Raw genomic sequence first — 57,395 nt, forward strand, 5'->3', positions numbered from 1 at the left:
TTAAGGCTTGTGTGACACCTGCCCAGCCGCACAAGCGGTCGAGCACCCTCACTGCTGTCGGGCAGGTGTTGCATAAGCCTCGAGGGAGGAAACCGCGGCGACCGCTACGGTAGTTGTCGAGCGCGGTGGCTATGGCGATTGCTCTACGCTTGCGTCGCGAGTTGGCGGCCTACGACTGAGCATCGACACCTCATCGATGACCGCAGGCGCCCGTGCGTGTGCCACTTCGATACGGCAGCAGCTCTTGGCCGAGCCTGCGCAGACGCTGACCAGGCGACGCACGCAGCAGCCCACCGAACGCCATGTCCAGCGTCGAGTTGATCGGCGGTGTTCGAGCGTGGTCATGATGCCGGCGGCGCCCGAATCGAGCAGTCGCGCAAGAAGACCTGCAGCACCGTCATCGCGTGGCCGCAGTGCGCGCAGACGAAGGTCGGACGTGGCGAGTCCAAGCCATCGGTGGCCGGCGCTTGCGGCGATGACGGCGTCACCTGCAACAACTGGCGCGCCAGCGCCAGGTTGTCCCGCCGGTTGCTGTTGGCCAGCAGGCCGTAGTGCCGAATCCGGTGGAAGCCGCCCGGCAGCACATGCAGCAGGAAGCGGCGCATGAACTCCTGCGGGCTCAGCGTCATCGCCTTGTGGCGCGTCTTCCCTGTGGCGCGATAGTCCTTCCAGCGGAAGGTGACACCGCGCTCGTCCATCGCCAGCAGCCGGCTGTTGGAGATGGCCACGCGGTGCGTGTATCGCGACAGGTAGGCCAGCACCGCCTGCGGCCCGGCGAATGGCCGCTTGGCATAGACCACCCACTCGCACTGGCGCAGCGGCGCAAGCCAGGCCTTGAAGGTCACGGGTTCAGCCAGCGCCGCGTGTTCACCGAAGAACCTGAGTGCGCCGCCATCGTGCAGCCGCTGCAGTTCCTCCAGGAAGCGGCGCCTGAACAGCCGCGACAGCACGCGCACCGGCAGGAAGAACCCCGGGCGGCAGGCTACCCAAGTCTTGCCGTCGGGCGCAAACCCGCCGCCTGGCACGATGCCGTGCACGTGCGGGTGGTGGGTCAGTGCCGAGCCCCAGGTGTGCAGCACCAGTGTGGCGCCGATGTGGGCGCCCAAGTGCTTGGGATCGGCCGCGATACGCTGCAGCGTCTCGGCGGCGATGTCGAACAGCAAGCCGTACAGCGCCGCCTTGTTCTGGTACGCGATGTCGGCGATCGGTGCAGGCAGCGTGAAGACCACGTGGTAGTACTCCACCGGCAGCAGATCGGCCTGGCGCGCATCCAGCCAGCGCTTGGCTGCGCTGCTCTGGCACTTCGGACAGTGCCGGTTGCGGCACGAGTTGTAGGAGACCTCGTCTTGGCCGCAGCCGTCGCAGCGCAGGACATGGCCACCCAGTGCCGCCGTGCGGCACTGGGTGATGGCCGACATCACCTTGAGCTGCGCCAGGCTCAGGTGACCACGCTGGGCGTCAGGCCAGGCGGGTCCATGGGCACGGAAGATGTCGGCGACCTCCAGGGCGAGTCGCCCCTGCACGATGGCGTACGACTACAGGGCTGGCGGCTGCGGTGCAGGTTCGGGCGCTGGTTCGCCTGCGGGCTTGGCGGACGTGTGATCCAGAGGGCTGATGACCCGGCGCAGCAGGTCGGTGGCCACGGCGGCGTACAGGGTCGTGGTGTCCAGCCGCTTGTGCCCGAGCAGCACCTGGATGACACGGATATCGACCTTCTGCTCCAGCAGGTGGGTGGCAAAGGCATGGCGCAGGCCGTGCGGGGTGATGCGCTTGTCGATGCCGGCCGTCGCGGCGGCCAGGTGCACGGCGCGGTTGAGCTGGCGCGCGGTCACGTGATCGGTGGGGTCCAGGCCCGGGAACAGCCAACCACCGTGCCGGATCTTGCCCTGGGCATGGCCAAGCCTCCACCAGGCACGCAGCCGCTCCAGCAGCACGGGGCTGAGCATGGCGTAGCGATCCTTGCGGCCTTTGCCCTGCTCCACGCGCAGTGTCATGCGCTCGCCGTCGATGTCGCCGACCTTGAGCGAGACGACTTCGCTGACGCGCAGGCCCGCGCCATAGGCCACCGACATGGCAGCCTGGTGCTTGAGGTTGGGCGCGGCGGCGATCAGGCGGCCGACTTCCTCGGGACTCAGGATCACCGGCAACTTGCGCGGCACGGCCACGTTCGTCATCTTGAGCATGAGCTCCGGCCGGCCCAGCGTGATGTCGAAGAAGAACTTCAGCCCGGTGATGGTGGCGTTGATGGTGACTGGGCCGGTGCCGGTGTCCACCAGGTGCAACTGGAAGCGGCGCAGATCCTCGGCGGTGGCGGTGTGCGGCGAGCGGCCGAGGAAGGTGGCGAGCTTGCGCACGGCGCGGATGTAGCCGTCCTGCGTGTGCTCTGCGAACTGGCGCATGCGCATGTCGTCGAGCATGCGTTGGCGCAGCGGCGAGACGGCCGCGGATGGGGTCGGGGTGCAAATGTCCATGATCCTGCTCCTGCGTGACCGAGGCGGATTGCCTCGACCGCCAACATCGCAGAATCACGGGCGCAACGAAACGCCACCAACGTAGCCGGAGCGTCTACCGCGCGAGCGGTTTAGTCCTCCGCTGCACTGCTGATCCTCAGTTGCGCAAAGTCGGTCCCAGGCTGATCTGAGTCACTCGGGAACCGCAGTGCCGAACAGTAGAGAGCGTCACCAGCGGTCATTCAGCCATTGGCCATGCAAGCGACCGCTTCACTACCAAGACCGGGTACTCGGAGTTGGATGGCACCAAGTCCTGGGTGAAGGACCGGTTTCGCATGGGACGAAGTGACACTCCCGACCCAAAGTAGCCGACCGCGACTTTTCGCTGGCTGGCTGATCTGTAGTGGAAGCGGATACTGCAATGCGCTCGCCCTTATCTCGGAGCAGACCACGCCTGCGAGTCCGGGCTCGCAATGCCTGCTCGCGCAACAGCCTCTTGATGCGGTGCAGCCCGCAGGTCAGGACTTGCTCCAGCACGTCGCGCCATACGCGCCGGGCGCCGCAGGTGCCTGGCATAAAGACCGTCTCGCGAGACCCGGCCCATCGTGCAGGATGGAAAGCCGCAGCCGAGTACGGAAGGTCGTGAGCGCTGATAGAGCACAGCACAAACAGCTGTCTGACACCACTTTCCTGGCGAAGCACGGGCGCTTCGCTCGTCGCCTGTCATGTACAGTCCTACAAGAGGCGAACACAAAATGAAACAGATGGAGGGAGCTCATGACGACGGAGAGCTGCGCGGAGAAGGTTGGTCATATAAGCCGTGAGGCCGGCGACAAAACCAAAGGTTTTCGCTTTCAAAAGCTCCGGGCCGCAATCCGCTTCCTCCAGCGGGTGCAGGAGAACAAGGACGGTCAGGTCCTTTGTGCCATGGAGTTCATGGAGGACTCCGTCCTCTTTGACGGTTCCGATACTTCGCCAGTAAGTGGCGAAGAGAACAAGTACTACAGCTCAGGCCTTAGCTTCAATTCCGCTGCGGTTAAAAACACATTAGTCGCATTTCTCGACCTCTATTTTTCCTTCGGCCGCTCTAAGGATTTGAAGCTGGGCGTTTATGCATCGGCGACAGTTGCGCAAGAACGAATGTCAGCCGAATTCAGGAGCGAACTAGGGTTTGAACCAAAACAAAAGTTCTACGACATCCTGAAGAAGCTCACACAACAAGAAGAGCTTGATGATGAGGACAAGGCTGTCGCTTTTGCCTTAGCCAAGGACGTGTACTTTGGCGAGTACGCTGACGCCTCTAAAGGCTATAGAACATTACTTGAATCGATGGCTGAGGCGGAGTTTATAAACTTCCTGACGTCCATTGATTGGATGGTAGCAAGTGATTCAAACGATAGCCTTGAGGCCGAAGCGGTCCAATTGATTCGAGCCTGTAGATTTTACAACCATCGTCATTCAGATTTGGAAAACTTCATTCTCTCCAATCTAATAGATGAAATTGAGAAACGCTCCTGTTCAAAATCTCCACTAGATCGACTTGTCAACACTGACACGCTGAGAAGCATTTTTAATGAAATTATATTCAAATCCGCTCTTTCAGACCAAGTAGAAGACCCTGCCGTCGATGAGTGGGATGATATTGGTAACACAGACTTCCGAAATCTCTCAGACAAAATTTTGGCAGTGTGCCCGAATTTCAATCCGCGATTATTAAAGGTGCTTGCAAAGAACTGCAGCCTCGCTAGGAAAGTGGAAGCAGAAGGTGCACGAGAGATGAAGGCCCTCCTGCGTAGAATTCTTGATGTTTGTGAATTGCCACTCATCCAAAAGTGCGCTACCGCTACAAGCTTCACTGAGCAAGAAGTAACAAACATCATTGACGACCTCACTTTAATCGCCAAAAGCCACATAACTAGCCTGAGCTCACGTTATCGTTATGCTCCTCGTGATAGTCATGCAGTGAGAGGTGCAGTTCTAACGCTGTTTGACGATTGCTTCCTGGCATTCGATGAGGGGATGAACGATGCTCGACAGTGAAAAACTCTCTGGAGACCTGCCACGAGGCCCTCACAAAAACAAGCGCCCATTGTTTTTTATTTCCGGGGAAGATTTTTATTTCCTAGCATACTCCATCCTCCTGGCTCTGGAGCTATTGGGCGGAAGTGCTCGCCGAATTAGAGACCACCGGAAAATTGCCTATTTGGTTCAGTTTTTAGGCGACTCCCATCTTGTCGATATTTTAGAGCGCACGCAAAACTCAAAAATAGTGAATGCTGTTGACCGCGAGTTGCTTTTCTCAAGCTATACGACGGCAGAGCTGCACAAGCGCGAGGTCTTTAAAATCATATTTTCTCTGGAACGAAAAGGTTTTCTCCAGATGCTTCGGACGCAAAACCTTGAGGTGCTTGACATCTCATTGGTCGCCGAAAAAATACCGAAAGATTTTTTGAAGGATGCATCGTTTCATGAAGAGAGAGACAACGCGGAGAAGTTGAAAAGACTGGTTCCAAGGCTTTCAATTCTATCGTTTGATGGTTTGTTGGAACGGCTTTATATGGACAGAGGGGTTCGTGTATGGGTTTCCTAAGTATCAAGAAGGTCTCTTATATAGGCGACAATTACTACTTTGACTCGCCTACCTTAGCCGATGGAATATCTATCATCGAAGGTCCGAATGGGAGTGGGAAGTCGACGTTCTTCAATCTTATATACTACGGGCTTGGTGGGCGTGTTGAAGAATTCGACCCAGATGCTGCGGAAAAGCATATTCAGGTCGTAAATGACACGAATAATCTGGTTCGTCTCGTTATTGGTGTGGATGGTGAACTGTTCACACTTAGCCGACGGTTGAGAGATACGAGCATCACGGTGATGAAGGCTCCTCATGATGCTGACGGCGTTATCGAGGAACTGCAAGCGAACACGTATCCAATACATCGGCGTGATGATTGCAAGACATTCTCCGACTGGCTCTTGGAAAAGCTGAACATCCCTGTTGTTGACATCTTTCAGGGTGGAAAACAGTTCAAACTTAATTTCACCGACCTTGCTAGGCTGATCTACCATAATCAAAGCCCCGACCCCAATGGTATTTATAAACCAGCTGATGTAGCCGGCCCTTATAGTGACTCCTTGGAAATTCGTCGGGCTATTTTCCAAATTTTGGTTGGCAAAACCTTGATGGAGCTCTATGCTGCCGTTGGGGTTCTCAAGAATGCTGAGCGTGACTATGTAGCCGCCAAGGCTGTCTATAGTGAGTATGAGGATATTGTTAATCATCTGCTACGGGCAAGTGGTGTAAATGAGGTCTCTAACGTCAAGACACTTGGCACTCGTATTGAGGAACTTGAATCTCAGATTGAGGCCTTACTGAAGTCTCGAAAGGCGTTCTCCCTTGGCCAGTTGGGTAATGCTCAAGCAAAAAGTGCACTAGATGCCGAGATGCAACAGGTCCGTGAGCTAGAATTGGAGCGGCGGACTATTGATGAAAGTCGTGAACAACTGGCTAGTGAGGCAGGAAGGCTTCAGGATGTAGAGCGAGCCCTACAGTCGGACATTCAACGAATAAATAAAGTAATTTACGCTCATAGGCAATTAAACCTCTTCTCAGGGGATACCTGCCCGTACTGCCTGAATGATGTAATGAGAGCTCCTGGACATTGCATTTGTGGGAATGGAGTTCAAGAACAGGAGTATCAGCGATTCTTCTACAGTCCAGCCGAGTATCTGGAGATTTTAAAGAGTAAGACAAAGGCTCTTGATACCCTGCGCTTAGCGATACAAGGCGTTCGAGAAGAGCACACCCATTTGGTTGTAAAGCGGGAGCAGGTCTTAGGATCAATTACGGTTAAGCGTAAGCGAATTGAAGAAGCAGGATTAGTTCCAGACCGGGTCGAGAGTGCTATGGAGGAAATTGATGAAAAAATCCTCGATGCCCGTGGCAAACTCTCAAAATCTCAAGAAGCTCTTGCATTAGAGAGCAAATTGAGTAGTCTTCTCACGCGTCAGAAAAATCAGAAGTTAGCCGTTGACACCGCTAGGCTAACTGTACAGCGACTTGATAGTGAGTCGAGTGACGAACTGCAGACGCAGGTTAAAGACTTTGATAGGGTCTATAACGACTTCATGACCTCAGTCGTTACAGACTGCCGGAGTGCGTCAATTGACTCACAAACCTACCTACCGCTTATCAATAATGGGCAGTATCGAGAGCATAGTGCCAAGGTTCCGAAGCGGTTTCTTTACTACCTCGGTTTGCTGCAGCTGGCTTTATTGTCGGACATCCCATTCCCACGGCTCCTGCTAGTCGATACGCCGGAAACCGCGGGGATTGATTTGGATGCGCTGATGAAAATGCTGCGTCAGATTGAAGCACTTGAAAATATCTGGGAGAAACCCTTCCAGATTATCTTCTCCACTGGGGTCGGGAAGTATCCACCGGAGTTCGACACGAATGTGGTGCTCCGACTATCTGACGATGACAAGTTGCTGGTACGTCGGCATGAGCAGTGAGAGCGATCAGCTCTAAATATCAGACTGAAGGGCAACTCCTGCTCTGGTGGGGGGAAATGCATGAGAAGCGTATCGGTACTGCTGCTAGCCTTCTGCTGCGGGGTGGCTTCTGCAGATACGACCGTGATCGAGGACGGGTGCGTGAAGTACTTGGAAACGAGCAAGGTCTACAACGTTCGCGTCAACATTCTTGACGGGGAAGATCTTTGGCCAAAGTACAGCTGGGCAAATGTGCTCACGAAGTACGCTATCGTCTTCTGGGACAAGGACGAGGCCACGGTTATCGACATCAGCATCTTTGGCCTGTTGATGGATACCGGAGTCGAAGGAAAAGATCTTCAAGGCCGGCGATGGAAAGTAGCCAAGCAGCCTTGGTGTTGAGGATCAGGGACTTGCGGCCTTGACCGACGGCAACCGCTGCACTGCCGAACTTGAAAAATCGAAGGTCGCTTGAGGCTGAACTGAGTCACTCGATGTTGAGTCCTGAGCGGCGGCGACGTTCATCAATGGCCATTCGATGGTCCAGGTAAGGTACGACCGCACTACCGCCGAAAGAAACATTGGTCAGCCTCGATACTTGCCATTTGTCTCTCCATCTCTGCACTGTGTTTGTCCTTCGCTGCACCCATAAGCTCCTCGACCGGCTGAACGCCACGCCTGATCCAGAGTCGGCACCGCCGGACACAGTCCTCGGCGACTGGTACGCCAATCTGATCCGCATTGGCCGAATCCAGGTTGTGCTCGCTGTCAGCGAGCGAAGCTTGCTGCCAGTAGTGGTGCCAGCACGGGATAGTCGAGCCCTCGTCCAGCGGCTCTGCGAGGCTCTGGAGCCGATGCTCGCCGCCATAGGCGTTCCATCGGACGAAGCGACTGCCGAGCGCGGTGCAATGCAACATTGGGCAGTTGGAAAGACGGCAAACCGCAGAGTCCTGGGATCGCTCAACGACTTGGCATTTCAGCTTCAAGTCGGGCTGCTCAACTTCCCGGATCGAACGCTGCTGTCGCAATCGCTCTGGTTAGCCAAGACGCCCCTGAAGGTCATAGACTACGGCGCACCCGACCAAGCCACACTCGCGGCGTTCGCTGCTCATCGGGCGCTGCAGGCGGTCATCAGCCGATGACCGCTTCACTCTGAAGCGAGCGACAACCAGCGACCCCTTGCTGCCGTTCGGGTTGCCGAAGTCGCCGCCTGAAACCGGTCGTTGACAAATTCGGTGTCGTCAACCGAGCCAACCGATGCGAGACCTGAAAACGGTCGCGCGACCGCGTGGAGATCGGGGCATCGCTGGTCGAATTTCGAAAGCTGGACAGCGTCAACCAGGATGGCCGCGCGGGGGGCGCCTGGCGCCGGTGCCGACGACCTCACGTGCGCGCGGCCGTGCTGCAGCGCCTGAATCGGCACCACGAAGCGGCCGAGCATTTCTCGGCTGCGCTACGGGTCACGCCGAACAACGGCGTGTGGTGGATGGGGCTGGGAATGTCGCTAGCGGCCGAGGAGCGTAGCGACGTCGCGCGCGAGGCGTTCAACCGAGCCCGGGGGAGCGGGAACCTCTCGCCTTCCCCGCAGGCGTCAGAACTTGACCACTGCCATGGCGTTCTTGACCGTTTTGACGCCCTCGATCGAGCGCACAGTGGCAATGGCACCCTGGCTAATGACTTCGCTCTTGGCGAAACCAGAAAGAATGACGACGCCATTGGTCGTTTCGACCGCGATCTTGCTCGCCACCATGTCCTCTTCGAGCTTTCGCTTGACTTGCTGCGTAATAGCGTAATCGATTGGACTGCTGTAGTTGAAATCGACAATTACGATATCGTTCGTCACTGACTTGACACCTTTGATTTGCGAAGCCAGCTTTGCCACCGTCAATTTTGCATCGTTGGAACCAACGAACCCACGCAACATTATCGAGTCCTTGGCCGCCGCAACCACCACATTGGAGTGTTTCAGGGTAGCGTCAGAACGAATTGCTGCTTTTACTGTCGCGGCTATTGCCTCGCTGCCCGCAATTTGAAGCAAGCCGGATGCGTATGACTCCGGGATCGCGTAGGTGACCTGCTGTGCCGTATCGTCACCAGCCCAAGCTATTGCAACGACTTTTTTCGTCTGCGGGTCGAACACAGGCCCCCCGCTATTGCCGCGGTTGATCCCCAAGGTGGTTTGCCAGCGGCCCTTCGGGCCCGACCGATTGCTAAGAATTCCGGTTGCAGGCGACAGATCCGATTTTCCGGGGAAACCGAGAGCATAAAGTGGCGCGTCGAGGCGCAACCCGCCGCTGTTGCCGAACTGCGCAATTTGAAGCTTTAAATCGGCTGGTATCTGCAAGGCAAGGAGTACAAGATCGAGGTCGCCCTCTCGCTTCACCACTTCCACTGGGTATTTCGCACTGTTCCGCGAACCGATCGATCCCCAGGTTTTCACTATCGTTTCCCGGGTTTCCTCGAGCACTACATGATTGGCGGAAATCATGTGTCCGTACTCAGTGACGACAAAGCCGGTGCCGGAACTATCCTCTCGTACTCCAGTTCCATCTTTATTGACGCGCTCCGAGTGAATGAAAACGACAACATTTTGGTTTGCCGTCCTGATCCCCGAGTAGTCCTGAGCACCCACGCCCGTACTCGCAACGCCCACCAGGAATATCAAACCACACCTTTTGCCGATGTCGATCATTTTTTCCCCTTTGGCGGATGCTCAATAAGCATAGGATCCAGGATTGTGGATGATCTCGATGGATGTCTTAGCGTTCAGCATCTGTTTTGGAGAAAACCAAAGGATGCGCTTAGATTGCGGGTTTTCATCAATGGAAATCTTCAGCGCACGATGACAGCAGAGCCACGCGAGCTTTGAACAGTAAAAATCCGTGTCATCATTCAAGTCGAAATTCCAGAAGTTGTAGGGTTTTCCGACCTGCTTTCTGCTGAGTTCAACCACGTCATTTCTTGCCGAGCTTGAGAAAGCCTTCAATCGACCCAACCAGATTGCAGAATCGAACCGCTCCTCAATCCAGTCTCGATACCGCACACGCACCACACCTTTTGTCATCAGGGCCTCTATGACCCAAGGCGTCCCTGCGGGATCAATATCGATGATTCCGACGTGCCCAACATAGAACGCCCCACCCGAATAAACACCTGGTTGGCCTAGTGCCTGGCCACCGGCATAAACGGCTATGAACTCTCTATAGTCCATGCCCTGAAGGACCTGGATGCGCTGTCTATCGAGCGGATCCGCTGTCGGCGCGCCCGCATGCTTCAGTAGGAACGCATCTCGTTCTGCCCTCCACAGCGCACGGTCATCTGCCGCCGAATTCGATGTACCGGCGTTATAGGGGACGTACGCTTGGGGCTTCTTTGGCCAAACGAAATCCCCAGCCTGAAAGAGCTGTGGGTTGGGCCGAGGAACGTCCGTTGGGGTGTTCGCATTCGAGGTGTCCGTCGTTGCCAACAGCGTGGACGCAGCCAGAATGCGCGCCATAAACGCTCGGCGGTCGTTCGTTTTAGAAGCCTGTACCTGCATGGCACATCCCTCCCGGTGCTCGGACCTGAAGAAGTTTCGCGACTGGCGCTCGCCTTTCGACGTGACCTCAGCCGGCAGCAAAGCGTACATCTTTTCGCACAGGAACACCAGCCATTGAGAGCGCGGGCACGGCAGCGTGCGCTCGTCAAATTCGAGCTGGAGGAACCTCGCCGCAGCCGGTGAGTGGCTTCGGATCGCACTACCCGGCGCACTCCGGCATTCCCCCGGTCAGCCAGTGGGTGCTGTCACTACCCATCCCGCTGCGCCTGCTCCTTGACGAACTAAGGAAGGTCTGCAAAACCCCAGCGCCTCTGGCCCGATGTGAGACAGTGACGACATGAAGCAAATGAGCCAGGGCGAGAGTGGATTCGAGCGTAAGACCAAGAGGACGCGCAAGCGCGAGTTCCTGGACGAGATGGACCTGGTGGTGCCCTGGGCGGAGCTGGTTTCGCTGATCACGCCGCACACACCCGCACCCGGCTCCAAGGGCGGACGCCCGCCGTTTGCTTTCGAGACCATGCTGCGCATCCACTTCCTGCAGCAGTGGTTCAACCTCTCGGACCCGGCGATGGAAGAGGCGCTGTACGACACCCCCATGTTTCGCGAGTTTGCGGGCCTGGACGCAGGGGAAGACAACCTGCCCGACGAGAGCACCATTCTTCGGTTCCGCCACCTGCTCGAAGCCCACAACCTGAGCGTGCAGATCCTGGCCACGGTCAACGCCACGCTGGCGGCCAAGGGCCTGCTGCTCAAGAGCGGCACGGTGGTCGATGCCACGCTGATCGCCGCACCGAGTTCGACCAAGAACAGCAATGGTGAACGCGACCCCGAGATGCACCAGACCAAGAAGGGCAACCAGTGGCACTTCGGCATGAAGGCGCACATTGGGGTCGATGCAGACTCGGGCCTGGTGCACACGATGGTGGGCACGGCGGCCAACGTCAACGATGTGACGCAGGCGCACGCGCTGGTGCACGGAGAGGAAACCAATGTTCTGGCCGACGCGGGCTATCAGGGCGTGGACAAGCGAGCAGAGACCCAAGGCATCAGCGTCAACTGGCACGAGGCCATGCGACCGGGCAAGCGCAGGGCGCTGGACAGGAGCACACCGATGGGCGCGATCCTGGATCAGCTGGAGCAGGCCAAGGCGCCCATCCGGGCCAAGGTCGAACACCCGTTCCGGGTGATCAAGCGCCAGTTCGGGCACGTGAAGGTTCGCTACCGCGGGCTGCCAAGAACACTGCGCAGTGCACACGCTGTTTGCGCTGTCCAACCTGTGGATGGTGCGACGCAGGTTGCTGCAGGAGACGCGGGGATGAGTGCGTCTGCGGGCGGCCAGAGGGCCGCAAACCGGGGCGAAACCGGTCTTGAAATGGGCCTCGTGAGCCGGAAATCGCCGTCATCTGAAACTGCTTGCATCAACTCACGCTGCGGCGGGTGTTGTGCAGACCTTCCCTAGAAGTAGGGATTGGAAAACGTGCAGGCCGGAACAGAAAACTAGACCTTCACGCCCACCGTCGCCCACGCGCCGCCAATCGCATCAGGAGCATTGCTAAGTTCAGGCAATACCTTGCCTGCAGCGATAATTGTCAGCCGCGCGAAATCTGAAAAAGAAGCCTTAGGAATTGAGCAGGCAGATGTCATTGCGTTAATCCAAACTCTAGCTGCCCCGAGCCAGGACGGCAACTGACCAAGCGCGACACAACTCAGGAAAAAAGCGTAATTCGGAATACCGGAGTTGATGTGCGGCTCTCCGCCCACACTGTAATCAGAGTAATGCTTCGGCTGAATTGTCATTGATAGCGGGGACTGAGGATTCTCAAGATTGCGCAAATAGCGCCAGCCCCTCGCAAGCGCCAAAGGCCCGAGCAAAGGTCCAGCAAGTCCCCAGTCGGGATTTTCAAATTCAGCGTTCATCCACTGTCGGAAGGAAACCCCAAGCACATCCGATATACTCTCATTTAGGGCGCCTGCCTCACCCTCGTACTCAAACTCTGATGTGAACTGCGTGAAGCCGTGCAATACTTCATGTGCTACAAAATCGGCTGCTGATGTAAAATCAGTAAACATCAATCCATCACCGCTTCCGAAAACACACTGAGCACCATCCCAAAATGCGTTGCTGTAAGCGCGGCTGTAGGTAACGCTGGAATCAATCCGCAAGCCCTTACCGTCAATGGAGTCTCGAGAGGCCACCTCATCCAAAAACACTCGAAAACGGCTGGTAAACGCCCAAGCTCGCAATTCGGAACTCTCCTTTGACAATGCAGGATACATTACTTCCCTTCCAGGAAGCACCTCGCCGCTATCGCAATTGAAAATGGCAACCCGCCCTGATGCTCGTATCGTTCTGTCCTGTACCAAACGAGCAGGTAATCGGGTTGAAGCTTCAAGAGCACGACGACAGTGTTCGGGAATATGATCCAGCGCGGCAAGCCGCAACAAAAGACTTGCCGGCAACATGCTATGACACGATCCGAGACAGGCTCTTGATGCTTCCCGAAAGGTAATAGGCCGTCTTAGTCTCAGGGCTGATCGCAAGGCGGTCGTTGTAGACATCAAAGTCCAGCAGCGCCTTGTCGGTGAAGAGAAGATGGATCTTTCCTGTTATAAAACCAGAAACCATCGCATCCATTTCGAGCGCTGGGGGCAAAAACAGGCTGCTGGCAGCGCTCTTTGCTGCGATGCCGTCGATTACCGTCGTTGTAGCGACGGCATTTTTTTGAAGCGTAAGCGTAATGGCGATTTCTTCAATGTCGGCGACAGTGTAATCTTTGCCGCCAACCTCAAATTCCAGTGGAGTGCCCATCATCAGCAAATGCGGAGTTGGTGCCGAGATAGGGTCGGGCTTGTGCGTCGGCGTTGCCACTTGCCACACAGTCCCGTTCTCCCACCACAGCTTTTGCCCATTGTTGTAGAGAAATCCTGTTCCTGCTCGAACTGCTCGACCGCAGCGCCGGGCCATTGCATACAGAAGATCTGCGCCGTCTTGACCCGCGCCTGTATGGCATGACCAGATTGAAACAAGCGTAATTCGCGAAGGATTGATCTTGTCAAGTTCCGGCCCCCAAGCGTATTCGTTCCAACTCTGAATGATGGTATTCACGTCAAACGGCCCGCTTTGACCCATACCTGTCTCTAGAATGCCTTCATTGCCATGCCCACCAATGTTAAGTTCTCCCGTACTTGCCGCGCCTGCCACCTCAATGAGCGCACTCAATGAATTGCTGACTGCTTGCGAAGTGGATCCGTGACGAAGTGGCTGCCAAAAGCAAGCTGCCAAGCCATTATTCGCACCATCATCTGGGCCACTCGAGATAGTGTTCTTAGCTCCGATTCCTGCCAAAACGGGGGCAGGATAGGCAAACTGATTCAGAGGTAAACGTTTCATACTTATCTCCCCGTGTATTGGTCTCCGCAGGTGTAGCGGGAACTAGCGCGGAATGCACCCTCAAAAATCCGAATTGACGCACCCCGCGGAACGTGCTAGCTGCTGGGCCGACGCGGCCCAGCTCGCCCGTTCCGCCTGCCATAGCTGAACCTCGCGTCGGTGTTGCTGCCGAAATTTCCTTTTCCGCGCCGCTGAGCTTCAAGCTACCTAGCCCGCCGCACGCGCTTTATGTGCAGCGCCGGGGTTGTGTCGCACAGGCTGTTTTGTGCGAGCGTGCCCAGCTGGGTTCTGCGGAATGTCGGCTTCTTGGCAGCAACATCGGCGAAATGAAGGTCTGCAGTGGGTCGAGAGCGTGAGTTCGACCCTTCGTGCAGCGGACATTCGACCATGAGTTGGCGGAGCAACCGGTGGACTGCCACGCTGGATGACTGCAGCCCTCTCGATACCTGTCATTGATGCCGCCGTGCCGCTGGGTGAGCCGATGACGACTTCGTGCCAGGCACCGTGAACTCAGCTCCCGGGCCCGACCGACGGCTGTCGTTAAGGCTTGTGTGACACCTGCCCAGCCGCACAAGCGGTCGAGCACCCTCACTGCTGTCGGGCAGGTGTTGCATAAGCCTCGAGGGAGGAAACCGCGGCGACCGCTACGGTAGTTGTCGAGCGCGGTGGCTATGGCGATTGCTCTACGCTTGCGTCGCGAGTTGGCGGCCTACGACTGAGCATCGACACCTCATCGATGACCGCAGGCGCCCGTGCGTGTGCCACTTCGATACGGCAGCAGCTCTTGGCCGAGCCTGCGCAGACGCTGACCAGGCGACGCACGCAGCAGCCCACCGAACGCCATGTCCAGCGTCGAGTTGATCGGCGGTGTTCGAGCGTGGTCATGATGCCGGCGGCGCCCGAATCGAGCAGTCGCGCAAGAAGACCTGCAGCACCGTCATCGCGTGGCCGCAGTGCGCGCAGACGAAGGTCGGACGTGGCGAGTCCAAGCCATCGGTGGCCGGCGCTTGCGGCGATGACGGCGTCACCTGCAACAACTGGCGCGCCAGCGCCAGGTTGTCCCGCCGGTTGCTGTTGGCCAGCAGGCCGTAGTGCCGAATCCGGTGGAAGCCGCCCGGCAGCACATGCAGCAGGAAGCGGCGCATGAACTCCTGCGGGCTCAGCGTCATCGCCTTGTGGCGCGTCTTCCCTGTGGCGCGATAGTCCTTCCAGCGGAAGGTGACACCGCGCTCGTCCATCGCCAGCAGCCGGCTGTTGGAGATGGCCACGCGGTGCGTGTATCGCGACAGGTAGGCCAGCACCGCCTGCGGCCCGGCGAATGGCCGCTTGGCATAGACCACCCACTCGCACTGGCGCAGCGGCGCAAGCCAGGCCTTGAAGGTCACGGGTTCAGCCAGCGCCGCGTGTTCACCGAAGAACCTGAGTGCGCCGCCATCGTGCAGCCGCTGCAGTTCCTCCAGGAAGCGGCGCCTGAACAGCCGCGACAGCACGCGCACCGGCAGGAAGAACCCCGGGCGGCAGGCTACCCAAGTCTTGCCGTCGGGCGCAAACCCGCCGCCTGGCACGATGCCGTGCACGTGCGGGTGGTGGGTCAGTGCCGAGCCCCAGGTGTGCAGCACCAGTGTGGCGCCGATGTGGGCGCCCAAGTGCTTGGGATCGGCCGCGATACGCTGCAGCGTCTCGGCGGCGATGTCGAACAGCAAGCCGTACAGCGCCGCCTTGTTCTGGTACGCGATGTCGGCGATCGGTGCAGGCAGCGTGAAGACCACGTGGTAGTACTCCACCGGCAGCAGATCGGCCTGGCGCGCATCCAGCCAGCGCTTGGCTGCGCTGCTCTGGCACTTCGGACAGTGCCGGTTGCGGCACGAGTTGTAGGAGACCTCGTCTTGGCCGCAGCCGTCGCAGCGCAGGACATGGCCACCCAGTGCCGCCGTGCGGCACTGGGTGATGGCCGACATCACCTTGAGCTGCGCCAGGCTCAGGTGACCACGCTGGGCGTCAGGCCAGGCGGGTCCATGGGCACGGAAGATGTCGGCGACCTCCAGGGCGAGTCGCCCCTGCACGATGGCGTACGACTACAGGGCTGGCGGCTGCGGTGCAGGTTCGGGCGCTGGTTCGCCTGCGGGCTTGGCGGACGTGTGATCCAGAGGGCTGATGACCCGGCGCAGCAGGTCGGTGGCCACGGCGGCGTACAGGGTCGTGGTGTCCAGCCGCTTGTGCCCGAGCAGCACCTGGATGACACGGATATCGACCTTCTGCTCCAGCAGGTGGGTGGCAAAGGCATGGCGCAGGCCGTGCGGGGTGATGCGCTTGTCGATGCCGGCCGTCGCGGCGGCCAGGTGCACGGCGCGGTTGAGCTGGCGCGCGGTCACGTGATCGGTGGGGTCCAGGCCCGGGAACAGCCAACCACCGTGCCGGATCTTGCCCTGGGCATGGCCAAGCCTCCACCAGGCACGCAGCCGCTCCAGCAGCACGGGGCTGAGCATGGCGTAGCGATCCTTGCGGCCTTTGCCCTGCTCCACGCGCAGTGTCATGCGCTCGCCGTCGATGTCGCCGACCTTGAGCGAGACGACTTCGCTGACGCGCAGGCCCGCGCCATAGGCCACCGACATGGCAGCCTGGTGCTTGAGGTTGGGCGCGGCGGCGATCAGGCGGCCGACTTCCTCGGGACTCAGGATCACCGGCAACTTGCGCGGCACGGCCACGTTCGTCATCTTGAGCATGAGCTCCGGCCGGCCCAGCGTGATGTCGAAGAAGAACTTCAGCCCGGTGATGGTGGCGTTGATGGTGACTGGGCCGGTGCCGGTGTCCACCAGGTGCAACTGGAAGCGGCGCAGATCCTCGGCGGTGGCGGTGTGCGGCGAGCGGCCGAGGAAGGTGGCGAGCTTGCGCACGGCGCGGATGTAGCCGTCCTGCGTGTGCTCTGCGAACTGGCGCATGCGCATGTCGTCGAGCATGCGTTGGCGCAGCGGCGAGACGGCCGCGGATGGGGTCGGGGTGCAAATGTCCATGATCCTGCTCCTGCGTGACCGAGGCGGATTGCCTCGACCGCCAACATCGCAGAATCACGGGCGCAACGAAACGCCACCAACGTAGCCGGAGCGTCTACCGCGCGAGCGGTTTAGTCCATCGCTGCACAACCGTCACTCAACTTCTTACAAAGTCCTCCGATCAGATTCGAATGGAACAAGCTGGACCAGCCCTAGTAAGCCACGGAAAACGGTTCTCCTGGAAGGCTGCGCAACCGGCTCAGCGAGACCCCGCCCGCCAGTCCCAGGGGGCAATTGCATGCTGATCGGACCAAAGGCCGCGGCGCCGGGATCGCGCATCTTCTTCGGCATTCGCATAGAGCAGCCGGTCCGATGCACTCTGCTCACTGGCGTACTTCTTGTAGTGCCAGGCCCAGCCATGGACCACCAGTGCCAGGTTCACGTCCCGGCCGTCGCCTATCACTTTGCCCACCCAGCGACCGTAGCGGTCCTTCTTTTCTGTGAGCACCAGGACGACCTTCTGGAAGACCAGGGTGGAAAGGGCATCACGTGCGCGTTGCCCAAACGGCTGTCGGCGCTCCGGGGTGTCGATACCCGCAAGACGGATCTTGTGCTGCACCTTCTGGGCGTCCAGCACAGTCAACGTGTCGCCGTCGGTGATGGATACGACCAGACCCTGGATGCTCTGAGCGTGCAGCAAGCCGCTGATCGACCAGCAGGCAACTAGCATCAGGAAAATGCGCCAGTGGGAATTTCGACCGGTCACGGGGTGGGCCCTAAAACAATTTCCCGGACTGATCCGGTCGAACAGGCGCGTCACGGCATCTTCGGGGAGGAAGACTCTGGATGAGCAGAGGCCGGTGGCATGTCGGCTCCAGCACTTGGGGTCCAGGAATCCTGGCCTATCAGATCCTTCAGAAGTTGTCTGCACGCGGGCACAGGATCATGACTTGGATCACGCCTAGCGGCCCCAAGAGATGAATCACAGGCAGTCCCGTTGACTCAGCTGCCGACGGCATCCTTGATGCACTTCTTGGTGAAGCTGTTCTTGGCAGCGCCAGCCAGCGTCTTCTGCTGCGCGGCCAGATCACAACGGGCGGTGGCATCTTTTTCGCACTTCTTGAGGAAAGACGTCTTGGCGGCGCCGGCCAGCTTCTTCTCGGCCGCCGCGGCCATGCAGCTGAGGTCTTGCGCCCAGGCGGCTTGGCACAGAAGCATCAGCGCAGATGCGGTGAACAGGGAGGTTTTGAACATTGTTGCTCCGTCTGTGGGGATGACGGCGCGAGGATATCGCAGGCGCGGATGGTGCTGACATCGCTGGTCACGACGCTTTTTAGGTGCTTGCAATAAATACTGATGTTATTTACAGTATGCATTGGTCAACGCACAGTTCCCGAGGAGTCAAGCATGTCTTCCGTCTTTCGTCAGCACTACAAGCCCTTCCGCATCCCGGCACCGGTCCTGCTTCGTCGGCTCTGGGCGTGGTTCTAAGCTCCAGTCCAATCTCAAGACAGAGCCGCAAGGTGGGGCGGTTGCCAAACGATTCATGGCTAGGAGTGCCGCGGGCTTTGGCCAGAAGAACCTTGTTGTGGGCGCCCCGATTTGAGCCACATGCCGAACCGTGAGTGAGGTACCGAGGACCAACTTCTCGCAGGCGCGCGTAGACAAATCCTCGAGGAACTCAACAGCCGCGTCGACCTGCTGCCAGTAGAGGACCAAGTCTTGACGTTGATGCTGCTGGATTCCATGAGCTGGAAGGTTCAGCGCAAACATGTCCAAGTTGATGTGTTGCCATTCCTCCAGGAAGCCTTCTATCGATCAAAGGAAGTAGACCAAGCGGACGCTCTGGTGACCACTGACCCAGAAGTCATGGGCGGAGTGCCGGTGTTCGCGGGCACGTGGGTGCCGGTCGAAGTTGTGCTGGGTTCATTCGCGGTAGGCATCCCGTTGGACCGCCTGAAGGCTTCGTACCCTTTTTGACCGAAGCACACATTCAATCCGCGAAGGTCTACGATGAGGTGCATCCTCGACGAGGTAGGCCTCGTCGCATTGCCGACGTGAATCCGGGGCTCCCGCGACGTGTTACCCGAGTCATCAAGCGCATCTCAAGTTCATGAGGCTCCGATTTCTCATGGCGAGTGCCTCACGCCTGAGCATTTGCCAAGGACGACACGTTCAGCACCAGAGCCCGACCAGCCGTGTCGAGACGTCGGCAGGTAGGACAGCCTGACGGAAGACTTGTCGGTGGTCTTCGGTGTGCATAGAGTTGTCGAATGTGCCAGTTTGATCGACCATGCAAGGACACTGAAGCATGCAGTGGTAGGTGTCGCAGTGATTGACGATGCTCCAACCCTGCTGTCTTGGCTGCCCGGGGAGACATTCTTCAGTTTGTGCAGTCGCCACCATGTGCTCACTGGCCACAGCGTCAGCTCGCTCACCACCATGCAACTGTTTGGCCACAGACGCCAGGGTGTGCAGCACGATTTGCCTTGTCGATTGGATGCTTTTGCCCAGCGGACCGACTATCGCCTCGGCGGCCCCAAGGACATAGCGCAAGAACGCACGCTGCTGAGTTTTTACCGGCCGTTTCAGACGCAGCCATTGAATTCAGAGGTTGTTGCCGCGATGCGTGGTGACACTGTTGCGCACGTTAAGTTTCGGATGGGTCTGCTCACGAGCAGATTTCGCGCAAACCATCCGCTGAAGGCCTGCCCGGGTTGCATGGACAGAGACAGGCGTGAGCACGGGTGGGTCTACTGGCACTTGAGGCATCAGTATCCCGGTGTCTGGGTGTGTGAGGAGCACCAAACCCTGCTTCTCAATTCGTCCTTGAAGTCAACGGGTGTTGAGCGATTTCTGTGGCACCTCCCATCCATTGGTCACCTGACCCCTGTAGCGGTGGATGAGGGATCTGCATCATTTCAATCGCTCAGGCACCTGGCCAGATTTGTTGTCGAGTTGTTTGATCGACGGGTGACAGAGGGCGGATGGACTGGGGCATTGCTCCAGCAGGCTCTGCGCACTGGCCTGAATCGCCGTGGATGGCTGACACCCAGTGGGCGATTGAAGTTGAACCAGGTGTGGGCCTCATACCTTGACCATGTACTGGCGATTCGTGGCGTGCCTGAACTGAGTGGATTGGCGAAAAACGAAGGCGAAGCTGTTCGCGATCTGGGCCTCATGTTTCATCCGATCAGAGGGGGAACGCACCCTTTGCGATGGCTGGTGGGTGCGTCCTGGTTGTTTGAGAACGCGGAAGCATTTGCTGCGGCCATTGATGGGCTGGGAATGTCCGCTTCTGGTGGGGGTGTTGCGGGGAATGTTGCGACATGCCGGATTGCCATTGATGCAAAGGAGAGCCGGCAAAAATCGACGGTCAGTGACCAGCGGCAGCGAGCGATCGAGATGATTGCTGAAGGGGTGGCAACGACGGCCGCAGCCGCAGCCGTGGGCGTTGCAGTTGGTACAGCCATGGCATGGGCCGCGGCGGCTGGCATCGAGACAAAGCGGCGCGCCAAGCTGTTGAAACCCAAGAAGCTGCAGGCTGTAGTCGAAGAGTTGCAGCATGGTGCAGACAAAGCGGAAGTGGCAATCAGGCACGATGTGTCCGTTGGCTCAATCACCAGAATTCTGCGTACACATCCCGGCTTGCATCAGACTTGGATAGCGGCCCGGAGCAAGCGAATTCAGGAGACTGCCCGGGGTTCCTGGTTGAGTCTTCGAGAAACGTTTGGATCAGCAGGTATCAAGATCTTGCGTGCCATGGATCCAGCGCTCTACGCCTGGCTGTATCGAAATGATCGTGATTGGTTGAAGGCGCACCAACCAGAACCCATCGCGAGGCATGCGGACCAACAGGCGCCTGCGGTGCGTTGGGACGAAAGAGATCAATGGATGAGCCAGCGTGTGCGCACAGTCGTGCTCGAACTGTGTGCAGAACGCCCAAGGTCACTGAAGTTGTGGGAGATCTACCAGGCTGTGCCCGAACTCAAGCCCAAGTTGCGAGTCCTGGATCGATTGCCTTTGACCCGTCAAGCCATCCAGTCGGCGCTTGGCACTCGCCCATCATCCATTCATCCCTCCGGCGATCTGTTCTGACGTTCGACGGCAAGTCGAAAATTCGGCACGTCACTTGACATGCATAAATGCAATTGGATATGCTTTATGCATGTTGCAAAGCGATATCCAGTCCAGAGTTCTGAATGCAGCGCGCATGTCCAGGCTGCAGGGCATCACCCAGGCACAGATCGCTGAGGCGCTGGGCGCCAGTCAATCTCAGGTCAGCCGAATCCTGAGTGGCCGTGGATTGCGCAAATCAAGGTTGCTTGAAGAGGTCTGCCTGTTTGTTGAGCGGGGAGGGGACGGCATCAGCTCAGAAGCGGTCCATGAAAACGAGGAGCTGATCGAGGCGGTGCGTCAGGCGTGGGATGGGTCAGCGTCACACGCCAGAGCCTTGGCCGCAGTCATTCGGTCCCTCGCAGTGCTTCAATCATCCGGGGCAGGCCATGCCTCCACATCAAGGGGATCTGCATGAGCATCGTCCGTCCCGAGCCCTATCCGGATGAGTGGGTCAGTGGATACGAGGGACGTGTTGCTCAGCGCAACGGGTGGCCATCTGAGGCTGTGGCCAATACGCACGTGCAAGCTTGGTGTGGAGTAGTAGGGCAAAGGCGAGTTCAGGTGCCAGTGGTGCAGCTGATGGCCCAAGTGGCTGGCATGCCCCTGCTGTCTTTTGTGAGAGCTCATACCCTGATTCCACTCAGAAAGGCAGTCACCCGATTTTCACGAGCCTCCTCCAAAGGCCAATGGGAGTCTCCCCAACTGCTCCGTAGTGTCGGGTGTCGGAAAATGACTGAGCATGCCAACTTTTGCCGTGGTTGCGTCGAAGAGGACCTGTCCTTTCATGGGGAGTCCTATTGGCGACGAGAGCATCAACTGCTTGGTCAGACAAGGTGCAGCCGCCATTCTCGTCAGCTGAGCTTTGTGAAAAACAAAGGTGCCTTCTTCAAGTCCCCCAGTTTTTGGGTGTCCTGTTCCGAAGAGTGGGAGCCACTCATATCCCGTGGTGAAGACGCCGGTCATCTGTTGGAGCAATTTTTGGAGGTCTGTGGTTACCTTCTCAATCTAGCGGGACCCAGAAACGAATGTGTGGTGGCCCGAAACGTTCTTGTGCTCGCAAAGGAGCGTGGCATTCACTCTGGCAAAAGGACCACAGGCCTGCCTTACTTGAGCGACCTGGTGCATGAGCGGTTAGGGGAGAAGCTGTTTGAACTGGTTTTCCCCAGCCGCATTCGAAAGCTCAACCAGGTGAAATTTGGTCCGATCGATCTCCTCGCAAACGGTGGATCACCAGGGTGCAGTTCTCTTGCCTACGCCATGGCGTTTGCTGTGATGTGTGAGAGTGCGGACAAAGCGGCCTCATACATCATCGATCGAGAGGCAGAACTTGCTCCTTGGCCAAGAACGGTAGTGCACTCAAAACTCAAACCGAAAAGCAGACCGGTCGGGCTGGTCAAAATTCGTTCCCAGTACATTGAGTGCAACGGAGATCTGGTCGCGATGAATCAGCGACAACCTTCATCAGGTCCGCACGTAGCAACACGACTCAAACGCAGAGGACTGGCGAACCTTGGAAAGGTTGGACCGCAGAAGTTCATTGAGGTCGTTCAGCTGCTGCTTCGCGAAGGGCGACGACTTGACGAGGCATGCGAAGAAGTCGGTGTCGCACTAGGCGACATACGAGATGTCTTTGATGAGGCGCTGTACCCAATCTCCTGCGCCGTCCAAAAAATGGGCCTCAACGACCCCATCTATCTCGACACCGGAAGCGACTTTGCGCCTGCGATCACCCAGCGAATCTAGATGTGACCGCGCAGCGATTGCGCCGAGCTGGTTGACGGCTCGGGACTTGACATGGTTCATGCGGAGGGCGAACTCGAAATGGACTTTGCCCAGAAGTCTTGCCAGAACGAAGTATCTGTTTGGATCAGGTCTTCGTACCGGCTCATCGCTGCAGCATTTCCTTCTCGAATGGCCTTGACCGCGTGTTGAAGGGGTGCCAACCAGGTGGATGCTGCAGTGGTGAAGTCACCATGCCTCAGATCGTCATCGCGCCGAGTGAATGCAACACGATGGGCGCCAATCCACAAAGCGATGACGATCCTCGGTATACCTGCGGACAGGTCGATGATCAACTTCGCCAGGGCGTCGTCAACGGGCAGAGGGGTGGCGACATACTGGTATTGACCTAGCACGGGCAGGAAGATCTTGCGGAAAGAACCCTCTCTTGGATCCGTGAAGCGGTCGAGCCGGTGGTACCCCGCCGTGTTGATGCGTTGTGCAGTGCTCAACCTTTTGGTTAGTGCGCCGATGCCGTCCGGAGTCCCCGACACGATGACAGGGATCTGGCCTGTGTTGGTTAGGTTCAAGAACCATCGAAGCACCTGGTCTTCGACGATGCTCAGTTCCAGCCGCGCTTGCGCGCGGCTCTTGCGGTCTTTGAGGCTGCGGATCTTGAACAAGTTCTGGATCTCATCGAGGTGGAGGATGCCCAAAAAATGTGAGGTTGCCACTTGACGCCATTCGTCCAGGGCTTTCATCCCGTCGAGCCTGTCTTTCGACAGTGCTGAATCAAAGCGCGAGCTCGCTGTGGCGGCGTGCCAGGCGTTCATGAGTGCTCGAGCCAAATCGCTTGCTCGACCAGACGGTGGTACTTCCACAGACAACCACACAACTTGCGCGAGGCCTCCAACCAACTTTGGAAAGGAGTCGTGAACAACCACCTGTGGACCCAGTGCGTGCAAGCACCGCAGGCACGCTTCCGTTTTGCCGACGCCTGAGAGGCCTTCCACGGCGGCAGACAAAGCTTTTGGAAGTCGAATCCCTGCCGCGCTCGCCTCCCCGCTGATGCCTGTCCACGTCAACGCTTGCCTTGGGTCACGGTAGCTGTAACCCTGCTTGATCATCAGATCGATTGACTGGAGCAGCTGACACTCGATGGCAGAAGGCAGGTGCAGATCACGGATCTGCATCAGGTGGTGCAGGCGTTCGTGCCTGGGGATTCCCGCGACGTCGCGAGGAACCGGCGGAAGGTAGGTCAGTCTTTGGAGCACCTCTTTCGGCGTTGGAGTCGCAGAGAGTGATTGGATGAGCAAGTTGTCCGTGTAGCTGGACTTGGTTTCTGGGGTGCGCTTCATCAGTCACTCCCCATCCTGGTTTAGCGTTCTGAGAAACTCCGCAAGGCGTTCTTCATGCGCTTGCATTGCTTCGTCGCGCAGTTGTTCGCCGGTGTCCTTTTCAGATGCCTCAGGGCCGTTGCCAGCAGCGACCTCCATGATCCTGGCCTCGGTGAATGTCGGACGAGAGCCGGTCGATTTTTCGATGGCTGCGCGCGTCAACTGTTTGGCGTCGCCCACAAGTTCACGAATTCGCTCAGCCGTCCGAATCGAGAATTCCAGGCGCTGGTGATCGCGCTCCTTCTTGCCCAGCGCGGAAATGGCGAGGGCATCCGACCACTCATCCAGGCTGTGTTCGTTGGTTGCGCGGGCCTCGGCTGATATGCGAAGTTCGCTCAAGCCCGGATGCCCGGGCAGTCGTGTCCAAAGTGACCCCATCGAGGCAGGGTGATGCCACGCCCCAATGTCCCAACCACCCAGGTTGCGCGCGGTTGCGGTCCAGTTCAGTGCATCCAGGCTCGGATGAGAGTAGTCACACTTTGAAAACCACACGCCGTCGCGACGGACGCGGGCTTGCGTATCTGGCAAGAACTGCTCGATCAGGTGGTCCGGATGTACCTCGCGCCGATAGGCCAACCCCATATCGTTTCCCCACCTCCAGAGACCCGCCGGGGAGGGGAAGACGCCAGCCGCGATCATGTCTGCAGTCATACTTTTCTGCCGATCTGAGGTGAAGTTGTACTCGGTAAAAAGCTCGAACAGAAAGGCCACAAACTGACGCAAGTTCAGCGCGGATTGATCTGGATGGGACCTGCGAAGCTCGAGCTCCTTTCTGCGGTAGTCGATGGCGCCCGGGAGAAAGATGAATTGTTTGTCTTTGGCGATTCTGTGTAAGACCTCAACAATACCTTTGAGATCGCCCCGGTAGGGAGGTGTAAAGGACACGTTGTACTCAAGCTCAAGCGAGGTCTTCGCATGGCGCTTCGACAGATATTCGCCCCTGTCGCACAAGAGAACGTGCGGGAGCGTAGGGGCTGGGTAAAGACTGGCCATTGGTGTGTAGTCGTACACCCTTTGGAACAAGTCAGGCGCAGCCGTTGAGTTGAAGAGAGCAACTGCAGCGGTGGCCCAACTGGGTCCGGTCAAACAGACATGGAAGCCGACGATCGCGGTCGACCATACGTCGACGACGACATAGACCACGGGGCGACCAATGATCCAAGCTGGATTGATGCTGGAGCGAAGGAAGACATCACCGATAGTCGAATCGATGGCCCAAGTGTGATTGGGCCCAGCCATACCAGCCCAGCTTCGGGACTTGAGCCCACGCAACTGAGAGTCAAAATGGCGTTTCGTTGTCCGCTCGATGAGGCGCTCGAGCTTCGAAAGCTCACTGCCCAATAGCCACTTTATTTGATCAGGGCTCGGGTATTCATAGATGGCAGGAGGGATCATCACCAGCTTGCCGTTCTCCTCCTTTGCGCGACTTACGAAGCCTGATTCCACGATCATCCGGTGACGGACTCGCCAGCTGGGCTTTGGCACGGGAATCTTCTTGTCTGCTGCCAGGATCAAAGCTCTCCATTTGAGAGTCATCCCCGGCTGTTTGGGTTCGACAACTTCCCCATGAAGTTTTGCCAGACGCTCATCAGGTGACTTGCGACCGGCTTTTTTTCTGGGAAGAGCGCCTTCTCGCGGAGGGGCGCAGGGTCTGAGCACGCCTGGCGCTCCACATCGATCAAAGCCTGGGTAGAGGCTGCTCTGGTCCAGACCAAATCGCAACAACAACGACCAAAGCTTGTACACGGTTGGCTTGCTGATCTGTGAGCGAGCCATGGTCTCGCGGACCAGTCCCGAAACACCTTGGTGAACGACGATGCCTTCTTGAAGGTGCAGGATGTCCAGGAAAAGCCGCATTTGCTCCACACGCACCATATACAGCTTGTCTGCGGCAGAGAGGTTTGCAGGCATTTCTCCTATGCGGCGGTCGATCACCCTAGGCTGCACAGAGAATGGAATGAGATGCTCCCGTTTGTGCATCCATAGCAGCATGTCTCGGTCAAACCAAGACAGCTTTCCGACCAAGGGTTGTGGTGGTTTTTTGGGTGCCTGAAGACGTTGGCTTGTCGGCTTGGCAGGACGTCCGAGCTTCGGATGCGACGCGGCATCACCTTCTGGAAAAATCAAGGCTGCACAGGTTATGTTCTGTCGAAGGTCATCCAGCAAAACTCGGTAGACGCCTGCTTGAATCAGCTCCTTTTTTGGGGGAGGCTGGAGCACACGAAAGCAACTGTTGATCATGAATTCCATGACGACCTCCTGCAGGCCACAGGGTTCAGCTTTGTGAATTCAGTCGGGTCCAGGAGTTTTAAGGGCCTTGTGGGGCTCCATCCATGCTTGAGATCCAGCGGAATGAGCCCGTTCCACACCGCTTGCCAAAGCGCCCGCTTTGCCAATTCTTCTGAGCCGAAATGGCACTCCAGCACCGTCAGGAGATCCCGAAAGGTTCGGTGGCAGTGCTCTTTGGCCAGAGCCGCAGCAAGCCGCTGAGAGGTATGAGAAACCGGCTCGGTCTTGGTCGTCCAGGGTGAGATCTCTTCCAGTGTCTTTTTGACCTCTGGAACGTAAAGCTCTGGCGTGATCAAAATCCACTCCGCGCCGCGGGCGAGCCAGTATCTCCGTTCAATCGCGAGCAGTTGGCGTGCACGCTTGGACAACTCCGCCGTGGGCTTGACCGCAACCGCAAGCATTGACTTTGGGCTGGGTGCCTTTGGGTTGTGTGCGTGATTCAGCGCAACCAACAAGTCGGTTGTCTGGATCCACTCGCAGGATGCACCTGCGCCGTGGGTTTTTGGGTGCCGATATCCCAGTTCCTTAGCGATCTCTCTGGTTCCGGGATACTGCTTCAGCGGGTTACCGAACCCGTAGTCGAGCAGAGGATGGACCGAGGCATCGACCGACAGTGGGTACTGTTCACGGCAGTCCTCGACGCCGGCCATCATGGTGATGAAATGAAAGCAAGTCTGCTCCATGTCGCTCAGCAAGTGGTCTTGCCTGCTGCGAAAGATGTGCCAGTGACTTCTCCCGCTACTGGATGGGTCACCTCTCGAGACCTGGTGCCATGGGATGTATTCCTGACCGGTTCCAGTCCCTCTCTCTTGGCGCAAGAACCTGTCCAGCACCGCTGGTGAAAACCGCTTTGTAGTTCGCATGTTGCCCTCGTCTATATCAGTAAGAAGAGGGGATTGACGAAAGCGCAGGCGCAGCCATACACTTGGCTCGTCCTGTCAAGACATGCCTCGTATCCCCGGGGTAAATGGCGGCGAACTGGGTGCAACCAGTTCGCCGTTTTTCTTTGTGTGTTCTTAGCTCATAGGGGACCTTTCTCGTGGTTCGCCTTACGGGAGTCGGTACGAGATATGTTGGTGGGCTTAAGCAGTTCCGTGATCAGACGCACGGTCTGCTCGGACAACGTGTGGGACTGAAGGACCAGCTCGGCCACAAGACGATTTGGTTCGGGCAAGTACACGTTCAGCCCTCGCTCCGGTTCGATCAAGGCGGCGGCCATTGCAAGTCGCTGGACCTCGGCTCGTGTCAGGCCAAGCCCGGTCGTCAGTCGATCGAAAGTTGTGCGAGAGGGTGGTGGACATCTGCCTCTCTCGAGGTCACAAATTCGAGACACGGACAGCTTGGCCCTAGATGAAAGCGCCTGCTGTGTCAGGCCATTTCGTTGGCGCAGGCATCTGAGAATGTGCCCAAAGCTCCGGCCCGTCAGGGACAGCTGAGACTCTTTGTGCGCGTTCATGAACTTCGTGTGTTTGCTTTAAGTTCGGGAAATGTGGCATCTTTTCGGCGTCTCCGCAAAGCAGGAGTTGCCCTCAACATTGACATGACCAATTCACGGCGGACCGATCTAGAAAGGCTGCGATCCATCGTCTGGGCTGCTGGCGTGGCTGAAGCCATGCAGATCAAGAACTTTCTTGAGCTGGAACTGGAGCTGCAGAGCCGACTTGGAAAGAAGGTCGTAGACCCCAGCGGCATTTTTCTCAAGTACTCCAAAGGAGCCGTGATGCCCTCGAAAAACCGAGGGTTGAACTGCGAGGGAAAGTGGATAGACGGGGCAGAAGCTGTCGTTCCAGGGTCGTCAGCCTGGTTCAAAACGCCACTATGGTTTCTGTTGAAGGAGAGAGGTTTTTCACCAGAAGAGCTGCTTTCTTCTGCCGAACTACTTCCTCAAGAGATCGCGTCGAGACTCCGTCATGAACACAGTGGAACTGCTGCGACCCGCTTGCGAAGAATGCGGGAGACAGTCATCGTTGACATGCTCGGTACATCGACATGTTGGAGTCTGGGTGGCTTGGTCTGCGTAGCCCGCATTGCACAGTTGCAAGCCCATCCGTACTGCGCACGAGATGCATTGATTGCCAGCACCTGGCTATTGCAGCGGCATGCAGAACAACTTCCTCTCAACTCGCTGTTGGTGCCACCACTGCAGGAGCTGTCACGAGTGCTTGCAGCGCGCGCCATGGAGGCGATGTCGATTGATGGCCATGTGGCAACCCCAAAAGATGTGGGTCGGCACTTAGATGGCTGGAGTCAGAGACTCGAATTTTGGCAACAGGCCAGACTGTGCGAGCACGAGTAGGAGCGCCACACATAAAACGTCGCGTCACTTAAGTCGTATTTGCGGCATATCTCTTTGATCGCCATGCCGGCCTCGGCGGGGCTGCATCAAAGCCATCCACGGACTGAAGGAGTATCAGGTGGACGAAATGAAAATCTGGACAGGTTGGGCTGATATATCAGCCACTGGTGAGGGGAGAACCATATGTTCAATGATCGCTATGGCTCAGGATGAGGCAGGCTTTCGAACTCGTGTTCGAGAGGCGCTGGGTGCGTATGTCGAGAAAGGATTTGATGTAAGCCAGGGCATGGTGAGAAACGGAGTCACTGAGGCTCTATGGGCGCCAGCAGCCCTAGAGCACATCGAGGCGAACCAATCGACAGGCAATATCTCCGCTCATGCGTGTCTGCACTTCAACTTCAGCTGATCAGATGCTCCCACCAGAGAGGGTGGGTTACCTGGGTAACCGATAATGATTTGAGTCTACAGAGGCCAAGCCCGAGACACACTCCATTTCGATTTGCGCCCAGAGGGTTGGTTGGCGAACACGTCCTCAATTACCTGGTGTCCATGAGCGGTTCAAACTTGCACATTGACTTGGATGATCACATTCAAGAGCACAAAGAATTCGAGTTGCTCGACATCCAGAGGAGCGCCGCTGTCAGCAGGTGGCTAAGGAAACTCCTGACAGAACCTCAGGACGCGGCACCAAGAAAAACGAAAAGACCTCGCAGCGCCACGAGAACGGCTTGACTCAAATACTGAGGCTGTACAAGAGTTCGAGATCTGACGATGTGACATTACCCCGCGAATCCGGACCTGACGGATTCCAGGTAGCCGATCGCGTCTTCGGCGCGGTCTACTCCCACGAGCTGAATCAACGTCTTGTGACGGAATGCGGGGATTGGCTCGTTCTTGATCAGGAAAACCGCTCGCGGGAGGTCCTCATGATCTTCGGACGCAGCGGAGAGCAAGCGCATCAGATCGCGCAGGGTGACCTGCAGTTTCGGGGACTCGGGGTGAGTTCGAAGAGTGTTTCGATGCACACCTGCCAGGGCGGCCAGTTCTTGCTGCTGCAGCTCAAAAATTTCAGCGACTGCTGCAGCAGATAGGCGCGTTGTGCCGGCTTCGCGCGCGCCCTCCAGAATGTCGAAAAAAGCCAGGGCACTCATTTTTGACCTCCACCAATCTGATGCCTGATGCACATAGTACGCATATTTCACGCATAGTGCACATCTGGAATTCAGTGCCAGGGAAGATCAGAAGAGCGAGCAAACCCCAACAAAAATTCAGTCGCTCGACGCTCGCGAGCTCGCGCGGCTTGCGGCCTGTTTGGACATTGAATGTCTGCTTCACCGTTTGAGCAGCGACTGCTCCTGGCACGAGGCCCCAAGTGGGGCGATTCGGTTCAGCCGTAGAACGACTGCAGTCAAGAAGGCTCAAGGCGCCCGAGAAGCAGGCGGAGCCCGACCCGTTCTGAGCAGGCGCAGCAATGGGTAGGCTTCTACGGGAGGGTGCCATGCGCATCTTGCCCATCGCCGTCAACACAACATGAAGGAGATCACCAAACAAGGAAAGCTCCTTCGCTTATCCACTGCCAACCCTCTCAATGCCGGCTTCAGTCTGTGACTCAATATTCTGTCGGCACAGTAGCTCAGGTTTGGATCGCCGCCGACAATCAAGGTCCCTTCATAGGGCGGAGATCAAGTCATTTGTGGGAACGGTGCATGTCCGAAAATGAGATCCCTTCACAAGCGAAAAAACCGGCTTGCGCCGGCTTTTCCCCCCATCCGCGCAACAGTCAAGCTGAAACAGCAGATGGGTAAGTTGTTGTGCTCGATTCTAGTGTGTGGAAGGCAGTGGTGCAACACTCGAACGGCTTGACTCGAACACCTAGGTTGGACAGGAGATCCAGATATGACGACGCCAGTCGAGAGAACAAGGGCACTGCGATTTGCCGGGGAGGTATTGCGTGAACTCCTGGCACGCGAAGATGTTCCTGCAGATGTCAAACAGCAAGTTAGAGTCACGTTGCGCCACTATCCCGACGCCCCAACCATCAAAGAGATGGCGCATGAATCAGCTTCGTCCCCCACTCCGTTCCATGGGTATCTTGCTCCAGAAGACAGCGCTTGAAGCACACTGAGAAAGCTGCTTTCTAGACTCACTGGCGCCCATTTCTACGGGCTGAAATCCTCTTACGATTGCCACCGTTGAAACAGCTCCCGGTTCGGATCACGTCTGTCTGTCCGGCTGGGAGGCAAAGGACTTCGGCCCCGTGTTCAAGACACTTTACATCCATGAACCTGTTGACACTGGAACACTTCTCGGGCTGCGTGAACGAGCCCTTTGCCACCCAACTGGACGGCGTGTCGCTGGAGTTCGTTCTGGTCGAGGCCAGAGCCATCGAAACAAAAGCCCACAACACCGTCCGGCGGCCGTTTTCTTTGCTGTTTCGGAACTCGGCGGCGGTGTTGTTTCCTCAGAAGATCTACCCCATGCACCACGCCCGGGTCGGTGAGGTGGGCATCTTTCTCGTTCCCATCGCGTACGAGAAAGCCGGGTTTCTCTACCAAGCGGTGTTCAACTGAGTTTGCGAAGTGGGGCATTGAACACCCCGCCTACGGCAAAGGCGGCGAAGGTGAATCAGGAGATTTACTCCATCGACGAGAGCTTCATTGGCCTGCAGGGGGTGCGCGGTGAACTGGTGGGCCGGTCACACAAAATCCGCAGCCGCATTCTGCAATGGACGGGCATCCCCACCTGCATCGGTATTGCCCCAGACCAAGACCCTGGCCAAGCTGGCGAACCACATCGGCAAGACCGCGGAGCGCAAGCCCGGCAGCTACCCGCAAGAACTCGCGCAGATCTGCAATCTCGCTGCCTTGCCAGCCCAGGACCTGGATGATGTGCTCGCTGCCACCGGCGTGGGGGAGGTCTGGGGTGTGGGGCCCCGCATCGCCAAACAGTTGCAGGACGGTGGCATCAAGACCGTGCTGGACCTCACCCGCATGGACCCGGCCACCGCTCGCCGAGGCTGGAGTGTCACGCTGGAGAAAACCGTTCGCGAATTGCAGGGCATGCCTTGCATCGAGCTGGACGATGCGCCGGAGCCCAAACAGCAGATCGCCTGTACCCGTTCCTTCGGAAAGCCCATGCACGAGCTGAGACCGCTGGTTGAAGCCGTGACCGAGTTTTCTGGTCGGGCAGCCGAGAAGCTGCGCAAGCAGCGCACCCTGGCGACCGAGATGCTGGTTTTCATGCACACCTCACCGCACCGCCCAGGGGCGCAATGCTCACGAAGCGTGGTGGTGCCGCTGCGAAGACCCACAGACGACACCCTGGCGCTGGCCCAGGCTGCTGCGGATGGCATGCGCTACATGTACGTGCCGGGCTATCGATTCATCAAGGCTGGGGTGATGCTGATGGACCTGCAACCGGCGGGCATCCTACAGCGGGAGCTGGATCTTGAACCTGTGGAGCGTGAAGACAAGAGCACACCACGCGACAGTTCCAGGTTGATGACGGCGATGGATGCCATCAACGGGCGCTACGGCAAGGGAACGGTGCACACGGCAGCCACGGGGCAGGCGGGGCCTAAACGGGAGTGGGGGATGAAGCAGGAGCGACTCACCCCGCAGTACACGAAGAGGCTGGAGGATGTGCCGGTGGTAAGGGCGTGAAGCTGGATTTGGTTAGAGTGGGGGCGACATGAATTCAACTCGAAGACAGAACCCCATCCATAGGTCAGTCACAGGCAGCAAGAACGGGCCGTCGCTGTCTGACCAGCGTTATCAGGACCTGCTCAAAAGCGCCAGCGCGTTCTTCACGTCAGCAGAGGAGTCGACCGAGGAGCGCAGGCAAACCGTGATCGATGAAATCAAAGAGCAGATGTGCCGACACGGAGTGACCATTGATGACCTACTTTCGTAGCGGCTGCTGGGTTGCGGGACTCCATCCAAAGGGGTGTGGTCCACAGTGGAGTTGGACGCGAAGGCTCGACCTCGCGCTCAACAGGTCCGCCTTGCTCCCATCCTTGGTTTGAAATGAATGAATCAGAGCCGACGAACTCATTCACGCGACCCATATTTATCAAAATCTACACCCGTATAACAAGGTCCTGACATACAGGCGTATACGTTGATAGATATTGATAGATATTCACCAAGGTATATGCGTTTGACGGATTGCCAGGGTGGTCAACGGAATACTTGGCATCCGCACTTGGGCGAAGTCCAACAGGTCGCGGTGCGCTGAAGACACCCACACGGCTGGGTGGTCTCGCTTGGGTAAAACATTTGGCTCGCGGACAATCGAGGATCGGTGAATACTCGCCCCCCCTTTGCAATTGGGGAGGTAGTCATCCACGAAGGCTTCCGGCTGCAGGTCGAACAACGACTGCGCATTGGGACTGACGGCCCAAAAGCGGAAAAACCGGCTTGCGCCGGCTTTCCCCCCACCCGAGCAACAGTCATGGACTGGTCGCCGCGCAGTACTCCAGTGCCACACCAGGCGCGTAGGCCGCCAGCACGGCCGCACTGGCACTTTGCTGGCTGGAGAGTGTCGGTACCTCCACCAGCACACACCGGCTGACGCTGCGGGTGGCGCCTTGCAGCTGGTTCATGTTCATGAAGGCCAGCGCCGATTCCAGCGGTGAAAGACTGGGGTTGTAGGCTGCGTTTTCGGCGTTCCGACCCGCATAGATGCTGCCGTCATTCAGTTGCACCGCAATGCCCGCGTAACCGTATGCGGTGTCGGTGGGGTAAGGGGCGTAGCAACCCTGCGCTGCTGCGAGCGCGGCCGCAATGACCGGGTCGCTGGGCGCACCGCCAGGCAAACTCACCGCGTGCGTGCACAGCTTGGGGTCCATCAGTCCACCGGTGATGCCCAGGTCACTCGGCCCGAAGGCATCGGGCAAAAAGGTGGTGAGCGGTGTCATCGTGTACGCGTAGGGTTTGTTCGGGTCGGCCGGTACCGGCGGCAGCAGGATGTTGAGCTGCTGGGCGGACACCAGTTCGTACAGGAACTGACGGCAATACCCGCACGGCGCGGCACTGATCGCCAAGGCCTGCAGACCCGCTTCGCCATGGAGCCAGGCGTTGTTGGTGGCGGCCTGCTCGGCATGCACCGTGAAGCTCAGGGCGACATCGCTGAACTCGAAGTTCGCGCCCAGATACAAGCTGGCCCAGCCTGTGCCCGGGACGGGCATACCGGCCGCTACGGCCCCGACCTGATAGTGCGAGACAGGCACCACTGCGTAGGTCTGTGCCAACGGCAACAGCTGCATCATCAGGGTCCCAATTTCTGCCTGCGCGCCGAGTTTGCCCAGAATGCTGCCCACCTGGTTGGCCGACAGGAAGCCCCCCTGATCCCACATCGCATCGATGTCCGATCGGATGTCGGTAGGCAGGGTGTTGATGGCTGCGATCCAGGCGGAGTTGCGTTGAGAAGTGCTGGCCATGTTGTCTCCAAAGTGTGTGAACGAAACCCATCCCCGAGTGCCGCCTTAAGGCATGGCACCACCGACCTGAACGTATCAAGGACGGCAACCGGTCAGACGTGGCTCCCTGTCAGGATTGCCAAGTCGGTGCGTTGTGGGTTCATGGCGGCACCAGCATTGCCTACGCTTGATTGCGGGCAAAGGCCGGTTCTGGGATGACGGGTTTGTGATGGACTTCACTTGAGCAAATGAGCACAGGCCCTTGCCTGGTTCAATCCCAAACCTTGTTGCTCCATGGTGTCGATGTGTCTGTAGATAACCAGGCGGAAAAGCACCGCATGGGCTTTCACGCACCCCTTCCCCGCGTATCGGAGTAGCGATCAACAGAAGTCCAATATACGGAACATATTTCAAACGACTTGGTAGTAAATGTGCATTTGATTCACATTACCTGTCATCGAAAGTCCGAATATTGGAATCATGTCTGAAAAAATCGAAGTAGCGCGATACCCGATGCAGATCGGTGGAAAGGCGCACAACCCGTGCGGTGGAGAGTGGATTGGCTCGCTGAATCCGGCAACTGAAGAAGTCTGGGCGATGATCCCCCGCGGAAGCGTGGAGGATGCCGAAGTGGCAGCAGTGGCCGCGCATGAGGCGCTGCGCGGTGCATGGGCGAAGCTGACGCCCACCCAACGCGGCGCCTTGATGTTCCGCCTTGCGGACTTGCTGGAACGGGACGCGGAGCTGCTCTCGCAACTGGACGCGCGCGACAATGGCAAGCCCATATCTGAGCTGCGCAAGCAATATGCCTACCTTCCTCAGCATTGGCGTTACTTTGGGGGATTGGTCGACAAGATCGAGGCCGAAGTCATCCCGGTCGACCGCAATGGAGTGTTCAATTTCACGCGCCACGAGCCTGTGGGCGTGGTCCTCGCCATCACCCCCTGGAATTCCCCGCTTGCTATCGCATCCTGGAAGATCGCCCCCGCCCTTGCTGCAGGCTGCACGACCATCGTCAAGCCGTCTGAGCATGCGTCGATTTCCACGCTGCACTTTGCCAAGCTGGTGACTGAGTCCGGGTTTCCGGCCGGCGTGGTGAATGTGGTGACTGGCTACGGGCACGAGGTCGGCGAGGCACTGGTTGCTCACGCAAAGGTCGCGAAAGTCACCTTTACTGGGGGGGAGGCTGGCGGGCGCGCTGTCTCGACCCTCGCTGCGAAGCACCTCAAACCCACGGTGATGGAGCTTGGCGGGAAGTCGCCGGTCATCGTTTTCGACGATGCAGACCTCGACCGAGCGGTTCCAACGGTTGCCGCTGGCATCTTTTCTTCCAGCGGTCAGTCCTGTGTCGCAGGTTCGCGGCTCCTGCTGCAGGCTGGCATTTACGACGAGTTCGTCCGACGTCTCATCGATCGGGCTCGCGCCATCGTCGTCGGCGATCCTCTTTCAGCAGAGACGGCGATGGGGCCGATCACGACCCGCGCCCAGTTCGAAATGATCCAGTCACACCTGTTCGATGCGCACGAACAGGGGGCGGTCTGCGCGTTCAAAGGTGAACTCTCTTCGAGTTGTCCGTCCGGCGGCTTGTTTGTGCCGCCCTCGATTTTCACCGGAGTCAGCCCCTCGATGCGAGTGTGGCGGGAGGAGGTCTTCGGGCCCGTGCTTGCCGTGATGCGCTTCGAGACCGAGGCCGAAGCGGTCGCAATCGCCAACGATTCCCCCTTCGGGTTGGCGGCCGGATTGTGGACTCGCGATCTGGACCGCGCGCTGCGGCTGCACAAGGAGCTTGAGGCAGGGACGGTCTGGATCAACAGTTACCGCGGGGTGAGCAGCATGACCCCGCTGGGCGGCTTCAAGAGGTCCGGCTTCGGTCGCGAGAACGGACAGGAGGCCGTCCGCGAGTTCCTGCAAACCAAGAGCGTATGGATGGAGTACCAATGAACGACACAACCCAGCTCCGAGGCGCATCCATCCTGAACGCCCTCAAGGGCGCAGGGATCGAGTACGTCATTTCTGTTCCCGACCTGACAACCTCGGAGGGTGTCTTGCGCCCGCTCGCCAAGGACACGCATCTCAAGCTTGTCCGGGTATGCCGCGAAGAGGAAGCCATTGGCATCTGTGCCGGGCTATTGGCGGGCGGAAAACGCGCGGCCATTTTGATTCAGTACACGGGATTCATGGCGTCCATGAATGCGATACGCGCTATCGCTATGGAGTACCGCCAGCCGATCTGCATGTTGGTGGGCCTGCTGTTCGCGGACACGCCGGAGGATCCGAGGCAATCCGTCAATTACGGCGTCAACCGAATGATCCCGTTGATCGAAGCGCTGGGTATGCCCTATCGGTTGGCAAGGAACGACGACGAAGCCGCCGCTATCGCGCCGGCCCTCACGCAAGCTTTCGAACGCAATGAACCCCTCACTGTGCTCATTACCCGCTATCCCAGTGCCTAAGCCATGAAACGTGACGCCTGCTTTCGGCTGCTTGCCGACCTCCTGCCCCACGACATCGTGGTATCCACCTACTCGTCCGCCTTTGAGTGGCTCACGATTCGTCCCCACCCTCTGAACTACGTGGCCGTGGGCGCGATGGGCCTGGCCTCCTCCCATGCACTCGGCCTGGCTTTGGCCATGCCAGAGCGGCGCATCGTGGTGCTGGACGGAGACGGTAGCTTGCTGATGAACCTCGGAACGTTGGTCACCATTGCCGCGGCCGCGCCGAAGAACCTCATCCACTTTGTCTCGCGCAACGGAAGCTACGAGGCCAACGGTGGGCACCCCATCCCGGCACAAGGCGTTCTCGATTTCGCCGGGATCGCGCGCAACGCGGGATACCGCCATACCGAATCGTTCTCTGCGCTACCTGCCTTTGCAGCCAGGGCCCAGGGGCTGCTAAGCGCGCCCGGTCCGACGTTCGTCGAGCTTCATCTCGAAGCGGGTGATACCTCACCCGCGCCTGACTATGAGCACATTCACGGAGAGCGCGCACGTCGTGAATTTGCTCTGGCCTTAGCGAATAAGTGACCAGCCTCTGGTTGGTCAGAACAATAAAGGAGACAAGCATGAACTCACCCATGGGAGCCAACGCGGCGTCCCCACCCCCACCCCTGCTGGAGGTGCGACAGGTCAGCGTGCGCTTCGGCGGCGTGCAGGCACTTGCCGACGTGAGCCTGGCGCTGCAACCAGGCGAAATCTGCGGCCTGATTGGCCCGAACGGTGCCGGGAAGACCACGCTGTTCAACTGCATCACGCGCCTGTATGACGTCACAGGCGGAAGCATCATGTTCGAGGGCCGGTCCCTTGATGCACTCCGTCCGCGCCAGGTGATCGCGGCTGGCATCGCACGTACTTTCCAGAACGTCGGCCTTTACCCTGGCATGACGGTGCTGGAGAACGTGATGCTGGGCGCACACCACCACGCCCGCCAGGGTCTGTTCACCAGCCTGTGCCAGCCGCGTCGCACGGTGCGCGCCGAGCGGGAGCTGGCCGAGCGCTGTCATGCCATCTTGACCGAACTGGACCTGCAGATGCATTCGGCGGAGCCTGCCGGCTCCTTGCCGTATCCCACCCAGAAGCGCGTGGAGATCGCGCGGGCGCTCGCCTCTGAACCGCGCCTGCTGTTGCTGGACGAACCGGCCGGCGGCCTGACGCATGGCGAAGTTACGCAATTCGGCGAACTGGTGCGGCGCATCTGCGCGAGCCACCGCCTCACCGTGCTGCTGGTGGAGCACCACATGGGGCTGGTGATGAACTTGTGTCAGCGGCTCGTCGTCATGAACCTGGGGCGCAACCTGGCCCAGGGCGACCCGGCGAGCGTGCGCGCCAATCCGGACGTGGTGGCAGCGTATCTCGGGAGATCGGCATGAGCCTGCTCCAGGTTCGCGGACTGCACGCGGGCTACGGCGCCACGCAAGTGCTGCGCGGTATCAGCCTCGAAGTGCATGCCGGTGAGATCGTTGCACTGCTCGGCGCCAACGGCGCCGGCAAGACCACCACCCTGCGCGCACTGTCCGGCTTGCTTGCGGCGCGCGGCCAAGTGCTGTTCGACGGTATCGACCTTGGCACCGTCCACCCGGCGCGCCGCGTCGCGCTTGGCCTGGCTCACGTGCCCCAAGGGCGCGGCACCTTCGGCGACTTCACTGTCGAAGAAAACCTGGCGCTGGGTGCCTACACCGTGGCATCACACCGCCAGATCGCCGCCGACATGGCGCGCTGGTTCGAGGTCTTCCCTCGGCTACACGAGCGGCGGCGGCAGCGCGCCGCCTTGCTGAGCGGTGGCGAGCAGCAGATGCTGGCGATTGCCCGCGCCCTGATGTCGAGGCCGCGTCTGCTGATGTGCGACGAACCTTCACTCGGCCTGGCGCCCGCCATCACGCAGGAAATGTTCCGGGTGTTCGAACGCATCAACAGTGAATACGGAACGACGCTGGTCATCGTGGAGCAAAACGCCGACCTCACGCTGCGGCTGGCGCAGCGTGCCTACGTGATTGAAACCGGCGAGATCACGCTGGAGGGCAGCAGCGACGAGTTGCTGCTCTCTCCTGCCATCCAGCAGTCCTATCTTGGAGCCTGACATGCAATTACTCATGCAACAGATCGTCGACGGCCTGGCCGCCGGCGCCATCTACGCAGCACTCGCGCTTGCGCTGGTGCTGATCTTCGGTGCCACGCGCATCGTCAACTTCGGACAGAGCGAGATCGCGACCTTCTGCGCCTTCTTGGCCTGGCAGCTGTGCGAATTGGGTGTGGCCGTCCCGCTGGCCCTGGCGGTTTCAGCGGTGCTGGCGTTCGTGCTCGGCGCTGCGGTGTTCCAACTGGTGGTGCGTCCGGTGTCGCGCGCCTCGGTGGAAACCGTGGTGGTGATCACGCTCGGCCTGTTCCTCTCGTTCCAGGCGCTTTGCCTGTGGCTGTGGGGGGCCGACCAGCGAACCTTTCCCGCGTTGTTTCCGGCCGGTGGCTGGACCCTGGCTGGTGTGCGCCTGACCGCATACAACCTGGGTGTGCTGGGCGTTCTGTGCGCCTTGGCGCTGTCGCTCGCGGCCTTGTTCCGCTTCACCCGCCTGGGTCTCGGGCTGCGCGCCGCGGCGGCCGATGCCGACAAAAGCACGATCGTCGGCATCCGGGTGGAGTTGATGCTGATGCTCGGCTGGGGGCTGGCCAGCGTGGTCGGTTTCGTCGCGGCCGTGCTCGTCGCGCCGCGCCTGTTCCTGAGCCCCATCATGATGGCTCCGGTGCTGGTGTATGCACTGGCGGCCGCCACGCTCGGCGGCTGGACCAGCGCGATCGGCGCCGTGGTGGGTGGGCTCTTGATTGGGGTCGCCGAGAGTGTGGGCGCGACCTTTTTGCCCTTCATCGGATCGGAGCTGCGCCTGCTGATCCCGCTGGCGCTCACGCTGGCGGTGCTGCTGCTGCGACCGCAAGGACTGTTCGGTCAGACGATGGCGGTGCGGGTATGAACGCCTTGCGACCTGCTTCTACCGCGCGCGTCGATCCATCGCGATTCACTCGCTTCGCCTTGGCCCGGTACGTCGGGTATGCCCCGCTCGCGCTGCTCCTCCTTGTGGCGGTGTTGATCCCAATGCTGCTGCCGAACTTCTTGGTCTTGCAAGTCAGCACGGCGCTGACCTTCGCGCTCGCCATCCTCGGTCTCAACCTGCTGCTCGGTTTCGCGGGCCAAGTGTGCCTGGCCCAAGGCGCGCTGTTTGCCTGCGGCGCCTACACCACGGCCATCTTGGTGGCGCAGGCAGGCTGGCCGGCGCTCGCGACACTGCCTGTGGCCGCCGCCGTCACCGCCTTGATCGGTGTCCTGATCGGCCTACCGGCGCTGCGACTGGGCGGGCTGCAGCTGGCCATCGTCACTTTCGGCGTCGCGGTGCTCACGCCGCAACTGATCCTGAAGTTCGACCGCCTTACCCGCGGCGTCACCGGCATCACCTTCGATCCACCCGCGCCGCCTGCCTGGCTGCCGGTAGGACCCGACCTGTGGCTGTACGCACTGTGCGCGATTGCTACCGCCGTGTGTGCCGTGCTTGCACTGCGCATGACGCGCGGCGACAGCGGCCGCGCGCTGCAGGCGCTGCGCGACAACCCGCTGGTCGCCACCTCACTCGGGGTGGACCTGGTTCGGGCGCGACTGGCCGCTTTTGCCGTCAGCTCCGCCTTCGCCGGACTGGGCGGTGGGTTGTTCGCCATTCTCAACGGCTACGTGAGCCCGCAGTCCTTCCTGGCCGGGCGCTCGATCGAGATCCTGATCGGCGCCATCGTGGGCGGCATCGGCAGCGTCAGTGGCGCTTTCCTCGGCGCCTTCTTCGTGGTGTTCGTGCCGGAATGGACCGCCGAACTCAGCCCGGCTTTGGGGGGGCTGATCTACGGCGTTTGCTTGATCGTGATGATGCTGGTTGCCCGCGATGGCTTGGTTGGCCTGGCACAGCGCATTGCGCCCACCCTGTTCTCACTCGCCCGCAAGGGTCTTCCCACCCGGTCGGCGGCTACGGCCCCGGCTCCCAACCACAAACAGGAGACATCCCCATGACCGCTCTTTCCCATATGCATCGCCGCAGCGCTCTGCGCATTGTTGCTGCCGTGTTCAGTCTGGCCGCTGCCGCGGCGCAGGCAGCCGACCCCGGCATCACCGACAAGACCATCCGCATCGGCATCTCGGCACCGCTGACCGGCCCGGTAGCCAGTGTTGGCGCCGTATCGGAAGGCATACGCACCAAAGTGGCTGCGGTCAATGCCGCCGGTGGCGTCAAGATGGGCGACGGTATGACGCGCACCATCGAACTGGTGATTCAGGACGATGCGATCGATCCGCAGCGCACGCTGACGAACGTGCGCAAGATGGTTGAGCAGACCGAGGTGTTCGCATTGGTGGGGGTGTCCGGCACGCCGAACAACCAGGCGATTGGTCGTTACGTCGAACAGCGCAAGGTGCCCAACCTCTTCATGTATTCGGGCGTGCAGGAGCTCGCCGAAGGCCCCAACTGGATGATCGGTCTGGTGCCCTCGTTCACCACCGAAGCGGCGGTGTTCGCCGAGTACCTGAAAGCAAACAAACCGGACGCCAAGGTGGCACTGCTGTTCCTCAACACCGAGACCGGTCAGACCTTCAAGGAAGCCTTCACCCATGCACTGAAAGGTTCGCGCCTGCAGATCGCGGCTGAACAGGCGGTGACGCCGGTCGATCCCACCATCGACACCCAAATGAGCAACCTCAAGGCGTCAGGGGCCGACACGCTGGTCATCATCGCCCCGCCGCGCCAGGGCGCACAGGCGGTGAAGTTTGCCGCAGAGAGCGGTTGGAAGCCGGTGACGCTGCTTTCGTACATCGCCTCCTCGGTCGCCGCTCTCAAGCCTGCGGGTCTTGCCAATGCCAAGGGGCTGGTCACCAGCCAGTTCGTGAAGCAGGTGGAGGCATCCGCTTTTGCCGACGACGCCGGCATCAAACGCTATCTGGCGGACCACGCGGCGACCAAGCCGCGCTTTGACAGGACCGACTCGCAAGGACAAGTTGGCTACCTGACGGGCGAAGCGTTGATGCGCGTCCTGGAGCTGATGCGCCAACCGACGCGACAGGCCATGCTGGACGCCGCGCGCAACTTGGACAAGGTTGAACTGGGCATGTTGCTGCCAGGCATCACGCTGAGCACGCGCGCGGGTGGCGACCCCTATCCCATCGAGAGCCTGCAGCTGATGCGCTTTGACGGCGAGACCTACCAACCGCTGGGCAAGCTGGTGTCGTTCGAGGGTCGTACACCCAAGCACTGAACATGGCCAAACCTTTCACGCGCCGCCACTGGCTGCAAAGCCTGGCGGCACTGGGATCCTTCTCCGTGGCACCGGCGTTGAGGGCAGCGGACGACGCGGGCAACACGGTCCGGATCGGGCGCGTGTTGCCGCACAGCGTACCGGCGTTCGCCAGCATGGCTCGGCAGCGCACGCAAGGCGCCGACGCCTGCATGGCGCACGCCAACGCCAGCGGGGGCATTCACGGCCAGCGCATCGTCGTCCTTGATCGCGACGACGGCTACGACGCTACACGGGCTGCGCGCGAGACACAATCTCTGTTGGCGCAGGAAGGCGTGTTCGCCCTGCTCGGCGCTTTCGGCACGCCAACCGTGCCGGCTGTGATCGAAGTGGCCGAACGCATGGGCGCGCCGCTGGTGGGTGCCGCCAGCATCGCCAACGACGCGCGCCATCCGCCGCGCCGCTGGATATTCCCGGTGCGTGTCTCCGCCGTCGAGGAGGCCACTGCCTCCGTGCGGCATCAGGTGACGCTGGGCGCGCAGCGTTTCCTGGTGTTGGCGAGTCGCGAGGCCTATGGCCCGTCCGGCGCAGCGGCGTACACCAGCGCATTGCGGCGGGCGGGCCGGACGTTCAGTGAACTGGCGTTTGAAAAGGGCGACGATGCGAAACGGGTGGCGACGCAGCTGCTGCAGACCCGGCCCGAGGTCATCTTCATCTCGGTGTTGCCCAAGCCCTTCGCTGGCGTGCTGCGCGCCTACCGTGAGGGTGGCGGCGCGGCCCGCATCTTCGGCCTCTCGGTCATGCGAGTTGAAGACCTGCGGGCCGAGCTCGGTCCGCAGGCTGTCGGCATAGGGCTATCGCAACCGGTGCCTGCGCCCACCAGCCCAACGTCGGCGCTTGCCGGCCAATACCGAGCACATTTGGCACACCTCGATCCTGCGGCGCAGCCTTCGTTTCATGGGCTGGAAGGCTATCTGGAGGCTCGCGTACTGGTGGAAGGTCTGCGGCGCGCCGGACCACGCGCCACGCGCGAGCAACTGGTGCGCGCGTTGGAGTCGTTCCGGCCGCTCGATCTGGATGGACTGCTGGTGCGCTACGGTGCAGGCGATCGCACGGGCAGCACCTTTACAGAGCTGGTGATGCTGGGCTCGGGCGCGTCCATCGTGCGCTAGGGGCCTGCGCGGCAGAAAGCATCGAAGCGAAACACGCGAAAACCGAGCATCGAACGGTGTGACCGAGAAGCCCAAGGCAGGCCCTTGGCAAGCGAGGTCGTACGGTGCGAGACCGGTTTCTCGCGGGTTGTAGCCGATGCGTCTTCTGCCGATGGTGCCGCTATAAGATATCAAGCTCCATGACCATTCGCGAGAGCCGTCGTGCCGCGCCTGACAAGAGAAGAAAGTCGAGCCATTACCCGAGCGAAGCTGCTGGAATCGGCGCGAATGGTGGTCGCGCGCGAGGGCTACGAGGGCGCGTCGATCGACCGTATCGCCGACGAAGCGGGCTTTAGCAAGGGTGCCTTCTATTCCAACTTCAGCAGCAAGGAAGAGATTGTCCTGGAGCTGCTGGAGACGCACTCGTCCAAGGACGTGACTGAAATCGAGGCGCTGCTTGGTGACTCGCGTGACCCCCTGCAACTGATCGAAGTCATCAGCGCCTGGTCGCTGGAGCGCTCACGCGACCCGAGCTGGGGCCTGATCGCTTTGGAGTTTTTTCGTCGCGTTCAGCTAGACAAGACTTTCGGCAAACGGCACCGCAATCTGTTCCGCGAGCAGTGGCGCGGCATGGGCGAGATACTGATGGCTTTGTTCTCGCCCGGCGCCGCGCCGGCGGACGCGGAAACGCTCGGCGGCTTGGTGATGGAACTCACGTATGGCGCCGCGTCCACCTTCAAGGCTGGGCCGACGGCGGGGGACATGGTCAAACTGGTGTTGACCAGCCTGCACAGGACGTATGGCGCAGGTGGGACCGCACGGACTGGGCGCAAAACACCGGGGCGCTCCGCGCCAGCTGCGGTGCGAAGCAAGACCTTGACACGCTGATCGCACCAGCGGCCAAGGACGCTCCTCACGCGAGCGCACGGAGGAACAGGTTGACCGTCACCTCGGCGATGTGTCGATCTGCTCGGTGACGGGTGCGGCTTCGAGGTGGGGCAGGTGCTGAACATGCGTCTGCATCAGCCAGCATCCAACCTGATCTTCGCGTCGCTGATGATCCTGCGGTACAGAGCGACTTGCTCCTTCCAGTAGCGGGTGAACTCCGCAGGCATCATTGGCTGGGCTTCAGCACCGAACTCCTGCAGCTTGGCAACCAGCTGAGGCGATTCGGACGCCTTGCGGATCTCGCCGGCCAACTTATCGACGATTGAGGCCGGGGTATTGGGCGGAGCGAACAGGCCGGTCCAGAAGGGCAGGTCGTAGCCCGGCAGCACTTCGGCCATGGCGGGCACGTGGGGAAGCACGGTACTGCGCTGTTGCGATGTGACCGCCAGCGGCCTCACCCTTCCCGCCTTGATGTGTCCCGACTGCGGCGGCACACCGTCGAACAGCATGTGAACCTGGCCGGACACCAGGTCGGGCATCACCGATGCCGTTCCTTTGTAAGGGATGTGCAGGATGTGCACTTTGGCGAGCAGTTTGAACCACTCGGCCGCCAGGTGAGTGCCTGTGCCGATACCGGCCGAGCCATAGCTGTACTTGGCCGGGTTGGCACGCAGCAGCGCTATGAATTCGCGCAGGTTGCCGGCCGGAATCGCGGGATTCACCACCATGACAAGGGGGAAGCGCGCGGCCATCGAAACGGGTGTGAGCGCGCTCACGGCGTCGAATGGCAGGTTGGGTAGCGAGGCGGCATTCACCGCTGCGGTGGTGGCCTGAAAGATCAGCGTGTGACCGTCTGGCGTTGCCCGGGCGAGCATCCCGGAAGCGATCGTGCCACCGGCACCCCCCACATTTTCAACAACGAAAGCTTGTCCCATCTGTTCGGACAGCCGCTGCGCGAACATGCGGGCCAGCAGGTCGATGCCGCCACCAGCAGTGGACGGCACGAGCAGGCGCACCGGCTTGCCTGGATAGGGGTCTTGCGCGAGAGCCACTGCGGCCGGCGCGCAGCCTGCGGCCACGATGGCATGGGTGAATTGGCGTCGCTTCATGTTGTCGGGTCCGGATTGAAGTGTTGAACGTAAGGCCCAAAAAATGGACCATTCACGTAGCTCGATCTTCACGCCTATGAAACTCCGCTGACAACACGTTGGATTTCTATTCCATTATTTGGACTTCTTGTGGACGATCGACTTGCCTGCAGCGACGCGGAAGCGCCGCACGCTGCCGGTGCCCGTGCCGCTTTCGGCGGTCGCGATCCGTTGCTCGATGTGGTTGGCGTGGTGGCGAAGCACGCGCACGATCTCCGGGATGCGAGACGGGGACAAGCGGTCGTTGATGGCCCCGATCCCGATACCCGCAATGGGCCGGCCCGCGCTGTCCCGGATCACAACGGCAACGCCGCGCACGCCCTTGAGCATGAGGCCATCACTCAGTGCGTAGCCAGCTTGCCGGGCTCGCTGCACGGCTTCCCGGATTTGCCGCAGCCCAGCGTTGGGATAGCGGACCAGGCTCTCCTTGACAACGTCCAGCACAGCCTCCGACTCATCCGGAGGCAGCGCTGCCAGCAAAGCCACCCCGGTGGCCCCCACGCCGAGAGGACGGCGAGTTCCAACTTCCACTGTGAACGCTTTCACCGGATAGGCACCGGCCAGCCGGTCGATGCAGACCGCTTCGGTGCCGCTGCGGATCGCAAGAAAGCCGGTGTCGCCGGTCTTTGCTGCGACCGCGGCCAGGTCCTCTGCGGCGAGTTCCTTGATGTCGTAGACCGTGCGGTTGGCCGACCACCCCAACACCGCCAGCTCCTGGCCCAATCGATAGCGCCGACTGTCATCCACTTGTTCGACCATCCCCTGCTGCTTCAGGGTGCCGAGGATGCGATGCACGGTCGGTTTGGTCAGGCCGGAGGTTTGCTGGAGATCCACGAGACGGCATCCTTCGGTGCCACCAGCCGCCAGGATGCGGATCAGTCCGATTGCGCGTTCGAGTGTCTGAGTACTCATTGATAGGTCCAATCTGCGGAACAACTCCGGGCATTCTGCCGCACAAGTTGTTCACACGCCAGCAATTGTCTACATACGTTTTATTAGTCCAAATAATGGACCTTCATAAAAACAAATTGATGAAGTTCACATTCCACGTAGTATTTCAATACCCGTACGAACATGGCAAATGTTGCGCACGGAAGTTCGTGCGAATCACCGCAGACGGGCGTTTCGCCATTCTCCACTTGGCGCCAAGCTGATGGCGGATCTCATTTCAATATTTTCAGGAGACAACTCATGGACCCCACCAAACGACCCGCCTTCTTCACCGAACCTGCCAGCTACCCTCGCCCGCTCCACGTTGTCGGTGTGAATGTGACGGTTCTCGCCTCTGCCAAGAAGACAGGCACATTTGAAGCCTTGCTGCAGGACGGCGTGGAAGGTAGTGGTCCGCCGCCGCACCATCACCCGTGGGACGAGTCGTTCTATGTGACGCGCGGCGAAATCGCTTTTAAGTTCGGTACCGGCGATCAGGAGCAACAGCTTGTCGCCCGAGCCGGGACGCTGGTGCACTTGCCGGCGGGCACGGTTCACTCGTTCTGTTTTGGTGAGGGTGGCGGTCAGATGTTCAACATCGGTAGCTGCGGGACGCTCGAGCCGTTGTTCGAGCATCTCGATCGCGAGATTTCGCCAACCGCACCCGACTTCAAACGCCTGGTGGACATTTCGGCCGAGCACCAATCGACGTTTCTGGTTCCGGGCGGATAGCCCACGAACGAACCGCTCGCCCTGTTGGCCGAGGGGTTTCACACCGACAAAAATCCCCACTAAATCAACACACGGATCTGAGCACGATGACGACGCAAACCCCTTCCCACGCCGCAAACTGGGGCGCCACTGTCCTGCGCGTAAGCCTGGGTCTCATGTGGATCTCCCACGCACTGGTGAAGTTGCTGGTGTTCACTTTGCCCGGCACCGCGCAGTTCTTTGCCTCCATGGGACTGCCAGGCATGCTCGCCTACCCCGTGTTCGCTGCCGAACTCCTGGGGGGGCTCGCGTTGCTGCTCGGCGTGTATGCGCGCCAGGCGGCACTGGTGTTGATCCCGCTGCTGCTGGGGGCCGCGTGGATCCATCTGCCCAATGGATGGCAACACACCAGCCCCAATGGCGGCTGGGAGTATCCCGCGTTCCTGGCTGCTGCATCGCTGGTGCAGTGGTTGGTCGGCGACGGCGCGCTTGCATGGAAACGCAGCCCGGTGCTGACGCCGGCATGAAGGGCGCTCACAGCTACCGCGTGACGCTGCAGCCGAGCGACGGCTGCAGTGCTGCCGCCATCGCTTTCACGCACAGCAACCACGATGACATCGCGAGCATCGTCGAAAGGCTGCGAGCATCGACGGGCCTGCCGGACACGCAAGCCGCGGCGCTCGGCGTTGGGTTGAAGCTGATGTCAGCGGTGGTGCTGGAGCACCGGCGCGACCCGTTGTTCAGCGGCATCCACGCGGCGCTCGGCGACTTCATACGGGCGTTGAAATCGGGACCGTGAAGCCGACCGGAGCGCAGCACACCAGTCGTCCACGTCCGCCCGGCAACACGGGTCGATGCAGGTTGCACTTGTGCCGTCCGCTGGCGCGCAGTGCATCGTGATGGCGCCGAAGTCGTCGCGACGCAGGGACTCCAGACCCACCATCGAGCCTTCACTCCAGATCATGCGGGCCCGCGCGCCGGAGCTGTGCACCGCACTCAGCCGCCCACCCCGCCTTCGAAGCCCAAGGAAGCCGCGTGCTGGCAGAGCTGCACCTCCAAGGTCCGCATGACCACCATGCGTCAGCCCCAAACACGGCGGCACGGCACGCACATTTAGATCCGACCGGGGGTTGTCTACATCCACGCGCCTGCGTGAGCACGAGAGCTTGACGTCCAACCCATGCAACATCGCCAGCACAGTGGGCACCTGAAGTGCCGCGCCGTTGTCGCCGCGCAGCACCCGCTGTAGGCGCGACCCGCTGGCCGCCTACACGCTTTCTTCGACCAGCATCGGCGCGATGCGCGCCGGGGGAATGTCCGCAAAGCGCAGCTCGTCGGCCATTCACAGGATCTGCGCACGCTCGATGCCTGTCAGGGCATGGCTTGGTGACGGGCACACCGCCGCAGGCCTGCCATCGCCGGGCATGCACCCCTGGCGGGCGGCCAGCGCTGCGGGCTGCACGCTCGGGTGCCCCCCACTCTGGGGAGCCAAGTGCAGCAGCGCTCCGGCGACATGGGTGTGGTGACGGCACCGGCAATGCGGCGGTCTCGGCCAGGGGCTTGTTCTTGTGGTGCAACGCGTTCTCCCGCTCCTTCATGCGCATGCAATCGTGCTTGGTCAGCAGTGGGGTCCAGTGGCAGGCACCGTGGCGCTCGCTCAGTCGATCAAGCTCGCGGGAGCGTCCACGCCATCACCGCCACCACAGCCACAGCGCGACCAGGATCAACGAGTCGTTGGTTGAGGCACTACTGCGGCGACCGTCGACGCGATGCGCGCAAGCGGCGACTCCAAATTCACCACCTGCGCGAATGCCCAGACTGCCCATGGGGAGGTCTGCGGCAGCACCGGTTCAGATCTAAGCGGTCCACGCCTCCAAATGGCGATGGGCGACATCGCTCCCTGCGCCCCGCTGCGCCGCGGAGGTCGTACAGCGCTCAGCGACAGGCAAGGGAAGCCTGAACTTCGGGAGCCATCCGCCCAGCCTTCAAGACAAGAGCGTGAAAGAAGGTCCAAATTTCGGACCGTTTTTATGTTCCTTTGCCAGCAATTCTGATGACTCTCAGAATTCATCCGTCACAAGGTCCATTTATTGGATCGACAAACCGAACCAACCGGAAACACCTATGTTCAAAATCTTCGACCTTCTCAATGGGTCCCGCCTGACCGCCCAGTATGCTGAGAGTTGCCTGGCGAATGGCGTGGAAGCCATTCATGTCACGCTCAACAACTTTCAGGGCATCAACCCTGTCCCCGACCTGCGCCACTCGCTGAACCAACTGGCCAATTACCGCGCGCATCTGCGCACGCTTGACGGGTTGATCAGGATGGTGGAGTCGGCCGACGACTTCGAGCGCGCACGCGCCGACAAAAAACTCGCTGTGGTTCTCGGTTACCAGAACGTCCCTGGCGTCGAGCGCGACCTGAACTTGCTGCGCCTGTTCCATGACGCTGGCGTGCGTGTGATCCAGATCGCACACAACATCCGCAACCTTTACGGTGACGGATGTGCGGAACCTGCCGATGCCGGCCTGTCGTCTTTGGGGCGCGAACTCGTCGTGACATTGAACGAACTCGGCATCGTGATCGATTTGTCGCACGTTGGAGACCGCTCGGGCGTCGAGGCGACGACGCTGTCCAAGCAGCCCGTCGCTGTCACGCACGCCAACGCGTTCACGGTCTGCCCGAACATGCGCAACAAGTCCGACGCACTTCTCGACGCGCTGAAGACAAACGGCGGCGTCATTGGGCTCACCTATCTGCCGCCTTTGGTTCGGATGCCGAAGGAGGGTGCGCCCACGACCAAGGACGTCATCGCCCATATCGCCTATTGCGTCAAGCGCATCGGCGCTGAGCATGTGGGCATTGGCTCGGACTTCATCACCGACCAGCCTGCGGAGCGGTATCAGGAGTTCCTGCGCAAGCCTGAGGTGTACGGTACCTGGCCCTGGCGCTTTCCTGTGGACAGCCTGCAGCAACAGCAGGAGCTGCTCGAATCCCTGCTCACTCAGGACTTGACCCGGACCCAGGTCGAAGGCATCGCGCAAGGTAACTTCATGCGCGTATTCAAAACCGTCCTGTCATGACAAACCAAGGAGACGACATGACCAAGCAACCCCTGGGAAAGATTCCGCGCGAAGCAGTTCTGCAACTGAGCATCCCGCGCTACGACCGGGACATCATCGACGGCTTCCATCAACTGGAAGACCTCACCGGCACGGTCTCCGACGCGCTGGACGAGCTGGGTATCGACACCGTGGTACCCGGCTGCAAGCTGCCGCCCAATTTCTCCTCCGCCAGAATCGTGGGGCCTGCCCTCACGCTTCGCAATGTCGAGCAGCGGGACAACGCCTACCGCGGTGCAAAGGAGCGGGTCTCGAAGATGGCGGAGATCGAAGCACACAACCTGGCCGAGCCGGGCGACGTCCTGGTGATCGAGGGCGTGGTGGGCATTTCCAACATGGGCGGCCTCTCCGTCACCATCGGACAACGCCAGGGCGAGGTTGGCGCCATCATCGACGGCAGCATCCGGGACGTCCAGCACGCACGCGAGCACCAGTTCCCCATCTGGTCGCGTGGGCCCAGTTCGATCACTGGCAAGTGGCGCCTGGAGACCGTGGCCATCAACGGAACCGTGACGATTCTTGGGGTTCAGGTGCGGCCTGGTGACCTGGTGGTGGCCGACGAGGGCGCCGTCTGCTTCATCCCACGGGATGTAGTGCAAGCGGTACTCCGGCGCGCCCACGAAATCGCGGCCGGCGAGGCCAGGCGGTACGCCGACATTCGCGCAGGTGTGCCGGTGCCCGAGCTGGCCCAGCGCACCCACGTCTACAAGTTCAACCCGCAACAATGAAGAGCACCGACAGCATGTCCGATGTCACAGGCGTGGCGGAGCTGCCGCTGGTGGACACGCACGCCCATATCTATACCACCGCCATGCCGGTAGCAAAGGATGCGTGGCGCAAAGTGGAGAAGCCCGCCCCGGTCGAAGACTTCCTGTCCACGCTGGATGCGCACCACATTCCGTTTGGCGTGATTGCTGCGGCCAGCATGTTCGGAGAGTACAACGAGTACACCCTCCAGTCCCTGCGCGCGTCACCACGGCTGCGCGGCACGGTCATCGTTGGACCGACCGTCGATCCCTACATCCTGCGCCGGATGCGAGACGACGGGGTGGTCGGTGTCCGCTGGGTGTGGTTCATGCAGCAAGAACTGCCGGACCTGCGTTCGGCCGAGTACCGCCTGTTCCTGGCGCGACTTGCAGATCTCGACATGCACGTCCAGATCTTGCTGGGTGGCGAGCGCCTCGGACCGGTGCTGGAGGCGCTGTCGGACTGCCCCGCGAAGGTGGTCGTCGATCACTTCGGATTCCCGGACCCCGAACTCGGAACCCGGTGCCCCGGTTTTCAAGCGGCAGTACGCGCGGTCGACAACCAGCGCACCTGGGTCAAGATGGCCGCTTGGCACCGCCTTGGGGACACGGCCCCGCAAGTTGGCGCCGCGCTGCTCGCCGCCGTCGGCACGGATCGCGTGCTCTGGGGCAGCGACTGGCCCTTCGTGGCGGCGCACGAAGGCTACGCCTACGGCGAAGCCGTCAGGTCCTTCCTGGACGCCGTCCCCGACCCGCTGCAACGGCGGAAAATCTCTGAAACGGCTCTGCGGCTGTACTTCGGCCATTGAATCTCATGAACAAACTTTTCATCACCCCCGCTTCCCACTTCACGCGCAAGTGCCGCGTCACAATCATCGAATTGGGTCTGGAAGACCGCTTCGAGATGGTCCCCACCAACTGGCCTCACAACTGGGGAACCGAAACCACACCGTATCGGGAAGACTTTCTTGATGCCTCCCCCATCGCCAGGATTCCGGCGTTGCTGGCCGAGGATGGGCTGCGCCTGGCCGACTCGTCCACCATCTGCGAGTACCTGAACGACGAACTCGGCAACTTCCGGCTGTGCCCGCAAAGCGGGAGAGAGCGCTGGGAGATTCTCTCCGTTGTCTCCATTGCCACGCATGGCTTGATGGAGGCCCAAGTGCTGCGGCGAGCAGAGATGCTGCGCAAGCGCGAAGGATCGCCCAATCCCGAGGAGTTCTCGGGCAGCTTCGTGCGCAAGATGATGGATCGCCAGGACCGCTGCTACGAGTACCTCGACAAGATCTGTGGTGACTTTCGAGATGAGCCGGATCTGGGGCAGATCGCAGTGGCGTGCGCCTGCGCGACGTCCGACTTCCGCTTCCCGGAAGACGACTGGCGCAATCCGGCACCACGCCTCGCCAAGTGGTACGACACATATGCCCAACGTCCGTCCATGCAAAAAACGATGCAGGGCGAGACCCCTCGCTAATCCCCAGGAGCAGAATCCCATGAAATTCATCTACTACCGCGAAGAAAGCTCGAACCTCTGGCGCTGGACCCTTTACGGGGAAGACCGCCGCAAGGTCGCTGAGAGCGTTGAGAAGTACTACAACCAAGCTGACTGCTTGGCCGCCATCGAGCTGGTTAGGAACTGCAGAGACGCGGAGGTCACCCAAAGATGAGCCCGCCGGTCTCGGGGTGAACCGCCCCGGGCGATTCACCGCGGGCAACATCCTCCTTCCCAAGCTCAGCTCGCTGGCTCCCACTTCCCTCGATCATGCTGGAGCAGCTCCTTGAAGGGAGGCGCACGTCAACTTGAATGGCTTGCCGTAAGCGGCAACGATGGTGTCCACCAATCGATAGGTGGACACCATGGTCGAAGTCAAGAACAAGACCCGTTGGAGCCACAGCGCCGATCTCAAGCAGCAGATCTAGGCCGAGTGCACACTGCCTAGTGCCTCGGTGGGCAGCACGGCACTGTCGCACGGCATAAACGCCAATGTGGTGCACAAGCGTCGCCGCCTGGCCCGAGCGCCGATCTGCAGGCCCCTACGTTCATGCCGGTGGCGTTGTCCCCATCGAAGCTGCACCGGCGGACATCTGCATCGAGTTGCGCCGTGGCGCCACCAGTGCGTCGCTGGCCTAGCCCTTGGCAGCAGCGGCAAAGCATTGCGCCGCCTCTGTTCAAGTGATCCGCATTATTGCCCTGTGTCTGCCACGAGCCGCTGGACACGCGAACGGGCACAGCGTCGACCCCGGCCAGCGTTGTGGATGTCTTTGGTACCGCGTTCGCACCATGCCTATCCGTTGCCCACCGGCGTTGCGAAAGTCCAATTGCGATTGTTTTTTGATCCTACGCATAGGATGATGAGATGCCATTATGCTATCGTTAGCATAAAATGTACGAAATGAAAGAGACTGAGCCTGGGTGGGTGATTGCTGCTTGCTTGTTGGGTATAGATCTTTGGCTCCAAGGTGTCGAGCCTTTTAGGTACAAGTCGTCAGCGGTGAAGCGGATTCGCCCGTCGTGGTGAGTGAACAGAGAACTTTGAAAAATAGATGGAACGAAGAGACCATAAGGACCAGCCCCTCATAGATGACATTCGTCTGCTGGGGCGCATTCTGGGTGACGTAATCCGAGAGCAGGAAGGCGAGGCAGCCTTTGAACTGATTGAGCGAATCCGTCAGCTCGCCGTGGCCTTCCGTCATCGCGCCGAGGCCAAGGCCGACCAGGCACTCAAAAAGTTGATCGAGGGCCTGAGCGGTGATCAGGCGGTCAGCGTGATACGCGCTTTCACGTATTTCAGTCACTTGGCCAACTTGGCGGAGGACTGTCATCACATCCGCCGCCGTGCCATTCACGAACGCGCTGGCCGGCAACAGGAAGGCAGCCTACCCCTGACGCTGCAGCGCCTGCGTGCGGCGGGCATTCACCCGGCCGACGTGGCACTTGCACTGGCCGACAGCCACGTCTCGCCGGTGCTGACAGCCCACCCCACTGAAGTGCAACGCAAGAGCATTCTGGATGCTGAGCGCGCCATTGCCTCGCTGTTGGTGGAACGCGACGCCCTGCTACCCGCCGAGCGTCCACACAACGAAGTCCAGATCCGTGCCCGCGTGACCCAACTGTGGCAGACAAGGCTGCTGCGTTTCACCAAGCTCACCGTAGCCGATGAAATCGAGAATGCGCTGAGTTACTACAAAAGCACCTTTCTGTGCCAGGTCCCGCGCCTTTACCACGAACTGGAGCAGGGCTTGGGCTTGAACTCGCCGGTGCCGCCCTTCCTGCGCATGGGACAGTGGATAGGCGGTGACCGCGACGGCAACCCCAACGTCAATGCCCAGACGCTGCGGTTGGCGTTGTCGCAACAGGCAGAGGTGGCGCTGCGCCATCACCTGACTGAGGTGCATCTGCTGGGCACTGAGCTGTCCATGTCGGCCATGCTGACCAGCGTGACGCCCGAAATGCAGGCATTGGCCGAACGTTCGCCGGATACCAACGCTCATCGCCGAGACGAACCCTACCGCCGCGCATTGACTGGCGTTTACGCGCGCCTCGTCGCCAATCTTCGAGAGTTGAGCTACGGAGAGGCCGCACACCATGCTGTAGCCCAGCAGAGTGCCTACGACAGCTCAGACGACTTTCTGGCCGACTTGCGCGTTATCGAGGACTCCTTGATCGCCTGCCATGGTGAGGCGTTGACCCATCAGCGCCTGCGCCCGTTGATACGCGCGGTACAGGTGTTCGGTTTTCACCTCGCCACCGTCGATCTTCGCCAGAGCTCGGACCAACATGAGGCAGTGGTCGCCGAACTGTTGAGCAGTGCCCGCCTGTGTCCCGACTACACAGGGCTACAAGAGGCCGAGCGCTGCGATCTGCTGTTGCGATTGCTAGACGATGCACGGCCACTGCGTGTGCCCGGTGTCTCCTACAGTGATCTGGCAACGAGAGAGATCGCCATCTTTGAAGCCGCCCGCGCGTTGCGCGAGTGCTATGGAGCCCAAGCGATACGCCACTACATCATCAGCCACACCGAGACGGTGAGTGACCTGCTGGAGGTTCTGCTGCTTCAGAAGGAAGTTGGGCTTCTGCGGGGCCTGCTGAGCGAGAACGCGGTGGCCGACTTGATCGTCGTTCCGCTGTTCGAGACCATCGAGGACTTGGCTCAGTCCGACACGATCCTGCGCACCTTTTATGGCCTGCCCGGGATGCGATCCATGATCGCGCGCGGTGACTCACACCAGTATCACGAGCAGGATGTGATGCTGGGCTACTCGGACAGCAACAAGGACGGCGGCATCTTCACCAGTAGCTGGTCGCTCTACAGGGCTGAGATCGCGCTGGTGGCTTTGTTTGATGAGTTGGCGACAGCCGGAAAACCCATCCGCCTGCGCATGTTCCATGGGCGCGGTGGGACGGTGGGGCGAGGCGGTGGTCCTAGCTACCAAGCCATCCTGGCCCAGCCACCGGGCACAGTGCGCGGCCAGATCCGCTTGACCGAACAGGGTGAGGTGATCGCGAGCAAGTACGCCAACCCCGACATTGGCCGACGCAATCTGGAAACCCTTGTGACCGCCATGCTGGAGGCTACCCTGCTGCAACCCACCCAGATTGCGCGGCAAAGCTTCCTGGACACGGGGGCTGAATTGTCGCGCTTGAGTATGGGGGCCTACCGAGCGCTGGTGTATGAAACGCCCGGCTTCGCCGACTACTTTCTAAGCGCCACTCCGCTGCGCGAGATCGCCGAATTGCAAATTGGCTCCCGTCCGGCCTCGCGCAAGCCCAGCCAGCGCATCGAGGATCTGCGGGCCATCCCTTGGGGCTTTAGCTGGGGCCAGTGCCGTGTCACGCTGCCCGGCTGGTATGGCTTTGGATCGGCTGTGGAGACATATCTCGCGCAAAATCCCAAGGGCCTGTCTCAGCTCAGGCGCATGTACCTTCACTGGCCCTTCTTTCGCACGCTGCTGTCCAACATGGACATGGTGCTGGCCAAGAGTGACATGGCCCTGGCTTCGCGCTACGCCGAGTTGGTGCCTGACGTTCGCCTGCGCAAGAAGGTCTTCACCGCCATAGAGGCCGAGTGGCGCCGCACCTCACAGGCTCTGTCCCAGATCACCGGAGAGGGGTCGCGCCTGGCCAACAACGCAGCGCTGCAGCGCTCCATGCGCCACCGATTCCCATACATCGACCCGTTGCACCACCTTCAAGTCGAACTGATCCGCCGCTACAGAGAGGGGGCTGGCTGCGAGCAGGTCAAACTCGGTATACACCTATCAATCAACGGGATTGCAGCTGGGTTGAGAAATACGGGGTAGCCACACGGATGCTTGTTGCGTGTGCAGACGTTGCTCAAAACACGCCTTATATACTCAGACTCTTTGAACGATGGAGTCGTTGATCAGTTGCATTGAAAAGAGGGTGACTTGAAATTGAGGCTTTGTTCGAAGACGGGCTAAGACCTTCTCCACATGCAAGCACCCGACACAGTCCTCAACGATGAAAACGTGTTGCTGCTGCGTCAGTGTATGAAACGGCCATCTGCCCCCAGCATGGAGAGCTTGCCGTAGTTGAGCGCGCCCTGTCCCTGGCGTTTGAATGTGATCGAAACACCACCCAGGTCGTACCCATCCATGGACAGCAATGCCCTTTGAACGGCATCCGGTGATGGCGGAGTGGACTTGCGCAATGCCTCCACGAGAATCTTGGCAGCGATGTAACCCTCGAAGCTCGAATAGGTGATCGAGTTGGTGGCACCTATCGCCGACATGGACGCACGAAACTCGGCTGCCAGTGGGATGGAAAGTTGGGGAGACGGCACAACTTGCATGATCACCACGCCTCTGGCCGCTGCTCCGAGGTCCTGGTGGAGTTGGCTTCCGTTCAAAAATGATGTGCTGTAGAACTGGGCGGTCTGGCCGGTCGATCGATAGGAAGCGATGAAATTGCGGGCTACCAGATTGGACACTGACATAAAGATTCCCTGGGGTTTGAGCGCAGCGACCTGTTTCGCCACCAGGTCGGCGTCCATACCGTCCTGCGACAGCACAAACTCTCCCAGCAAGTTGCTGCCGTGTTCCTGAAGCGACAGCCTCGCCGCCTCGATCGGAACCTTGGCTCCCGTGTTGTCGATTCTCACAGCCACGATACGCGTCTGACCGATCAGCGCCATGTGGTTGACGATGCGCGTTGCCTCGTCTGCAAAGCTGATGCGAACGGGAAATATCCCCGTGGATGCAGCGTAGACCTGCTGTGCTCCTGTGTAAGGCCCGACCACCGGAACCTTGAGCACGGCGGCGGCCTTCATCGTACCGACAGACGGGAGCGTGCCAATCGGCATCAAAATCGCAACGGCGCCTTCCTTCGCGAGTTGTCGAACGTTCGATTCGGCCTTGTCCGCGACGTTCGCGTCGTCGAATTGCCTGAGGACGACTGGGCGCCCGCCGATACCGCCAGCGTGATTCACCTGGGTCAACATTGCGCGGATCCCGAGCAGCGGCTCGGTCGAGAAGTTGGCGACCGGCCCGCTGCCGATGTATGTCTGGCCAACAACAATCGGTTCGACGCACCAAGCGGCGCCATGGCAGGCAAAGCCGATGACAGTCGCCACCGCCCTTGCGGCGGCGCGCGCTACCAAACGATGGAAAAGCTTGCCCGGGCGCTGCAGAGTCAAACGTGATTTCAAGGCATTCATGTTGAGTTCTTTCCAAGCGCCTTCTGGCGTCTCGGCTGTTCGAGTTGGCTGGCTCAGCTCACCGCGTCTCATCCGCAGTCAGCGACGACCACGTTGCGGAGCACGCCGATTTCGGGGATTTCAACCTCGATCGAATCGCCGACGGAAATGGGTCCAACGCCAGCTGGCGTACCG

The 57,395-nt window shown here is 59.9% G+C and carries 54 protein-coding genes and 3 pseudogenes (1 of these 57 running past the window's edge); 35 read left to right on the forward strand and 22 right to left on the reverse strand.

Annotated features, from left to right (window positions below; translation table 11 throughout):
- Positions 1-341: 341 nt before the first annotated feature.
- From IM738_RS00005 to IM738_RS00015, 3 genes and pseudogenes are all read right to left on the reverse strand, one after another.
- A complete protein-coding gene (locus tag IM738_RS00005; RefSeq protein WP_236963861.1) occupies positions 342-1,523 on the reverse strand; it encodes an IS91 family transposase in 1,182 nt (393 codons plus the stop codon).
- Between the two features lie 12 nt (positions 1,524-1,535).
- Positions 1,536-2,471: a tyrosine-type recombinase/integrase gene (locus tag IM738_RS00010; RefSeq protein WP_236963862.1), complete on the reverse strand. Its 936-nt coding sequence runs from the start codon at positions 2,469-2,471 to the stop codon at positions 1,536-1,538.
- Positions 2,472-2,843: 372 nt separating this feature from the next.
- Positions 2,844-3,017 (reverse strand): annotated as a pseudogene (locus IM738_RS00015) (IS3 family transposase); the annotation flags it as partial.
- 210 nt (positions 3,018-3,227) lie between these two features.
- On the opposite strand from IM738_RS00015, the gene IM738_RS00020 reads away from it, so the two are divergent.
- From IM738_RS00020 to IM738_RS26010, 6 genes and pseudogenes are all read left to right on the forward strand, one after another.
- A complete protein-coding gene (locus IM738_RS00020) occupies positions 3,228-4,490 on the forward strand; it encodes a hypothetical protein (protein WP_236963863.1) in 1,263 nt (420 codons plus the stop codon).
- Entirely contained in the window at positions 4,477-5,040 is a 564-nt protein-coding gene (locus tag IM738_RS00025) for a hypothetical protein (protein ID WP_236963864.1), read from the forward strand. Before IM738_RS00020 ends, IM738_RS00025 begins: the two co-directional genes overlap by 14 nt.
- The gene (locus IM738_RS00030) at positions 5,028-6,965 is read left to right on the forward strand and encodes a hypothetical protein (RefSeq protein ID WP_236963865.1); all 1,938 of its coding nucleotides are present in this window, start codon (positions 5,028-5,030) and stop codon (positions 6,963-6,965) included. Before IM738_RS00025 ends, IM738_RS00030 begins: the two co-directional genes overlap by 13 nt.
- A gap of 60 nt (positions 6,966-7,025) precedes the next feature.
- Positions 7,026-7,346, forward strand: a complete 321-nt coding sequence (locus IM738_RS00035) for a hypothetical protein (RefSeq protein ID WP_236963866.1) — start codon at positions 7,026-7,028, stop codon at positions 7,344-7,346.
- Between the two features lie 203 nt (positions 7,347-7,549).
- The gene (locus IM738_RS00040; RefSeq protein WP_236963867.1) at positions 7,550-8,086 is read left to right on the forward strand and encodes a DUF6933 domain-containing protein; all 537 of its coding nucleotides are present in this window, start codon (positions 7,550-7,552) and stop codon (positions 8,084-8,086) included.
- 257 nt (positions 8,087-8,343) lie between these two features.
- A pseudogene (locus IM738_RS26010) lies at positions 8,344-8,499 on the forward strand (tetratricopeptide repeat protein); the annotation flags it as partial.
- Between the two features lie 36 nt (positions 8,500-8,535).
- Here IM738_RS26010 and IM738_RS00045 read toward each other — a convergent pair.
- A complete protein-coding gene (locus IM738_RS00045) occupies positions 8,536-9,636 on the reverse strand; it encodes a BON domain-containing protein (protein WP_236963868.1) in 1,101 nt (366 codons plus the stop codon).
- 21 nt (positions 9,637-9,657) lie between these two features.
- Positions 9,658-10,572 (reverse strand): YiiX/YebB-like N1pC/P60 family cysteine hydrolase, encoded by a 915-nt coding sequence (locus tag IM738_RS00050; RefSeq protein WP_236963869.1) that lies wholly within the window; start codon positions 10,570-10,572, stop codon positions 9,658-9,660.
- 247 nt (positions 10,573-10,819) lie between these two features.
- Between IM738_RS00050 and IM738_RS00055 the strand changes: the two are divergent.
- Positions 10,820-11,801, forward strand: a pseudogene (locus tag IM738_RS00055) (IS5 family transposase).
- Positions 11,802-11,979: 178 nt separating this feature from the next.
- On the opposite strand, the gene IM738_RS00060 reads toward IM738_RS00055, so the two are convergent.
- The 6 genes from IM738_RS00060 to IM738_RS00085 all read right to left on the reverse strand — a co-directional run bounded on the left by IM738_RS00060 (position 11,980) and on the right by IM738_RS00085 (position 18,117).
- Positions 11,980-12,945, reverse strand: coding sequence for a M4 family metallopeptidase (locus IM738_RS00060; protein WP_236963870.1), 966 nt, complete (start codon positions 12,943-12,945; stop codon positions 11,980-11,982).
- A 1-nt stretch (position 12,946) separates the two neighbouring features.
- A complete protein-coding gene (locus tag IM738_RS00065; RefSeq protein ID WP_236963871.1) occupies positions 12,947-13,873 on the reverse strand; it encodes a hypothetical protein in 927 nt (308 codons plus the stop codon).
- 881 nt (positions 13,874-14,754) lie between these two features.
- The gene (locus IM738_RS00070) at positions 14,755-15,936 is read right to left on the reverse strand and encodes an IS91 family transposase (RefSeq protein ID WP_236963861.1); all 1,182 of its coding nucleotides are present in this window, start codon (positions 15,934-15,936) and stop codon (positions 14,755-14,757) included.
- A 12-nt stretch (positions 15,937-15,948) separates the two neighbouring features.
- A complete protein-coding gene (locus tag IM738_RS00075; RefSeq protein WP_236963862.1) occupies positions 15,949-16,884 on the reverse strand; it encodes a tyrosine-type recombinase/integrase in 936 nt (311 codons plus the stop codon).
- A gap of 238 nt (positions 16,885-17,122) precedes the next feature.
- The gene (locus IM738_RS00080; RefSeq protein ID WP_236963872.1) at positions 17,123-17,683 is read right to left on the reverse strand and encodes a thermonuclease family protein; all 561 of its coding nucleotides are present in this window, start codon (positions 17,681-17,683) and stop codon (positions 17,123-17,125) included.
- A gap of 182 nt (positions 17,684-17,865) precedes the next feature.
- A complete protein-coding gene (locus IM738_RS00085; RefSeq protein WP_236963873.1) occupies positions 17,866-18,117 on the reverse strand; it encodes a hypothetical protein in 252 nt (83 codons plus the stop codon).
- Between the two features lie 477 nt (positions 18,118-18,594).
- Between IM738_RS00085 and IM738_RS00090 the strand changes: the two genes are divergently transcribed.
- From IM738_RS00090 to IM738_RS00105, 4 genes are all read left to right on the forward strand, one after another.
- The gene (locus IM738_RS00090; RefSeq protein WP_236966418.1) at positions 18,595-18,843 is read left to right on the forward strand and encodes a DUF433 domain-containing protein; all 249 of its coding nucleotides are present in this window, start codon (positions 18,595-18,597) and stop codon (positions 18,841-18,843) included.
- A 264-nt stretch (positions 18,844-19,107) separates the two neighbouring features.
- Positions 19,108-20,961, forward strand: a complete 1,854-nt coding sequence (locus tag IM738_RS00095; protein WP_236966419.1) for a TnsD family Tn7-like transposition protein — start codon at positions 19,108-19,110, stop codon at positions 20,959-20,961.
- Positions 20,962-21,031: 70 nt separating this feature from the next.
- Positions 21,032-21,397, forward strand: coding sequence for a helix-turn-helix domain-containing protein (locus IM738_RS00100; RefSeq protein ID WP_236963874.1), 366 nt, complete (start codon positions 21,032-21,034; stop codon positions 21,395-21,397).
- The gene (locus tag IM738_RS00105) at positions 21,394-22,725 is read left to right on the forward strand and encodes a TniQ family protein (protein WP_236963875.1); all 1,332 of its coding nucleotides are present in this window, start codon (positions 21,394-21,396) and stop codon (positions 22,723-22,725) included. Before IM738_RS00100 ends, IM738_RS00105 begins: the two co-directional genes overlap by 4 nt.
- A 56-nt stretch (positions 22,726-22,781) precedes the next feature.
- Here the strand turns inward: IM738_RS00105 and IM738_RS00110 are convergent, their stop codons facing one another.
- The 4 genes from IM738_RS00110 to IM738_RS26015 form a co-directional block, all read right to left on the reverse strand.
- Positions 22,782-24,059 (reverse strand): ATP-binding protein, encoded by a 1,278-nt coding sequence (locus IM738_RS00110; RefSeq protein WP_236963876.1) that lies wholly within the window; start codon positions 24,057-24,059, stop codon positions 22,782-22,784.
- 3 nt (positions 24,060-24,062) lie between these two features.
- The gene (locus IM738_RS00115) at positions 24,063-26,348 is read right to left on the reverse strand and encodes a transposase (RefSeq protein WP_236963877.1); all 2,286 of its coding nucleotides are present in this window, start codon (positions 26,346-26,348) and stop codon (positions 24,063-24,065) included.
- The gene (locus IM738_RS00120) at positions 26,336-27,082 is read right to left on the reverse strand and encodes a TnsA endonuclease N-terminal domain-containing protein (protein WP_236963878.1); all 747 of its coding nucleotides are present in this window, start codon (positions 27,080-27,082) and stop codon (positions 26,336-26,338) included. The genes IM738_RS00115 and IM738_RS00120 overlap by 13 nt, the downstream gene beginning before the upstream one ends.
- Positions 27,083-27,408: 326 nt before the next feature.
- Positions 27,409-27,843, reverse strand: coding sequence for a helix-turn-helix domain-containing protein (locus IM738_RS26015; RefSeq protein ID WP_442908473.1), 435 nt, complete (start codon positions 27,841-27,843; stop codon positions 27,409-27,411).
- An 84-nt stretch (positions 27,844-27,927) separates the two neighbouring features.
- Here IM738_RS26015 and IM738_RS00125 point away from each other — a divergent pair, with 84 nt between their 5' ends.
- Positions 27,928-28,683, forward strand: coding sequence for a hypothetical protein (locus IM738_RS00125; protein WP_236963879.1), 756 nt, complete (start codon positions 27,928-27,930; stop codon positions 28,681-28,683).
- Here the strand turns inward: IM738_RS00125 and IM738_RS26020 are convergent.
- Entirely contained in the window at positions 28,635-28,748 is a 114-nt protein-coding gene (locus IM738_RS26020; protein WP_442908474.1) for a hypothetical protein, read from the reverse strand. The genes IM738_RS00125 and IM738_RS26020 overlap by 49 nt on opposite strands.
- Before the next feature lie 53 nt (positions 28,749-28,801).
- Here IM738_RS26020 and IM738_RS00130 point away from each other — a divergent pair, with 53 nt between their 5' ends.
- Positions 28,802-29,089, forward strand: a complete 288-nt coding sequence (locus IM738_RS00130) for a hypothetical protein (protein WP_236963880.1) — start codon at positions 28,802-28,804, stop codon at positions 29,087-29,089.
- A 373-nt stretch (positions 29,090-29,462) separates the two neighbouring features.
- Here the strand turns inward: IM738_RS00130 and IM738_RS00135 are convergent, their stop codons facing one another.
- The gene (locus tag IM738_RS00135; protein ID WP_236963881.1) at positions 29,463-29,834 is read right to left on the reverse strand and encodes a DNA-binding protein; all 372 of its coding nucleotides are present in this window, start codon (positions 29,832-29,834) and stop codon (positions 29,463-29,465) included.
- A gap of 745 nt (positions 29,835-30,579) precedes the next feature.
- Here IM738_RS00135 and IM738_RS26025 point away from each other — a divergent pair.
- From IM738_RS26025 to IM738_RS00145, 3 genes are all read left to right on the forward strand, one after another.
- A complete protein-coding gene (locus IM738_RS26025; RefSeq protein WP_442908475.1) occupies positions 30,580-30,798 on the forward strand; it encodes a BPSL0761 family protein in 219 nt (72 codons plus the stop codon).
- 164 nt (positions 30,799-30,962) lie between these two features.
- Positions 30,963-31,253, forward strand: a complete 291-nt coding sequence (locus tag IM738_RS00140) for a DUF6916 family protein (protein ID WP_236963882.1) — start codon at positions 30,963-30,965, stop codon at positions 31,251-31,253.
- A gap of 183 nt (positions 31,254-31,436) precedes the next feature.
- Positions 31,437-32,345 carry a DUF4113 domain-containing protein gene (locus IM738_RS00145; RefSeq protein ID WP_236963883.1) on the forward strand — a complete coding sequence of 303 codons (909 nt, stop codon included), beginning with the start codon at positions 31,437-31,439 and terminating at the stop codon, positions 32,343-32,345.
- A 788-nt stretch (positions 32,346-33,133) separates the two neighbouring features.
- On the opposite strand, the gene cdd is transcribed toward IM738_RS00145, so the two are convergent.
- Complete coding sequence (gene cdd, locus IM738_RS00150; RefSeq protein WP_236963884.1) at positions 33,134-34,123, reverse strand: cytidine deaminase; 990 nt, start codon at positions 34,121-34,123, stop codon at positions 33,134-33,136.
- 459 nt (positions 34,124-34,582) lie between these two features.
- Between cdd and IM738_RS00155 the strand changes: the two genes are divergently transcribed.
- From IM738_RS00155 to IM738_RS00200, 10 genes are all read left to right on the forward strand, one after another.
- Positions 34,583-36,043 carry an aldehyde dehydrogenase gene (locus IM738_RS00155; protein WP_236963885.1) on the forward strand — a complete coding sequence of 487 codons (1,461 nt, stop codon included), beginning with the start codon at positions 34,583-34,585 and terminating at the stop codon, positions 36,041-36,043.
- A complete protein-coding gene (locus IM738_RS00160) occupies positions 36,040-36,555 on the forward strand; it encodes a hypothetical protein (RefSeq protein WP_236963886.1) in 516 nt (171 codons plus the stop codon). Before IM738_RS00155 ends, IM738_RS00160 begins: the two co-directional genes overlap by 4 nt.
- Positions 36,556-36,558: 3 nt before the next feature.
- A complete protein-coding gene (locus IM738_RS00165) occupies positions 36,559-37,125 on the forward strand; it encodes a thiamine pyrophosphate-dependent enzyme (protein ID WP_236963887.1) in 567 nt (188 codons plus the stop codon).
- 38 nt (positions 37,126-37,163) lie between these two features.
- On the forward strand, positions 37,164-37,967 hold the full coding sequence (locus IM738_RS00170) for an ABC transporter ATP-binding protein (protein ID WP_236963888.1): 804 nt from the start codon (positions 37,164-37,166) through the stop codon (positions 37,965-37,967).
- A complete protein-coding gene (locus IM738_RS00175; RefSeq protein ID WP_236963889.1) occupies positions 37,964-38,674 on the forward strand; it encodes an ABC transporter ATP-binding protein in 711 nt (236 codons plus the stop codon). Before IM738_RS00170 ends, IM738_RS00175 begins: the two co-directional genes overlap by 4 nt.
- Before the next feature lies 1 nt (position 38,675).
- The gene (locus tag IM738_RS00180; protein WP_236963890.1) at positions 38,676-39,557 is read left to right on the forward strand and encodes a branched-chain amino acid ABC transporter permease; all 882 of its coding nucleotides are present in this window, start codon (positions 38,676-38,678) and stop codon (positions 39,555-39,557) included.
- On the forward strand, positions 39,554-40,633 hold the full coding sequence (locus IM738_RS00185; protein WP_236963891.1) for a branched-chain amino acid ABC transporter permease: 1,080 nt from the start codon (positions 39,554-39,556) through the stop codon (positions 40,631-40,633). The genes IM738_RS00180 and IM738_RS00185 overlap by 4 nt, the downstream gene beginning before the upstream one ends.
- A complete protein-coding gene (locus IM738_RS00190) occupies positions 40,630-41,868 on the forward strand; it encodes an ABC transporter substrate-binding protein (protein WP_236963892.1) in 1,239 nt (412 codons plus the stop codon). The genes IM738_RS00185 and IM738_RS00190 overlap by 4 nt, the downstream gene beginning before the upstream one ends.
- Positions 41,869-41,870: 2 nt before the next feature.
- Positions 41,871-43,019 carry an ABC transporter substrate-binding protein gene (locus IM738_RS00195; protein ID WP_236963893.1) on the forward strand — a complete coding sequence of 383 codons (1,149 nt, stop codon included), beginning with the start codon at positions 41,871-41,873 and terminating at the stop codon, positions 43,017-43,019.
- A 201-nt stretch (positions 43,020-43,220) separates the two neighbouring features.
- Positions 43,221-43,886, forward strand: a complete 666-nt coding sequence (locus IM738_RS00200; RefSeq protein ID WP_236963894.1) for a TetR/AcrR family transcriptional regulator — start codon at positions 43,221-43,223, stop codon at positions 43,884-43,886.
- 134 nt (positions 43,887-44,020) lie between these two features.
- Here the strand turns inward: IM738_RS00200 and IM738_RS00205 are convergent, their stop codons facing one another.
- A complete protein-coding gene (locus tag IM738_RS00205) occupies positions 44,021-44,995 on the reverse strand; it encodes a Bug family tripartite tricarboxylate transporter substrate binding protein (protein WP_236963895.1) in 975 nt (324 codons plus the stop codon).
- Positions 44,996-45,109: 114 nt separating this feature from the next.
- Positions 45,110-45,946, reverse strand: a complete 837-nt coding sequence (locus IM738_RS00210) for an IclR family transcriptional regulator (RefSeq protein ID WP_236963896.1) — start codon at positions 45,944-45,946, stop codon at positions 45,110-45,112.
- Positions 45,947-46,225: 279 nt separating this feature from the next.
- On the opposite strand from IM738_RS00210, the gene IM738_RS00215 reads away from it, so the two are divergent.
- From IM738_RS00215 to ppc, 9 genes are all read left to right on the forward strand, one after another.
- Entirely contained in the window at positions 46,226-46,696 is a 471-nt protein-coding gene (locus IM738_RS00215; RefSeq protein ID WP_236963897.1) for a cupin domain-containing protein, read from the forward strand.
- A gap of 86 nt (positions 46,697-46,782) precedes the next feature.
- The gene (locus IM738_RS00220; RefSeq protein ID WP_272907738.1) at positions 46,783-47,202 is read left to right on the forward strand and encodes a DoxX family protein; all 420 of its coding nucleotides are present in this window, start codon (positions 46,783-46,785) and stop codon (positions 47,200-47,202) included.
- Positions 47,169-47,474 (forward strand): DUF3861 domain-containing protein, encoded by a 306-nt coding sequence (locus IM738_RS00225; protein WP_236963899.1) that lies wholly within the window; start codon positions 47,169-47,171, stop codon positions 47,472-47,474. The genes IM738_RS00220 and IM738_RS00225 overlap by 34 nt, the downstream gene beginning before the upstream one ends.
- Positions 47,475-48,799: 1,325 nt before the next feature.
- Positions 48,800-49,759, forward strand: a complete 960-nt coding sequence (locus IM738_RS00230) for a dipeptidase (protein ID WP_236963900.1) — start codon at positions 48,800-48,802, stop codon at positions 49,757-49,759.
- A 17-nt stretch (positions 49,760-49,776) separates the two neighbouring features.
- On the forward strand, positions 49,777-50,526 hold the full coding sequence (locus IM738_RS00235) for an RraA family protein (protein WP_236963901.1): 750 nt from the start codon (positions 49,777-49,779) through the stop codon (positions 50,524-50,526).
- Positions 50,523-51,353, forward strand: a complete 831-nt coding sequence (locus tag IM738_RS00240) for an amidohydrolase family protein (RefSeq protein ID WP_236963902.1) — start codon at positions 50,523-50,525, stop codon at positions 51,351-51,353. Before IM738_RS00235 ends, IM738_RS00240 begins: the two co-directional genes overlap by 4 nt.
- A gap of 5 nt (positions 51,354-51,358) precedes the next feature.
- The gene (locus IM738_RS00245) at positions 51,359-52,018 is read left to right on the forward strand and encodes a glutathione S-transferase family protein (protein ID WP_236963903.1); all 660 of its coding nucleotides are present in this window, start codon (positions 51,359-51,361) and stop codon (positions 52,016-52,018) included.
- Between the two features lie 19 nt (positions 52,019-52,037).
- Positions 52,038-52,211, forward strand: coding sequence for a DUF1508 domain-containing protein (locus tag IM738_RS00250; protein ID WP_236963904.1), 174 nt, complete (start codon positions 52,038-52,040; stop codon positions 52,209-52,211).
- An 877-nt stretch (positions 52,212-53,088) separates the two neighbouring features.
- Positions 53,089-55,845, forward strand: a complete 2,757-nt coding sequence (gene ppc, locus IM738_RS00255; protein ID WP_236963905.1) for a phosphoenolpyruvate carboxylase — start codon at positions 53,089-53,091, stop codon at positions 55,843-55,845.
- 203 nt (positions 55,846-56,048) lie between these two features.
- On the opposite strand, the gene IM738_RS00260 is transcribed toward ppc, so the two are convergent.
- Together IM738_RS00260 and IM738_RS00265 are read right to left on the reverse strand one after the other, a co-directional pair.
- Positions 56,049-57,221, reverse strand: a complete 1,173-nt coding sequence (locus IM738_RS00260) for an ABC transporter substrate-binding protein (RefSeq protein WP_236963906.1) — start codon at positions 57,219-57,221, stop codon at positions 56,049-56,051.
- Positions 57,222-57,289: 68 nt separating this feature from the next.
- Positions 57,290-57,395 carry the 3' portion of a fumarylacetoacetate hydrolase family protein gene (locus IM738_RS00265; RefSeq protein WP_236963907.1) on the reverse strand. The gene runs 677 nt beyond the window's last position, so only the last 106 of its 783 coding nucleotides appear in the window; its start codon lies beyond the right edge, outside the window; it ends in the stop codon at positions 57,290-57,292.

The organism is Hydrogenophaga sp. SL48 (genome assembly GCF_021729865.1).
Lineage (GTDB): Bacteria > Pseudomonadota > Gammaproteobacteria > Burkholderiales > Burkholderiaceae_C > Hydrogenophaga.

Bases quoted from the DNA above. Each gene is read 5' to 3' on its own strand.
- IM738_RS00010 (WP_236963862.1), bottom strand. From the start codon at position 2,471: ATGGACATTTGCACCCCGACCCCATCCGCGGCCGTCTCGCCGCTGCGC.
- IM738_RS00020 (WP_236963863.1), top strand. From the start codon at position 3,228: ATGACGACGGAGAGCTGCGCGGAGAAGGTTGGTCATATAAGCCGTGAG.
- IM738_RS00025 (WP_236963864.1), top strand. From the start codon at position 4,477: ATGCTCGACAGTGAAAAACTCTCTGGAGACCTGCCACGAGGCCCTCAC.
- IM738_RS00030 (WP_236963865.1), top strand. From the start codon at position 5,028: ATGGGTTTCCTAAGTATCAAGAAGGTCTCTTATATAGGCGACAATTAC.
- IM738_RS00035 (WP_236963866.1), top strand. From the start codon at position 7,026: ATGAGAAGCGTATCGGTACTGCTGCTAGCCTTCTGCTGCGGGGTGGCT.
- IM738_RS00045 (WP_236963868.1), bottom strand. From the start codon at position 9,636: ATGATCGACATCGGCAAAAGGTGTGGTTTGATATTCCTGGTGGGCGTT.
- IM738_RS00050 (WP_236963869.1), bottom strand. From the start codon at position 10,572: ATGTACGCTTTGCTGCCGGCTGAGGTCACGTCGAAAGGCGAGCGCCAG.
- IM738_RS00060 (WP_236963870.1), bottom strand. From the start codon at position 12,945: ATGTTGCCGGCAAGTCTTTTGTTGCGGCTTGCCGCGCTGGATCATATT.
- IM738_RS00065 (WP_236963871.1), bottom strand. From the start codon at position 13,873: ATGAAACGTTTACCTCTGAATCAGTTTGCCTATCCTGCCCCCGTTTTG.
- IM738_RS00075 (WP_236963862.1), bottom strand. From the start codon at position 16,884: ATGGACATTTGCACCCCGACCCCATCCGCGGCCGTCTCGCCGCTGCGC.
- IM738_RS00085 (WP_236963873.1), bottom strand. From the start codon at position 18,117: ATGTTCAAAACCTCCCTGTTCACCGCATCTGCGCTGATGCTTCTGTGC.
- IM738_RS00090 (WP_236966418.1), top strand. From the start codon at position 18,595: ATGCTGCTGGATTCCATGAGCTGGAAGGTTCAGCGCAAACATGTCCAA.
- IM738_RS00100 (WP_236963874.1), top strand. From the start codon at position 21,032: ATGTTGCAAAGCGATATCCAGTCCAGAGTTCTGAATGCAGCGCGCATG.
- IM738_RS00105 (WP_236963875.1), top strand. From the start codon at position 21,394: ATGAGCATCGTCCGTCCCGAGCCCTATCCGGATGAGTGGGTCAGTGGA.
- IM738_RS00110 (WP_236963876.1), bottom strand. From the start codon at position 24,059: ATGAAGCGCACCCCAGAAACCAAGTCCAGCTACACGGACAACTTGCTC.
- IM738_RS00115 (WP_236963877.1), bottom strand. From the start codon at position 26,348: ATGGAATTCATGATCAACAGTTGCTTTCGTGTGCTCCAGCCTCCCCCA.
- IM738_RS26015 (WP_442908473.1), bottom strand. From the start codon at position 27,843: ATGAACGCGCACAAAGAGTCTCAGCTGTCCCTGACGGGCCGGAGCTTT.
- IM738_RS00125 (WP_236963879.1), top strand. From the start codon at position 27,928: ATGACCAATTCACGGCGGACCGATCTAGAAAGGCTGCGATCCATCGTC.
- IM738_RS26020 (WP_442908474.1), bottom strand. From the start codon at position 28,748: ATGGCGATCAAAGAGATATGCCGCAAATACGACTTAAGTGACGCGACG.
- IM738_RS00135 (WP_236963881.1), bottom strand. From the start codon at position 29,834: ATGAGTGCCCTGGCTTTTTTCGACATTCTGGAGGGCGCGCGCGAAGCC.
- IM738_RS26025 (WP_442908475.1), top strand. From the start codon at position 30,580: ATGACGACGCCAGTCGAGAGAACAAGGGCACTGCGATTTGCCGGGGAG.
- IM738_RS00140 (WP_236963882.1), top strand. From the start codon at position 30,963: ATGAACCTGTTGACACTGGAACACTTCTCGGGCTGCGTGAACGAGCCC.
- cdd (WP_236963884.1), bottom strand. From the start codon at position 34,123: ATGGCCAGCACTTCTCAACGCAACTCCGCCTGGATCGCAGCCATCAAC.
- IM738_RS00155 (WP_236963885.1), top strand. From the start codon at position 34,583: ATGTCTGAAAAAATCGAAGTAGCGCGATACCCGATGCAGATCGGTGGA.
- IM738_RS00160 (WP_236963886.1), top strand. From the start codon at position 36,040: ATGAACGACACAACCCAGCTCCGAGGCGCATCCATCCTGAACGCCCTC.
- IM738_RS00165 (WP_236963887.1), top strand. From the start codon at position 36,559: ATGAAACGTGACGCCTGCTTTCGGCTGCTTGCCGACCTCCTGCCCCAC.
- IM738_RS00170 (WP_236963888.1), top strand. From the start codon at position 37,164: ATGAACTCACCCATGGGAGCCAACGCGGCGTCCCCACCCCCACCCCTG.
- IM738_RS00175 (WP_236963889.1), top strand. From the start codon at position 37,964: ATGAGCCTGCTCCAGGTTCGCGGACTGCACGCGGGCTACGGCGCCACG.
- IM738_RS00180 (WP_236963890.1), top strand. From the start codon at position 38,676: ATGCAATTACTCATGCAACAGATCGTCGACGGCCTGGCCGCCGGCGCC.
- IM738_RS00185 (WP_236963891.1), top strand. From the start codon at position 39,554: ATGAACGCCTTGCGACCTGCTTCTACCGCGCGCGTCGATCCATCGCGA.
- IM738_RS00190 (WP_236963892.1), top strand. From the start codon at position 40,630: ATGACCGCTCTTTCCCATATGCATCGCCGCAGCGCTCTGCGCATTGTT.
- IM738_RS00195 (WP_236963893.1), top strand. From the start codon at position 41,871: ATGGCCAAACCTTTCACGCGCCGCCACTGGCTGCAAAGCCTGGCGGCA.
- IM738_RS00205 (WP_236963895.1), bottom strand. From the start codon at position 44,995: ATGAAGCGACGCCAATTCACCCATGCCATCGTGGCCGCAGGCTGCGCG.
- IM738_RS00210 (WP_236963896.1), bottom strand. From the start codon at position 45,946: ATGAGTACTCAGACACTCGAACGCGCAATCGGACTGATCCGCATCCTG.
- IM738_RS00215 (WP_236963897.1), top strand. From the start codon at position 46,226: ATGGACCCCACCAAACGACCCGCCTTCTTCACCGAACCTGCCAGCTAC.
- IM738_RS00220 (WP_272907738.1), top strand. From the start codon at position 46,783: ATGACGACGCAAACCCCTTCCCACGCCGCAAACTGGGGCGCCACTGTC.
- IM738_RS00225 (WP_236963899.1), top strand. From the start codon at position 47,169: ATGGAAACGCAGCCCGGTGCTGACGCCGGCATGAAGGGCGCTCACAGC.
- IM738_RS00230 (WP_236963900.1), top strand. From the start codon at position 48,800: ATGTTCAAAATCTTCGACCTTCTCAATGGGTCCCGCCTGACCGCCCAG.
- IM738_RS00235 (WP_236963901.1), top strand. From the start codon at position 49,777: ATGACCAAGCAACCCCTGGGAAAGATTCCGCGCGAAGCAGTTCTGCAA.
- IM738_RS00240 (WP_236963902.1), top strand. From the start codon at position 50,523: ATGAAGAGCACCGACAGCATGTCCGATGTCACAGGCGTGGCGGAGCTG.
- IM738_RS00245 (WP_236963903.1), top strand. From the start codon at position 51,359: ATGAACAAACTTTTCATCACCCCCGCTTCCCACTTCACGCGCAAGTGC.
- IM738_RS00250 (WP_236963904.1), top strand. From the start codon at position 52,038: ATGAAATTCATCTACTACCGCGAAGAAAGCTCGAACCTCTGGCGCTGG.
- ppc (WP_236963905.1), top strand. From the start codon at position 53,089: ATGGAACGAAGAGACCATAAGGACCAGCCCCTCATAGATGACATTCGT.
- IM738_RS00260 (WP_236963906.1), bottom strand. From the start codon at position 57,221: ATGAATGCCTTGAAATCACGTTTGACTCTGCAGCGCCCGGGCAAGCTT.